Origin of the sequence: Pseudomonas sp. NFIX28, from assembly GCF_900107395.1 — a bacterium.
In the GTDB taxonomy this organism is placed as follows: Bacteria; Pseudomonadota; Gammaproteobacteria; order Pseudomonadales; family Pseudomonadaceae; genus Aquipseudomonas.
On the sequence record NZ_FNPW01000014.1, the window covers coordinates 1 to 41,709 of the forward strand.

The following is a 41,709-nucleotide window of genomic DNA, read 5'->3' on the forward strand; positions in this document are numbered from 1 at the left end:
ATCGACATGCTGACCCTCGGCCAGTACCTGCAGCCGTCCCGCAGCCACTTGCCGGTGCAGCGTTTCGTGCACCCGGATACCTTCGCCTGGTTCGCCGAGGAAGGTTACAAGATGGGCTTCAAGAACGTCGCTTCCGGCCCGCTGGTACGTTCCTCCTACCACGCCGACGAGCAGGCGAAGCTGGCCAAAGAAGGCCTGCTCTCCTGATGTAATGCGCCCGCAAGGTCCCTCCTTGCGGGCGTCATTTTCCGTTACACCCGCGTCTCCCTCCCTGTTCCGACTTTTCCTGCAAGCGCCGTGGCGTTTCAGCACTTCTGTTTGCCCGCTTTCATGTCTACTGTGCACTAGAGAATCCACACAGGGAGAACCATTGGATGACCCTCCAACCGACTGACGTCCTTTGTGCGCAACGTCCCGTCCCGGCGCTGCCTTCGCAAGGGTTGATCGGCTTGATTGCACCTGCCGGGCCTGCTGCCCTGGATACCGAGCGCGCTGCCCGCTGGATGCGTACTCGAGGTTATTCGCTGCGGATTTACCCAGGGGTGCAACAAAAGGACGGCTATCTGGCCGGTAGCGACGAGGTGCGCCTGGACGACCTGCACGCTGCCTTCGCCGATGCCGATGTCGATGCGATCCTGTGCCTGCGGGGCGGCTACGGCAGCCCACGCTTGCTCGACCGCGTCGATTTTGACCTGCTGCGCCGGCATGCCAAGCCGTTTGTCGGTTACAGCGATATCACCGCGCTGCACCTGGCCATCAATCGCCACGCGGGGTTTGTCACCTTTCACGGGCCGATGCTCAACGCCGACCTGCTGGGCGACAAGCAAGCGCCGACCGAGTCCTCGCTGTTCAGCCTGCTCAGGGGGCAGCTGAAAGCCGGTAGCCTGCTGGCGCATCCTGCGGCTTATCCGTTGGCCACCATTGAGCCAGGCATTGCCTGTGGCCAATTGCTGGGGGGCAATCTGTCGTTGATTGCGGCAACCATGGGCACGCCGTATGAGATCAATGGCGACGGCGTCATTCTGTTTATCGAAGATATCAACGAACCGCTGTACCGGATCGACCGTCTGCTGACGCACCTGCGCCTGGCTGGCAAGCTCGACAGACTTCGCGGTGTCTTGGTGGGAGATGTCGCAGGAGTTGAGCCAAAGGCGTTTGCCGGGCTGCTCAAGCAGACCTTCGAGCCCTTGCGCATTCCGGTGCTGGCCGGATGGCGTAGCGGGCATTGCGATCCGAACCTGACCTTGCCATTGGGGGCGATGGTCAGGCTGGATGCGGGGGAGAAGCAGCTGGTCCTGGAGCAGGATGTGGTCTTCGGCTGATCAGTCTGTATCCAAAGCCCTGGGAACGAACTTGCTCGCGATGGCGCCGGTGCTGTCTACCCTGATTTGAGGGCGCCGGCGCCCGCCCTCAACGCGAGCGCAGGCTCTCGAGCAGCTTGTGGGTCGGGTAACCGTCGGCGGGCCAGCCCAGCGATTGCTGCGCACTGCGAATCGCCTTGCGGGTATTGGCGCCGATAATGCCGTCCGGGTTGCCGGCATCGTAATTGTTGGCGCTGAGCAGGTTCTGCAACTCGATACGCTCGGAGCGGCTGAGAGGCATGTCGTCTTTCGGCCAGACGCCGTTGATCAAGCCTGAACCGTTGAAGCGTTGCGACAACAGGTTCACCGCCAAGGCATAGGACGACGAATTGTTGTATTTCAAGACAGCGCGGAAGTTGTCGAGAATCAGGAACGCCGGACCGCGATAACCTGCCGGCAGCAGCAAAGCTGCCGAAAGCTGCTCGGAGCCAGCAGGCACGGCGGCACCGTTGGGCAGCTTCATGCCCAGGCGCATCCATTCGGCCACCGGTTTACGGATCGCGCCGTCCGCCAGCGCATAGTCGAAGCCGTTCGCCAACTGCACTTCAAAGCCCCATGGCTGGCCTTTCTGCCAGCCGGAGCTTTGCAGGTAGTGGGCGGTCGAGGCCAGGGCGTCGGCCGGGCTGTTCCAGATGTCGCGGCGGCCATCACCGTCGAAGTCCACGGCGTGGGTGTTGTAAGTGGTCGGAATGAACTGGGTCTGCCCCATCGCGCCGGCCCAGGAGCCAAGCATCTTCTCGGGTTGGATATCGCCGTGCTGGAGGATCTGCAGGGCGGCCAGCAGCTGGCTATTGGCAAAGGCCGGGCGACGGCCTTCGTAGGCCAGGGTCGCGAGCGAACGGATCACCGATTTGTTGCCCTGGAACTCACCGAAGTTGCTTTCCATGCCCCAGACCGCCACCAGTGCCTGGCGGTCGACGCCATAACGCTGTTCGATCTGCTGCAGGATGTCGGCGTACTGATTGACCAGCGCCTGGCCCTTGCGCACGCGCAGTGGTGACAGGGCGCCGTCGAGGTATTCCCACACCGGCCGGGTGAACTCCGGCTGGCTGCGGTCGGCCTTGATCACGCCCATGTCCGGGGTAATGCCGGCGAATACACGGTCGAAAAGATCGGCGCGAATCCCCGCGTTCAGAGCCTCGACACGGAACCCGGCCTGCCATTGGGCAAAGGTCTGGGTTGGCTGGATATCCAGGTTATCGACGGCCAGCGGGGCAACGGTTGCAGGCGCGGCGAGAGGGGCGGTTGGAATGCTTTGGAGTGGCTGGGCATCGGCGGCGGTGGGTTTTTCCGCGCAGGCGACGAGCAGGGCAAGGCTGGAGGCAGCGATCAGTTGGCGCAGGTGCCAACGACGGGAAATACAAAAGGGCATGCACAGGTCCAGAGGATACGAATCAGATACAGACCTTATCACGCCGGCGGGGTTCTCTGCTTTATGCAGCCAGAAAGTAAGAAGCCTCCCAGCTTTTAGACTGGAAGGCTTCGCGGCGGTAGCTGCCTTTGCCCTTGGCGGGTCGTTCCTGACGGCTGCGGAACAGTGGCTGGGCGATGATGGATTTGGCCTTGTTGGGGCCATGCTTGGATGGCTTGCTCATATTGGGTTCTCGCTTTAGGTGGTTTTTTGCGTGGCAGATGATCGGCCAGCTTCAACCCGTTGTCCAGCCCCACAATCTGTAGGGCTTTTCGCCAACCGGCAGCAACGAGCCTGCTGGCGATCGGCAATCCTCGGGGCGTCGAAGTGGTCTGGGCCAGCGTTATCGCGAGCAAGCTCGCGCCTGCAACGGGGGGTTATTCGGCGGGGAGAGGCAGGCGTTGGCCAGCCATCAGCAGCGACAGGCGGCTCAGGCTGCTCCAGGGCGAGCCGGCGGCCTGTCCCTTGATTTGCGCGTCGATGCGCTGGGCGTCCAGCAGCAATTGTGCCCAGCGCGGCGCTGAATAGCGCTGCAGGGCCTTGCTCATCAGCGGCTTGCGTTTGTCCCAGATGGGCGGGCGAGCCTGGCTGAACACCTTGTCCAGCGGAGTGCCCTGGCTGTATTGCAGCGACATATTGGCCAGCGAGCGCAGCTCCCGGGACAGCGCCCAGAGAATCACCGGAGGCTCGACGCCTTCACCGCGCAAGCCTTCGAGCATGCGCAGCGCATGCGCCGCTTCGCCATTGAGGATGGCATCCACCAGCCCGAAAACGTCGAAGCGCGCGCTGTCGGCCACGGCCGCCTGCACGGTTTCCACCGTGATCTGGCCGCCTTCGGCCATCAGCTTGAGCTTTTCGATTTCCTGGGCGGCAGCCAGCAGGTTGCCTTCGACCCTGGCCGCGATCAGTTCCACGGCATCCTGGCTGGCGGACAGTCCGGCCTGGGACAGGCGTTGGCGAATCCATTGTGGCAGCTGGTTGGCGTCGACCGGCCAGATCTGGATGAACTGGGTGTGTTCGCCTTCGATCAGCGCCTTGCCCCATTTGGTCTTTTGCGCACTGCCGTCGAGCTTGGGCAGGCTGATCAGCAGCAGGGTGTCTTCGGCCGGCCGTGAACAGTATTCGATAAAGGCCGCGGCGCCCTTGTCACCGGGCTTGCCCGAAGGCAGGCGCAGTTCCAGCAGGCGTTTTTCGGCAAACAACGACATGCTCGCGCCGGCTTGCAGCAGCGTTCCCCAATCGAAATTGGCATCGGCGCTGAAAACCTGGCGTTCATCGAAGCCTTGCTGGCGAGCGGCGGTACGAATCGCATCGGCGGCTTCCTGGCACAGCAACGGATCATCGCCACTGATGACATAGATCGGGGCGAGTGCGCCTTGCAGGTGTTTGCCGAGTTGAGCGGGGGCGAGTTTCATAAGGAGGGGCAAGCGGGGCGCCTGGGCGCCCCACAAGATTTACTGGTTCGGCAGCTGCATGGGCGACTGCTGCGGGGTTTCCGCCTCAGCCTTCTGCGCGGCTTCCAGTGCGTCGGCTTCGGCCTTGGCACGGGCATCCGCGGTCTGCTGCAATTGCTCAAGCTGGGTCGGGGTCAGCAGTTGCAGGCGCAGCATCATGTTCTGCACCAGGTCGCGACGCATTTCCTTGCGTGCTTCCAGCGACTCCTGGTCGGAACCCACCAGGTTGTTGCCGTCGTGGATGTAGACCTTCTGCACTTGCAGCTTGTCGCTGAGCAGCGTCTGGTTGTTCTGGCCCTGGATGTCGTAGTTCAGCACGGTGGTCAGTTCATATTCGGCCGAACGACCGGCACCGGCGTAGCTGAGGCTGCGCTGGGATTCCTGTTCGCGGGTCAGCACCAGCTTGTAGGGCGCGCCGGCATAGACCTTGACGCCACTGCTTTGCAGAACCTGGCGCAGCTGGGTCACGGTTTCGCCATAAGCGTTGCGGGCGCTCAGGTCGAGTTCCTTGATCGCCAGTTCGGTGGTGCCGGTACCGCGCAGCTGAAAGCCGCAGGCGCTCAGCAGTACGGCCAGGCCCATCACCAGGAGGTTGCGTTTGATCATCTTGTTGCTCCCCTTGAAACCATGTGGGCCGACAGGGCGGCCCTGGAGGTTTTATTCGGCGCCAACCTTGAGCTGGCGCCTGATCCAATTAGCTAGCGACGATATTGACCAGCTTGCCAGGCACAACGATCACTTTGCGAATCGTCAGGCCTTCGGTGAAGCGCAGCACGTTCTCGTTGGTCCGGGCGGCGGCTTCGATCTCTTCACGGCTGGCGCTGGCCGGCATTTCGATCTGGCCACGCAGTTTGCCATTCACTTGAATGACCAGTTGCAGGCTGTCCTGAACCAGTGCGTTCTCATCCAGCACGGGCCAGCCGGCGTCGATGATGGCGCCGCTGCGACCCAGCCGGCTCCACAACTCGTGGCTGATGTGCGGAGTGATCGGAGCCAGCAACAGGGCCACGGTTTCCAGGCCTTCGTGCAACAGGGCACGGTCTTGAGGAGTGGCTTGCGGTGCTTTTTCCAGCACGTTCATCAACGTCATGACCTGAGCGATGGCGGTGTTGAATTTGTGATGCTGGCCGACGTCCTGGCTGGCTTGCTTGATCGCCAGGTGGATGGCGCGACGAATGACTTTCTGTTCGTCGTTCAGCGTGGCCAGTTCCAGCGCGCTCGGCAGGCCCTGGGCGACGTGGGCCTGGGCCAGGCGCCAGACACGCTTGAGGAAGCGATGGGCACCCTCGACGCCGGAGTCGGACCATTCCAGGCTCATGTCGGGTGGCGAAGCGAACATCATGAACAGGCGGCAGGTGTCCGCGCCGTATTGTTCGATCATCGACTGAGGATCGACGCCGTTGTTCTTCGACTTGGCCATCTTTTCGGTGCCGCCGATTTCCACCGGCAGGCCATCGCTGATCAGCTTGGCGCCGACGATCTTGGCCTTGCTGTCACGTTCCAGCTCGACATCGGCCGGGTTGTACCAGGTGTAGGCGCCATTGGCTTCGCGGCGATAGTAGGTCTCGGCGACCACCATGCCTTGCGTCAACAGGTTCTTGAACGGTTCGTTGGAGCTGACCAGGCCTTCGTCGCGCATCAGCTTGTGGAAGAAGCGGGCGTAGAGCAGGTGCAGGATCGCGTGTTCGATACCGCCGATGTACTGGTCCACCGGCAGCCAGTGGTTGGCCGCGGCCGGGTCGACCAGGCCACCCTCGTATTTTGGCGAAGCGTAGCGGGCGTAGTACCACGAGGACTCGACGAAGGTGTCCATGGTGTCGGTTTCACGCTTGGCGGGCTTGCCGCATTTCGGGCAGCTGCATTCGTAGAATTCGGGCATGCGCGCCAGTGGCGAGCCAGCGCCGTCCGGCACCACGTCTTCCGGCAGGACTACCGGCAGTTGGTCTTGCGGTACCGGTACATCGCCACAGCTGTCGCAGTGGATGATCGGGATCGGGCAGCCCCAGTAGCGCTGGCGGCTGATGCCCCAGTCGCGCAGGCGGAACTGGGTACGGGACTGGCCGAGGTTTTTCTTCAGCAGGGCAACTTCGATGGCGTCGAAGGCGCCGGCAAAGTCCAGGCCGTTGAACTCGCCGGAGTTGATCAGTTCGCCGTGCTCGCCGTAGGCGTCCTGCCAAGGCGCGGGCGTTTCGTCGCCGGCGCTGGTGCGCACCACGTTCTTGATCGGCAGGTTGTACTTGGTGGCGAATTCATAGTCGCGTTCGTCGTGCGCCGGCACGGCCATGACCGCGCCATCGCCGTAGTGCATCAGCACGTAGTTGGCGACCCATACCGGAAGCTTTTCACCGGTCAGCGGGTGCTCGACGAACAGCGAAGTCGGCAGGCCTTTCTTCTCTTGAGTGGCGATGTCGGCTTCGGCGACGCTGCCGCCCTTGCATTCGGCGATAAAGGCTTGCAGCGCCGGATCGTTCTGTGCCGCCAGGGTGGCCAGCGGGTGCTCGGCGGCCACGGCAACGTAGGTCGCGCCCATCAGCGTGTCGGGGCGAGTGGTGAAGACTTTCAGTGCGCCCGCTTCGCCGATGGAGGCTTGGTCGTAGGGGAATTGCACTTCCATGCCACGGGATTTGCCGATCCAGTTGCGTTGCATGGTCTTGACCTGCTCGGGCCAGCCCGGAAGCTCGTCGAGACTCTCCAGCAGCTCATCCGCGTAGGCGGTGATCTTGAAGTAGTACATCGGGATTTCGCGCTTTTCGATCAGCGCGCCGGAGCGCCAGCCGCGACCGTCGATCACCTGTTCGTTGGCCAGGACGGTCTGGTCGATCGGGTCCCAGTTCACGGTGCCGTTCTTGCGGTAGATCACGCCTTTCTCGAACAGGCGAGTGAACAGCCATTGTTCCCAGCGGTAGTAGTCCGGCTTGCAGGTAGTGACTTCGCGGGACCAGTCCACCGCCAGGCCCAGGCTGCGCAGCTGGGACTTCATGTAGGCGATGTTTTCGTAGGTCCACTTGGCTGGTGCGACGTTGTTCTTCATCGCGGCGTTTTCCGCCGGCATGCCGAAGGCGTCCCAACCCATGGGTTGCAGTACGTTCTTGCCTTGCATGCGCTGGTAGCGGGAGATCACGTCGCCGATGGTGTAGTTACGCACGTGCCCCATGTGTAGCTTGCCGCTGGGGTAAGGGAACATCGACAGGCAGTAGTAAGTCTCCTTGCCTGGCTGTTCACTGACTTCAAAGGACTTTTGCTCGTCCCAGAACGACTGGGCGGCGGCTTCGATTTCACGGGGCTGATAGTGTTCGTGCATGGCTACTTTTGAACTGAATAGGGGTGGCCTAATCCTCTTCAATGCAACGTTGGGCGGTGATGGCGCCAGATGTGGCGTTTTCGCTACCCAGTCGAGCTGGAAGTGGAGTTACAGGAAGCGCCGTAGCATACATGACCGCGCTCTGCCGAGGGAAACCCTGATTACGCGCCGTGGGCCGTTGGTCGCGGCATCCGGCCGGTTTCGGCAGTGCGGCTAAGCTCAAAAAGGGGAGTGAGTCTTACTTTCATGAGGTGAGTGGATGGTTGAGTCGCAGCGAAAAGTCACAAAACCCGAGTTGTACGAACGATTGATCGATCGTCTGGCTTTGGCTTTGGACGCGGCGAAAACAGCAGGGAGCTTGCGGGATGAGCGTCCCCTGGAGTTGGAGTTGCGTGGCCTGAGTCATGCCGAGTTCGAGATGATCAAGGCCTATCTGGATCGCAGTGAGCGTGAGACGCAATTGAGCGTGCTCGAATGCCTGAGGCACGAGGTGACTCCACATTCGGCCAAGGTCATCTGGTTGAAAGACAAGGTGCCCACACGGGATGCGGTAAAGGTCCGATCCCTACAGTTCAAATAAATGCGCAGCCCATTCGGGCATCTGCGCAATGTCGACGCCGCGTACCTTGTGCGTGAAATCTGTTTCGTATCTGTTGTTGCTTTGCTTTTACCCACTTAGGCTTCGAGCATCTTTGGAGATGCTCGATGCCTTTTCGTTATTTCGTCAAACAATTACTCCTGCCGCCAGGCCTTCTGTTGCTGCTGCTTCTGCTCGCCTGGTGGCTTCGCCGCTCGAGGCCGCGACTGGCCGGTGTGTGCTTTGCCCTGGGGTTGGGCGGGTTCTGGCTGATGAGCCTGCCAGTCATGGTGGAGTGGGGTGCCAGTGCCCTGGAGAATAAGCCGGCGTTGACGCAAAGCCAGTGGTCGACCCTGGCCGAGCAGGCCGATGCAATCGTGGTGCTGGGGTCGGGGCGTGAACGTGGCGATCCGGCCTGGGGTTCCGACCAGCCGACCGGCGTTGGCCTGGAGCGCCAGCGTTATGCGGCGCGGCTGGCCAAGGCCTCCGGCCTGCCGATCCTGACCAGCGGCGGGCTGCACTACGGCACGCCGCCGACGGAAGCGGCGCTGATGGCCGAGTCGTTGCTGAACGATTTCGACGTGACGGTGCGCTGGCAGGAAGGGCGCAGCCGCACCACCTGGGAAAACGCCCAATTCACCGCGCAAGTGCTCAAACCGCAAGGCGTCAAGCGTGTGGTGCTGGTCACCCAGGCCTGGCATATGCAGCGGGCTGCCTGGAGTTTCGAGCAGGCGGGATTCACAGTGGTGCCGGCGCCTGTGGGGTTTCTGGGCGTGGATAACGCCAGGCCGCTGGGCGGCTGGATGCCGGAGTTCAAGTCGATCTGGCAGAGCGGCCAGCTGTTGAACGAGGCGGTGGGGCTGGTGGGTTACAAGCTGTTTTATCGCGCAGAACACTAAGTTCTTGAAGCGGTCGCTCCTGCGGAATCATGGATTCTCGCAGGAGCGACCGGTCGATGTTCGATGGATGGCGATGGGGTCAGACGGTCTTGGCGATCCGGCTGGCCAGCAGGGCCCAGCCGAACAGCAGGATGCTCACGATGATCAGGGGCCACGAACGCCATTGCAGATAAGGCGTGAGGTTGTGCATCGGCACCACTTCGCCATAAAGAATGCCGCGTTCGAACTGTGGAATCTGCACGGTGATCTTGCCGAACGGATCGATCAACCCGGTCACCCCGTTGTTGGTCGCGCGGATCATCCAGCGGCCAGCTTCCAGGGCGCGCATCTGGGCCATCTGCAGGTGTTGCAGCGGGCCGATCGAAGTACCGAACCAGGTGTCGTTGCTGATGGTCAGCAACAGGTCGCTGCGCGCTGACAGGCTGGCGGCGAATTCCGGGTAAACCACCTCGTAGCAGATGAACGGCGCAATCTGGTAGCCCTTGGCTTGCAGCAAAGGCTGGTCGGCAGGGCCGCGAGCGAAGTCCGACATGGGCAGGTCGAAGAACGCGATCAGGCCGCGCAGCAGATCTTGCAGGGGCACGTATTCGCCGAACGGAACGAGTTTCTGCTTGAGGTACTCGCCATCACCTTCACCGGTCACGGTAATGCCGTTGAAGTAGCGTTTCTGGTGATGCACTTCCTGGCGGATCGGTACGCCGGTGATCAGCGCCGAATGCCGGTCGGCGGCGAAGTTACCCATCATGTTCAGGTAGCCTTCGGCCGACTCCTTGAGCACGGGCACCGCGGTTTCCGGCCATACCAGCAGGTCCACGCGCTTGGAGCTGAAGCTCATGTCGCGATACAGCGCCAGCTGGGCATTGAGTTGCGCGGGGTCCCATTTCAGGTTCTGTTCGATATTGCCCTGGATCGCCGCCACGGTCAGCGGCTCGCCCGAAGGGCTGGTCCAGGCATGCCCCTTGAGCGCGATGCCGATCACCCAAGGGGCGACCAGCAGCACCAGGCCGGCGGCGAGAAACCCTTTGCGGCCGGCGCGGATCAGTCCGGGCAGGTTGTAGAGCAGGGCGGCGGTCAGCGCCAGGGTAAAGGAAATCAGCCACATGCCGCCCAGCGGGGCCAAGCCGGCCAGCGGGCCGTCGAGCTGGCTGTAGCCGGAATAGAGCCAGGGGAAGCCAGTCAGGAACCAACCGCGGAAGGCTTCCTGGCCCACCCAAAGAGCGGCGAACGCCAGGGCGTCAGCCAGGGGCGCTTCATTGCGGCGCAACCAGCGCACCCAGATCCAGGCCGGCAGGGCAAAGAACCAGGCAATGGCGGCGATGAAGGCCAGCATCAGCAAGCTGGCCAACAGCACCGAGGCGCCACCGTAGGTATGGATGCTGACGTAGATCCAGCTGGTGCCAGCGGCGAACAGGCCGAAGCCGAAGCACCAGCCGCGCCACAGCGCCTGACGCGGGCTCAGCTGGCGCAGGCCGGCATAGAAGAAGCCGACCGCCAGCAATGCCAGCGGCCAGATATCGTACGGCGCCAGGGCCAGCGTGGTGATTGCGCCAGCCGCCATGGCCAGCAGGTTACCGGGCCAGCCGGGGCGGGTTAAACGCAGCATGTCGATCCTTAGCGGGGGATAGGCGTTAGTCGCAGCAGATGAATCCGACGGCTGTCGGCATTCAGGATACGGAAGCGATAGGCACCGATCTCGGTGATTTCGTTACGTTTAGGCAGGTGCCCGAACGCGCTCATCACCAGGCCGCCGACGGTGTCGAACTCGTCGTCGGAGAACTCGCTGTCGAAGAACTCGTTGAAGTTCTCGATCGGCGTCAGCGCCTTGATCAGGAAATCGCCGCTCGGCAGGGGCTTGATGTAGCTGTCTTCCTCGACGTCATGCTCGTCTTCGATATCGCCGACGATCTGTTCCAGCACGTCCTCGATGGTCACCAGGCCCGCCACGCCGCCGTATTCGTCGATAACGATGGCCATGTGATTGTGGTTGGCACGGAACTCGCGCAGCAGCACATTCAGGCGCTTGGACTCGGGAACGAAGGTCGCCGGGCGCAGCAGATCCTTGATGTTGAAGCTGTCGCCGTTCTCCTTGAGGATCAGCGGCAGCAGGTCCTTGGCCAGCAGAACGCCCATGACATCGTCATGGCTTTCGCCGATCACCGGATAACGCGAATGCGCGGAATCAAGGACCGAGGGGAGGAATTCGCGGGGAGTCTGGGTCGCCTTGATGCTGATCATCTGCGAGCGCGGAACCATGATGTCCCGGACTTGCAGGTCAGCGACCTGGATGGCGCCTTCGACGATGGCCAGCGCTTCGCTGTCCAGCAACTTGTTCTGATGGGCTTCGCGCAACAGCTCCAGTAGCTCCTGGCGGTTTTTCGGCTCATGGGCAAAAGCCTGGGTCAGTTTACCCAGCCACGACTTTTGCCCGCTGCTCGATCGGTCTTCGCTCATAGCGATTACTCTAAATCCTTGGTTGTTACAGATGAATGTTCTTCGGTTTCGTCGTCTGCATAAGGGTCGGGATGGCCCAGCTCTGCAAGCAACGTTCGTTCCAGTGCCTCCATTTCTTCGGCTTCGTCGTCATCTATATGGTCGTAACCCAACAGATGCAAGCAGCCGTGAATCACCAGATGGGCCCAGTGGGCCTGGAGGTCCTTGCCTTGTTCGGCAGCTTCGCGCTCGACCACTTCGACGCAGATCACCAGGTCGCCAAGCAATGGAATATCCAGCAGATCGTCGGGTACGTCGGCGGGAAACGACAGCACGTTGGTGGCATAGTCCTTCTGCCGCCAGGTGCGGTTCAGCTCGCGGCCTTCGGGCTCGTCGACCAGGCGGATGGTCAGTTCCGAGTCGGCCGTGCGCTGGCGCAGGGCCAGCTCGCACCATTGGCGGAACAGGGCTTCACTGGGAGCAGGCTTGTCGCTTGCCAGTTGCAGATCAAGCTCAAGCATCGTGGCTATTGCCCTTTTCCGCGCGCGGGGTGGACTCGTCGGCCGTACGCTGCTCGAAGCGCTCGTAGGCCTCGACGATGCGTTGCACCAGCGGATGGCGCACCACGTCCTTGGGCATGAAATGGGTGAAGCTGATGCCCGGTACATCCTTGAGCACGTTGATCACGTGGGCCAGGCCGGACTTGGTGCCCTTCGGCAGGTCGACCTGGGTGATGTCGCCCGTGATCACGGCAGTGGAGCCGAAGCCGATCCGGGTCAGGAACATCTTCATCTGCTCGACGGTGGTGTTCTGGCTTTCGTCGAGAATGATGAAGCTGTTGTTCAGCGTCCGGCCGCGCATGTATGCCAGCGGAGCAATCTCGATGACTTGGCGCTCGATCAGCTTGGCGACATGTTCGAAGCCGAGCATTTCATACAGGGCGTCATACAGCGGGCGCAGGTATGGGTCGATCTTCTGGGCCAGGTCACCCGGCAGGAAGCCGAGCTTTTCGCCCGCTTCGACCGCCGGACGCACCAACAGGATGCGCCGGACCTGCTCGCGCTCCAGCGCATCTACCGCACAGGCCACGGCCAGGTAGGTCTTGCCGGTACCGGCCGGGCCGATGCCGAAGTTGATGTCGTTGCCGAGGATTTCCTTGACGTAGCGCTGCTGATTCAAGCCGCGCGGGCGAATCATGCCTTTCTTGGTGCGCAGGGCCACAGACGCTTCGGCGACAGGGTGATTGTTCAGCTCTTCGACGGCGGATTCCTGGAGGAACAGGTGCACCATGTCCGGCGACAGCTCGGTACCCTTGGTTTCCCGGTACAAGCGGCGCAGGAGATTTTCCGCGGAGGTGGTGTGTTTGGGTTCGCCGATCAGTTCGAACTGATTGCCGCGGTTGCGGATCTCGATGGTCAGGCGCTGCTCGATCAAGCGCAAATGCTCGTCGAACTGCCCGCACAGATTGGCGAAGCGGCGAGCCTCAAAGGGCTCGAGGATGAAACGATGTGGTTCTATGGGTGCGTTCAAGGTCGTTTTTTAGCCGCCCAACGGCAATAAGGGATGAATTCAAGGATAACGCCAGTGGCCTGGGTGCGAAAGCTCTTATACGAAGCAATGTTTTTCGCCGCATTTTCCTTGGCGGGCGGCTTGCCAGCGATGGCGCGCCCGAGGCCGCTATCGCGGGTCTGCCGCCGTTTGCAGGAGGTTATTGCAGCAGCGATCCGCGCAGCGAGTGCGGCTGGGCGGAGTCGATATGTACGTCGGCAAACTGGCCGATCAGGGTAGGGTTGTCGCAACGGAAGTTGACGATGCGGTTGTTCTCGGTCCGCCCCTGCAGTTCGCCCGGGTCTTTCTTCGAATAGTCGGTAACCAGGATGCGCTGGATCGAACCGACCATTTGTCGGCTGATTTCGAATCCTTGCTGGTTCAGCCGGTGTTGTAGGGCGTTCAGGCGTTCCTTTTTCAACTCTTCCGGGGTGTCGTCCGCCAGATCGGCCGCCGGGGTGCCCGGGCGCTGGCTGTAGACGAACGAGTAGGAGAAGTCGAAGCCGACATCTTCGATCAGCTTCATGGTCTGTTCGAAGTCTTTTTCGGTTTCGCCTGGAAAACCGACGATGAAGTCCGAACTGATGCAAATGCCCGGCACGGCGGCACGCAGTTTACGTAGCTTGGATTTGTATTCCAGCGCCGTGTGGTTGCGCTTCATGGCCGCGAGGATCCGGTCGGAGCCCGACTGCACCGGCAAGTGCAGGTGCTTCACCAGTTCCGGCACTTCGGCGTGGGCCTGGATCAGGCTGTCGGAGAACTCCAGCGGATGGGACGTGGTGTAGCGGATGCGCTCGATGCCATCGACCGCCGCAACCACGCGGATCAATTCAGCCAGGTCAGCCAGGCGGCCGTCGTGGGTCTGGCCCCGGTAGCCGTTGACGTTCTGCCCCAGCAGGGTGACTTCGCGCACACCGTTTTCCGCCAGGTGGATGATCTCGGCGATCACGTCGTCGAATGGCCGGCTGACTTCTTCGCCACGGGTATAAGGCACCACGCAGAAAGTGCAGTACTTGCTGCAACCTTCCATCACCGAGACATAGGCGCTCGGGCCATCGATGCGCGGTTCCGGCAGGTGGTCGAATTTCTCGATTTCCGGGAACGAGACGTCGACCTGCGGCAGCTTGCTGCTGCGGGCGGCATCGATCATTTCCGGCAGGCGGTGCAGGGTTTGTGGGCCGAAGACCACGTCGACGTAGGGCGCGCGATCGCGAATAGCCGCGCCCTCCTGGCTGGCCACGCAACCGCCGACGGCGATTACCATGTCCGGGTTGGCCAGTTTCAGCTCGCGCCAGCGCCCCAGTTGGGAATACACCCGGTCCTGGGCGCGTTCGCGGATCGAGCAGGTGTTGAGCAGGATGACGTCCGCGTCTTCGGCGCGAGCGGTGACTTCCAGGGCCTGGTGTTCACCCAGCAGGTCGACCATGCGCGAGCTGTCGTACTCGTTCATCTGGCAACCGTGGGTTTCTATGTAGAGCTTCTTGGCCATGGAATAAGGTCGTCACGTGGTTCAAAGAACCGCGCATTATAGGGAACATGTCCGCAGGTTCCTACCGCTGTGCGTCCGGCGGCTATGCTATAGTTCGCGCCCTCTTTTATATCCCCCGATGTGTTACCCGCCCACCATGACCAAACGTGAAGCTCCAATCTACAAGGTGATTTTCCTCAACCAGGGACAGGTGTTCGAAATGTACGCCAAGCAGATCTATCAAAGTGATCTGTGGGGATTCCTGGAAGTGGAAGAGTTCGTCTTTGGCGAGCGCACGCAAGTGGTCGTCGATCCGAGCGAAGAGAAGCTCAAGGCCCAGTTCGAAGGCGTGGTGCGCAGCTTTGTGCCGATGCATTCGATCGTGCGCATCGATGAGGTCGAGCGCCTGGGTACGCCGAAGATCAGCGAGGCACGCGGCGCGAGCAATGTCATGCCGTTTCCGATGCCGATGCCTGAGAAATAAGGGCTGATTCGAGAAGAACCTTGCGTTCTATCGCGAGCTGCGGCTCGCGATGCGCTTAAGGCAGGGGTGAGAAAGGCGAACGCCCGTCGGCGCTCTGCAACTCCATGAGGTATTTGCGGAAAATCTGCCCCAGCACCTGGGTGGCGACTTCCAGCTCATCGCGCTGCATGTGCTCGGCCACTTCGTCGGCCGTGTCCAGCGCCTCTTCGGCGCCGTTGACCGCCGCCATTTTCAGCACGATATAAGCCTGGACGTTATTGGCCGGTACGCCTTCGCCGTGGAAGAACATGGTGCCGAGTTTGAATTGCGCCTGGGCATGACCTTGCAGCGAGGCCTTTTCGAAGTAGCTCAGGGCCTGATTGAGGTCGCGCGGAGTGTTTTTACCGTCGTAGTAGAACTCGCCCAACTCGTATTGCGCTTGCGCATCCCCTTCGTCAGACGCCTTCTGGCAGGCCGCCAGGGCTTCGGACAGATCTTGTGGCTGAGTATTGAGGGTGCAGCGACCCATCGCTGGGATCAACAACGAGTTGCCGCCTGCTTGTGCGTGCGCGAGCAGGGGCTGAAGGAGCAACAGGCAGCCCAATGCAAGGGCGCGGCCGGTGCGGTTCATGGGAATCGACTTACCTCTGAAGGGCGCGCGGACCCATCGAGGGATCCAATAAGCGCGCATTATGAAATAAGCAGGGCCAACCTTACAAAGTCTTTACTCGTTTTTCTGCTGCGCGGGCGCGATATCCGTCGCTTTGGGGTTGTTTCGAGAGTCGGGGCGCTAATGCAGCGTAAAAACCGGCGCCAGAAGCGCGGCGCCGGTTTGGGGCAGGGTTACTTCAGGGCGGCGAAAGCGCGTTCGGCCGCGTCGAGGGTCAGTTTCAGCTCGGCATCGCCATGGGCGATCGAGGTGAAGCCGGCTTCGAAGGCGCTCGGGGCGAGGTAGACACCGCCTTCGAGCATCAGGTGGAAGAAGCGTTTGAACAGGTTGGCATCGCTGGCCATCACGTCGTCGAACGTCACGATGTCATCGGCGCCGCTGAAATACAGGCCGAACATGCCGCCCGCCTGGGTGGTCACGAACGGGATGCCGGCGGCGTCGGCGCGTTGTTGCAGGCCGTCGAGCAGGCGGCTGGTGTAGTCGCTCAGCTCGGCGTGGAAGCCCGGACGGCTGATCAGGCGCAGGGTAGTCAGGCCGGCGGCCATGGCCAGCGGGTTGCCCGACAGCGTGCCGGCCTGGTAGACCGGGCCCAGCGGTGCGATGTGCTGCATGATCTCGCGTTTGCCGCCGAAGCAGCCGACTGGCATGCCGCCACCGATGATCTTGCCGAAAGTGGACAGGTCCGGGGTCACGCCGTAGTGCGCCTGGGCACCACCGAGGGCGACGCGGAAACCGGTCATCACTTCGTCGAAAATCAGCACCACGCCGTGCTTGTCGCACAGGCTGCGCAGGCCTTCGAGGAAGCCCGGGGCCGGAGGCACGCAGTTCATGTTGCCGGCCACCGGCTCGACGATGATGCAGGCCACTTCCTGACCGACTTCGGCGAGCATCTGCTCAACCGCGTCGATGTCGTTGAACGGCAGGGTCAGGGTGTGTTTGGCGAAGGCCGCCGGTACGCCGGCCGAACTTGGCACGCCCTGGGTCAGTGCGCCGGAACCGGCCTTGACCAACAGGCTGTCGGAGTGGCCGTGGTAGCAGCCTTCGAACTTGATGATGCTGTCGCGGCCGGTGAAACCACGGGCCAGGCGAATTGCGCTCATGGTCGCTTCGGTGCCGGAGCTGACCATGCGCACCATTTCCATGGACGGCACGATGGAGCAGACCAGGTCGGCCATTTCGGTTTCCATGGCGGTCGGGGCGCCGTAGGACAGGCCGTGCTCCAGTTGTTTGCGCACTGCGTCCAGCACGTCCGGATGGCTGTGGCCAAGGATCATCGGCCCCCAGGAGCCGACGTAGTCCACATAACGCTTGTCGTCTTCATCGGTGACGTAGGCGCCTTCGGCGTGCTTGAAGAACAGCGGTGTACCACCCACGCTCTTGAACGCACGCACGGGCGAGTTCACGCCACCGGGGATGTGTTTCTGGGCATTGGCGAACAGGGTTTCGGAACGCGACATGATCGGACTCTCGGAATCAGCAGTTAGAAGAGGGCATTGAAGGCACGGGCGCGGCGGGTCACTTCTTGGGCGCTGTCGGCGCCGAACAGGCCATGGACCACCGCCAGCAAGTCGGCCCCATGGGCCACCAGCGGCGCAGCATTCTCCAGGGTGATGCCGCCGATCGCGCAGATCGGCAGATGCAGCCTGGCGCGGGCCTGGTCCAGCAGCTCCAGGTCGGCAGCCGGCGCGCCGGGCTTGGTGTTGGAATTGAAAAAGCGACCGAAGGCGACATAGCTGGCGCCTTCTTTTGCGGCTTGTTCGGCCAGCTCCAGTTGGGCGTGGCAGGTCGAGCCGATGATCGCCTGGCGGCCGAGCAGGGCACGGGCCGGGGTCAGCGGGCCGTCGGTCTGGCCCAGGTGCACGCCGACGCCGATGCGCGCGGCCAGTTCGGCGTCGTCGTTGATAATCAGTTGGGTCTTGTAGCGTTCGCACAAGCTGTGCAGGGCTTCGGCTTCGCGCAGGCGGCGGGCCTCGTCGCTGCTCTTGTCGCGGTATTGCAGGAGGGTCACGCCACCGTCGAGCGCCGCCTCCACGTACTGCAAGAACTTGCCGGCCAACAGCTGGCTGTCGGTGATGGCATACAGACCACGTAGTTTCATCGTGCGAGCCTCATGGCTTACGAGCAGAAATCCAGCGGCAGGCGGCGCGGTACGAACTGGCCTTGGCCCAGTTGTTCGGCATCGCGCAGGGTGCGCCAGGTGTAATCGAGGGCCGACTTCACGGCGCTGGCCAGGTTTTCGCCCTGGGCCAGGCGCCCGGCCAGGGCACTGGCCAGGGTGCAGCCGGAGCCGTGATAACTGCCCGGCAGACGCTGGCAGGTATAGGTGTGGCGGCTGCCGTCGCGGCTGTACAGGCGATTATGCACTTCGTGCTCGTCGCCATGGCCGCCGGTGATCAGCAGGTGCTTGACGAACGGCAGGAGCTTTTCCGCGCACTGGTCGGCGCTGCCCTCAGGCAGCTCGGCGAGAATCCGTGCTTCCGGAAGATTCGGCGTGGCGATGGTGGCCAGCGGCAGCAGGCGCTCACGCATCGCGTAGCCGACTTCGTCCTTGCCCAGGCGTCCACCGCCGCCGGCACGCAACACCGGGTCGCAGACCATTGGCAGGTGCGGATGCGCCTGTAACAGCTCGACCACGGTGTCGACCATTTCCAGCGAGCCGAGCATGCCCAACTTGACCGCGGCGACCGTGGAGTCGTTGAGCACAGCGTTGGCCTGGGCCAGCACCCACTCGCGATCCAGCACACGGAAATCGCTGACGTTGACCGTGTCCTGCACGGTCAGCGCGGTCACAGCGGGAGCTGCATGGCACCCCTGGGCGAGCAGGGCTTCGATATCTGCCTGCAGGCCGGCGCCACCACTGGGGTCGTGGCCGGAGAGACAGAGGACAACGGGGCGAGAGCTGTAGATATTCATGGTGCGCGAGCTTACCACCAAACGTTTTTTTTGCACGGCCCCTCGCGTGTTGGCCGGGGCTGGTTTTTTCGCCTGTTCGACAACTTGACCGAAGCAACAGCTCTAGCTCAATGGATAGCGCTGAAACGCCCGTTCTAGAGCCTTTAAACTAAAATTTTTCGTGGTGTTCATTGGCCATCAACGGCTATGCTAGAGTGGATCCAAACCAATAACAGGTAATGCCGGTTTTACGTCTACTCAAAGGGAAATGGGGGGCTTCCTGACATAACCGGACAGGCCACGCTGGGGCTTTATGCGCTATTTGCTGATGTTGCTGTTGAGCTTGCCGATGCTGGCTGGCGCGGTCGAGTTCGACGAGTTCACCCAAAGCCTGCCCCTGGGCCGGGTGATGCAAGTGTTTGAAGACGCGGGTGGTCAGGCAACGATCACGGACGTCAGCGCACCGGCCATGGCCGGCAGTTTCAAGACCCATGACAAGGCCACCCTCAACGCCGGTTATTCGCGTTCGGCATTCTGGCTGAAAATCGACCTCAGCTATCGCCCCGCCAACCCCTCCATACGACACACCTGGCTGCTGGAGCTGGCCTATCCGCCGCTCGACCATCTGGAGCTGTATGTGCCCAACGAGGCCGGCGGCTACCGCCTGGCCCAGCGCACCGGCGATGCCTTGCCGTTCGACAGCCGGCAGATCCGCCAGAACAATTATCTGTTCGACCTGAGCTTTGCGCCTTACGAGCAAAAGACCCTGTTCCTGCGCTTGCAGAGCCAGGGCTCGGTCCAGGCGCCGATGACGCTCTGGTCCAGCACGGCGTACCTGGAGGCGCAGCCGGTGCGCCTGTATGTGCTCGGCCTGATCTATGGCGTGCTGCTGGGAATGCTGGTCTACAACCTGTTTATCTACCTGAGCGTGCGCGACACCAGCTACCTCTATTACATCTTCTACATCGCTTCGTTCGGGCTGTATCAACTGTCGGTGAATGGCGCCGCGGTGGAATACTTCTGGCCGAACAATCCATGGTGGGCCAACGCGGCGACACCGTTTTTCATTGGCGCGGCGTCCTTGTTCGGCAGCCAGTTCGCCCGCAGCTTCCTGCAGACCGCCAGCCACAGCCGTTGGGTCGATCGCCTGCTGCTGCTCTTGATCCTGTGCAGCGCCGTGGTGGTGGCCCTGTCGCTGATGACCAGCTACGCCCTGGCCTTGCGCCTGGCCACGGCCCTGGCGCTGATCTTTACCGTGGTGATCTTCGTGTCCGGCATCGTCGCCTGGTGCCACGGCATGCGGGTGGCGCGTTACTTCATCATCGCCTGGTCGGCGTTCCTGGTGGGCGGGATCATCAATACCCTGATGGTGCTGGGTTATCTGCCGAACATGTTCCTGACCATGTATTCCAGCCAGATCGGTTCGGCCATCGAAGTGGCGCTGTTGTCGCTGGCCCTGGCCGACCGCATCAACTCGATGCGCGAGCAGCAGGCCCAGACCCTGTTCGATGCCGGACAGAAGCTTGAAGTGCTCAACCAGCAGCTGGCCCACAGCAACCGGCTCAAGGATGAATTCCTCGCCACCCTGACCCATGAACTGCGCACACCGATGAATGGCGTGATTGGTTCGCTGGAGTTGATGCAGACCGTCGATCTCGACCCGGAGCTGGAGCAGTACCAACAGACCGCTGCCGGTTCGGCCCGGGACATGATGCGCATGGTCAACGGTATCCTCACTTTGACCGAGCTGCAGGCCGGCAAGCTCAGCGCCCAGCGCGAGCCCTTCAGCCTGCGTTCGACGCTCGACGCCTTGCACGGCCAGTTTTGCGCCAATGCCGCCGCCAAGGGGCTGGGTTTTGATGTCGACCTGGTTGCCGGGCTGCCCGATCGGCTGCTGGGCGATCGCGGCAAGTTGAGCCAGTGCCTGGAATGCCTGCTGGACAATGCCATCAAGTTCACCCGGGTGGGCGGCCTGGTCCTGCGAGTGACCGGCAAGCCGCAGGCAAACGGCCGGATGGCGATGACCTTTGCGGTGATCGACACCGGCATCGGTTTCGTCAATCTCGACGAGGCTTCGCTGTACCAGCGCTTCTTCCAGCTCGATGGTTCGATGACCCGTGAATATGGCGGGCTGGGCGTGGGGCTGGCGATTTGTCGGCAACTGGTGGACCTGCTCGGTGGCCGTCTGACCCATGAATCCGAGCCGGGCCGTGGCAGCTGCTTCCGCCTGGAAGTGACCTTCGAACTGGACGGCGAACAGCCCATGGCGGCCCCGCCGGTGTTGCGGGCGCGCCCCGTGCGGCGCATGCCGCAGGATTGCAGCGTGCTGCTGGTGGACGACAACAGCATCAATCAACTGGTGATCCGCGGCATGCTGCTCAAGCTGGGTTATCAGGTGCACACGGCCGAGAGTGCACGCGCGGCGCTGGCGTTGTTGCGCCGAGAGTCGGTGGATGCGGTATTGCTCGATTGCCAGATCGAACCGGTCGAAGCGCTCAAGCTGTGCGACCAGATGCATGAGATGCCGGGTTGCGACAGGCTCCCGGTGCTGCTGGTATCGGCTTCGGCTCATGGCCTGGAGGCTGAGCGCTGCTTGCTCGACTACCTCTCCAGGCCGGTGAAATTCGAGGAATTGCAGGGCGTCCTGGCGCGTCGTGTGCTCGCTCCGGAACAGGGTGAAAGCGCCGGCATTTAGGCGGGTATGCCACTTTGTTCGTCGGGGTGGGGGTGCTTAACTGAGGTTCTGGCACACCCCACAAGGAGCCCCGACATGAACCTGCACCAGTTCGCCGAGACCCACGAAGTCACCAACCAGCCACCTTCCCTGGACGGTACCAACCTCTATCGAATCGACTTGCCTTTGCAGGAATGGGCACGGCGTTTCGGTGCCGGCTGGGCCGAATCGCGGATCGACGCCTATGGTGCCCTGGCCGGTGGGCCGCTGATGGAGGCGGGGTTCCTGGCCAACCAGAACAAGCCGGTGTTCACCAGTCATGACCGTTACGGGCATCGCCTCGACCTGGTGGAGTTCCATCCGGCGTATCACGAGCTGATGCGCACCGCCATCGAGCATGGGCTGACGTCGTTGCCCTGGGCGCATCCGCAGTCCGGGGCGCATGTGGCGCGTGCCGCCATGACCTATCTGCACAGCCAGGCCGAAGCCGGCAGCGGTTGCCCGCTGACCATGACCTTTGCCTGCGTGCCGGCATTGAAGCTGCAACCGGACCTTGCCGAGCAATGGCTGCCGAAAGTCCTTGCCACCGAATATGACCCGCGCAATGTCGGCATGGCCCACAAGGCTGGCGTCACCATCGGCATGGCAATGACCGAGAAGCAGGGCGGCACCGATGTCCGCGCCAACACCACCAGGGCCTACCCGGTGGGCGCTACGGGGCCGGGGCAGGCCTATGAGCTGGTGGGCCACAAATGGTTCTGTTCGGCGCCGATGTGCGATGCCTTCCTGACCCTGGCCCAGACCGAAAAAGGCCTGACCTGTTTCCTCCTGCCTCGCCATCGCCCGGACGACAGCCGAAATCAGTTCTATATCCAGCGTCTGAAAAACAAGCTCGGCAACTGCTCCAACGCGTCCAGCGAAGTGGAGTTCCGTGGAGCCCTGGCCTGGATGCTCGGTGAAGAAGGTCGCGGCGTCCCGACCATCATCGAAATGGTGGCCATGACCCGCTTCGATTGCATGGTCGGCTCCAGCTCGTTGATGCGCCAGGCCCTGACCCAGGCCAGCCATCACTGCGCCCATCGCCTGGTGGGCGGCCGGGTGCTCAGCGAGCAGCCATTGATGCAGAACGTATTGGCCGACCTGGCGCTGGAGAGCGAGGCGGCGCTGGCGTTGAGCCTGCGCATGGGGCGTGCGCTGGACAACCTGGGCGACCCGCAAGAAGCGATGTTCTCGCGACTGGTCACGGCCGTGGGCAAATACTGGATCTGCAAGCGGGCCCCGGCCATGATCAACGAGGCCGCCGAGTGCATGGGCGGCGCGGGGTATGTCGAGGAGAGCATCCTGCCGCGGCTTTATCGCGAAGCGCCGGTCAACTCGACCTGGGAAGGTTCCGGCAACGTGCAATGCCTGGATGTGCTGCGCGCCTTGTCCAAGGAGCCGGGCGTGCTCGATGCGTTGTTCGCCGAGTTGGGCGACGGTCATGGCGACAAGCGCCTGGCCGCGCATATCGCCAACCTGAAAAGCGCGTTCCGCGACACCGACGATATTCAATACCGCGCCCGCCAATTGACTGAAGACATCGCCCTGGGCCTGCAGGCCAAGCTGTTGCTGGAGGCGGGCAACGCGGTGGTCAGCGATGCCTTCATCGCCAGCCGCCTGGAGGGCGCCGGGCGGGTCTACGGCACCTTGCCGCGGGGCCTGGACGTGGCGGCGATCGTCGCACGCTCGACCCCGACTGGCTTCTGATCCAGCGCGGGGCAGGCTTGCTCGCGATAAATATTCCGGGCCATGGAACACTGAAGGCCCGCAATACTTTTGCGAGCTGGCCCACTCCCGCGGATATTCCACTGTTCCCGTGAGACGGCGTTGCAGGCAAGATGAAGGCCTGCAAGATCAGAACACAGGATGCTTATCGTGACCGAAGCTTTTATTGTCGTTCAAACCGCCGAGCAAGCCGTGGACCGGCTTGCTGTTTTGCATGAGCGGGCCACCACCGCGCTGAGCCAGGCGCTCAAGCGTTACCTCAAGGATCGCGTCGAACCGGACGCTGCGCAGCGCGCCCAGTTTCGTTACCCCGAACTGCGCCTGACCTATCTTTGCCAGGGCGAAGTCCCGCAGACCACCCGCGCCTATGCCAAGGTCCAGTTGCCGGGCACCTACAGCGTCACCGTCACCCAGCCCGCCGCTTTCCGTAAGTACCTGCTGGAACAACTGGTGCCCCTGATGCACGACTTCACGGTGACCGTGGAAGTGGGCGTCAGCGAACAGAACATCCCGTATCCGTATGTGGTCGAGCAGGGCGATGAGCTGGCCGGCTCCGGCGTTACCGCCGCCGTGCTGGCGCGAGTCTTCCCCAGCACCGACCTGTCCGCAGCCACCGATGGCATTGCCGACGGGCTGTACGATTGGGAGAACACCCATCCGCTACCCCTGGCGCTGTTCGATGCCGCGCGGGTGGATTTCTCCCTGCGCCGCCTGGTGCATTACACCGGCAGCGACTGGCGGCATGTGCAGCCGTGGATCCTGCTGACCAACTACCACCGTTATGTCGACCAGTTCATCACCCATGGCCTTGAGCAACTGCGCAGCGATCCGCGCTTTGTGCGCATGGTCCTGCCGGGCAATGTGATCATCGAGAAGGGCATGGACCACGGCGAAGCCTCGGCGATTGCCGCGGGTGTGGTCTGGCACCGCTATCAGATGCCGGCCTATCACCTGCAGGCCAGCGATGGCCATGGCGTGACCCTGGTGAATATCGGGGTCGGCCCGTCCAACGCGAAGAACATCACCGACCACCTGGCGGTCTTGCGTCCGCATTGCTGGCTGATGATCGGCCACTGCGGCGGCCTGCGGCAGTCGCAGACCATTGGCGATTATGTGCTGGCCCACGCCTATATGCGGCGTGACGGCATTCTCGATCGCGTGGTGCCGCCGAACATTCCGATTCCGGCCCTGGCCGAAGTGCAACTGGCCTTGCAGCAGGCCGCCGCCACCGTCACTGGCGAGAAGGGCGACGACCTGAAAAAACGCCTGCGCACCGGCACCGTGCTGACCTACGACGACCGTAACTGGGAGCTGCGCTGGGCCCAGGAACGTCCGCTGATCAACCTGTCCCGCGCCGTGGCGGTGGACATGGAAAGCGGCACCATCGCCGCCCAGGGTTATCGTCTGCGGGTTCCGTACGGCACCTTGCTGTGCGTCTCGGACAAGCCGCTGCACAGCGAAATCAAGCTGCCGGGTTCGGCCAACGCCTTCTACGAGCGTGCGGTCAGCCAGCACCTGAAGATCGGCATTGCCGCGGTGGACCTGCTGCGTACCGAGCTCAATTCGCTGCATTCGCGCAAGCTGCGCAGTTTCGACGAACCACCGTTCCGCTGATCGCGGGATGGTCATTTGACGGTCGGGCCACTAGCATGGTCGGTCCTGACCGTTAGATGTTCCTTTCGCCATGTCTCGTCCTCCACGTCCCGCTTCCCGCCGTCCCGGCGTGAAGAATTCCTCGTCTTCTTCCGCGCCGCGCCGTGTTGCCAAGGCGCCACCGGCCGAGCCGAAACTGATCCTGTTCAACAAACCCTTCGACGTGCTGACCCAGTTCAGCGACGGCGAAGGGCGGGCGACTCTCAAGGACTTTATCGCGATACCTGGCATCTATCCGGCCGGCCGCCTGGACCGCGACAGCGAAGGCTTGCTGCTGCTGACCAACGACGGCCAGTTGCAGGCGCGGATCGCCGACCCCAAGCACAAGCTGGCCAAGACGTATTGGGTGCAGGTGGAAGGCGAGCCGTCGGCCGAGCAATTGCAGCGCTTGCGCGATGGCGTGGAATTGAATGACGGCATGACCCTGCCCGCCGAAGCCCGGCAGCTCGAAGAGCCGCAGCTGTGGCCGCGCAACCCGCCGGTGCGTTTTCGCAAGAGCGTGCCCACCAGCTGGCTGGAATTGATCATCCGTGAAGGGCGAAACCGCCAGGTGCGGCGCATGACCGCCGCCGTGGGCTTGCCGACCTTGCGCCTGGTGCGGGTCAGGATCGGCGACTGGACGATCGATGGGCTCGATCAGGGCCAGTGGAGGGAAGTCCCGGCGCGCTTATAAGGTGCCGGACTCGATCAGGCCGATCACCACGCTCTTGATGATGAACGCGGCCACGCCCAGGCCCAGGACGAAGAACAGGATGAACGAGCCGAAGCGCCCGGCCTTGGACTTCTTCGCCAGATCCCAGACGATGAACGCCATGAAAATGATCAGGATGGTCACCAGGCCGGTCATCATCCACTCTTCGAATACTGCAGGATCCATTGAACATCTCCAGCGCGAGCAAGGCTAAAAAGGCGGGGGCGAGTATACGCCAAGGGGCTGCGGCGGGGCATTGACCCAGGTGCGCTTCGTCGTCACAGGCCACATTCCCTGTAGGAGCGCAGCTTGCGCGCGATAGCGATCTCTAGGTTCAGGTGATGTGTGACCCGGAATATTTATCGCGAGCAAGCTTCGCTCCTACAGAAGAGATAGCGCTCAGTTGCGCAGGTGAGTCAGCGGCAACTCGGTGCTGTTGAGCACCTGGTTGAGCACGAAACTGGAGCGCACGCTGGTCACGCCTTCAATGCGGGTCAGGTGGCCGAGCAGCAGTTTCTGGTAATGATCCATGTCCGGCACCACCACCTTGAGCTGGTAGTCGGCGTCCATCCCGGTCACCAGGCTACATTCCAGGACTTGCGGCAGGCTGCGGATCGCCGCCTCGAAGTTCTCGAAGCGCTCGGGCGTGTGGCGGTCCATGCCGATCAGCACATAAGCGGTCAGGCTCAGGCCGAGCATCTTGCGGTCCAGCAGGGCGACCTGGCGGGAAATGTAGCCGTCGTCTTCCAGTTGCTTGACCCGACGCGAACACGGCGAAGGCGACAGGCCGATGCGCTCGGCCAGTTCCTGATTGGAGATGCGGGCGTCGCGCTGCAATTCCGCCAAAATGCTGAGGTCGTACCGGTCAAGTTTGCTCATGGATCAGGCCTTTGTAATAACTATTGCGCAATATTATCTATTATGAGTTAAAAATTGCGCAAGTGATGTTTATTAGAGCAATCTTCGCAATCCTCTATCGGCACGCCAGGCCTATTCTTATCACCAGAATCACTGCCCGGACATAGAGTCCACTGCGGCCCGCCGAATCAGGCCTGCCGCGGCCGCCAATCCCACAGGGTTGAGCCGGCCCCCGGGCTGCACACTGTCCAGAAGACGGCGTGAGGTGAGCCGGCGTCATAAGCGTCGAGCACGGACGAAATTCTCAAAGGGGGGCCGACGGGTCCCCCTTTTTTATTGCCCGCGCGCCAGGAAATATCCCCTGGCACCCTCAATAAATAAGTTTTGCGACTGATAACCTGTGGCAGAACCGGCCTGGGCTTTTCCCAGTCTTATCTACAGGCCCCCATCCGCAGTGAGGAATAGCATGAAATCGCGCATCTGGCGTTTGGCAGGTGTTGGTTTGCTGTGTGTAAGCGTCAGTGCGCCCGTGCTCGCCGATGACCGCGATAATCGCCATGACGACCGTGCTGACCCCAACAGCGGCCAGCGCGGTGACGAGGGACACCCGGGCAACAGCCAGGGGCGAGGCGAAAAGAACCAGCCGCGCCCGCAGAATGAAATCATCCGCGGCGACAACAGCCAGCAGTTCGAGCCTATCGAATACCGCAGCCCGGGCCAGGGCGGGCCAAGCCCGGAGGAGGGGCGGGACGACGACAATCGCGCCCGCCCGGCATCGCCGCCCAGCCTGCCGATCCAGGGCCGCCCGGATACCGTGCGCCAGACCCAGGAACCGCGCCAGGGCTATTACCAGGACATCCCGCGCCGTAACGATTACAACCCGTATTGGCAGGCCGGCGGCCCCGGCTCGCGGCCCGACGACCAGCGTTGGCCGGGCCGTCCTGACGGCCATGGCAGCGGCTGGGGCCCAGGCCCGCAATACCGCCCGGGCCAGGTCATCGAGCGGTTCCCGGACCGCCATTACCGCGTGCCATATCGCGGCCAGGATTTTTTCTTCTCCGGCGGCTATTGGTATCGCCCGCAAGGCCCGCGCTATGTAGTGGTGCGCCCGCCCTACGGGATTCGCGTGGCCTACCTGCCGGACTACGCGCGGGAAGTGTGGATCGGCAGCGCGCTATTTTTCCTGGCCGCGGGCGTCTACTACATCTATGAAGCCAGTACCCGGCAATACGTGGTGGTCGAGCCGCCAGTCGCCGGCCCACAACCGTTGCCGCCATCGGCGGGCAGCGGTTATGACGTGCTGGCCTACCCGGTCAGCGGGCAAACCCCGCAGCAGATCGACCAGGACCGCTATGACTGTTATCGCTGGGCGGTGCAGCAGAGCGGCTTCGACCCGGCGACCATGACCTATCAACCCGCGCCGCAAGTCGTGCAGGCCTACCGCCAGGCCCAGGGTGGTTGCCTGGGCTCGCGTGGCTATCAGGTGACTTACTGAGCCCGGGCGGCCAGCACCACTTCCTGCGGGTCGGCGTGCACCAGCACCTCGGCCCGCGGATAGGCCGCATGAATCGCCGCGGCGGCCTGGTCGCTGATGCCGTGGGCCACCGACAGGGTCAGCTCCCCAGGTAGTTCCAGGTGCAATTGCACGAACCAGTGGCTGCCGGAAATCCGCGTGCGCAGGTCATGGGCGCCGAGCACCCCGGGCACGCCACAGGCCAGTTCCAGCATGTGCTGGCTGACCTCCGGCGGCAGTTCCTCGTCCATCAGCACCGCCACGCTTTCGCGGGCGATCTGCACCGCGCTCCACAGGATGTAGACGGCAATCGCCAGGCCGAACCAGGCGTCCAGTTGCGGCCAGCCAAAACTGGCCAGCACCAATGCCAGCAGGATGCTGCCGTTGAGCAACAGGTCGGAGCGATAGTGCAGCGAATCGGCGCGTACCGCGGTGGAGCCGGTTTCGCGGATCACCCGGTGCTGCACCATCAGCAAGGCCAGGGTCAGCGCCAGCGACAACAGCATCACGCCGATACCGACCCAGGGCGCGCCCAGCGGTTCGGGGTTCTGCAGGCGCTCGACGGCTTGAACCCCGATCAGCACCGCACTCACGGCGATGAACAGCGCCTGAGCCATGCCCGACAAGGATTCGGCCTTGCCATGGCCGTAGCGGTGGTCGGCGTCGGCCGGGCGCAGGGCGTAGTGCACCGCCAACAGGTTGAGGAACGACGCGGCGCCATCGAGCAGCGAGTCGGTGAGGCCGGCCAGCAGGCTGACCGAGCCGCTCAGCCACCAGGCGATGGCCTTGGTCACGATCAAAATGCTGGCCACCGCCAGCGAGGCGCGGGTCGCCAGGCGCAACAGGCGCGCGTGTTCCGGGCTACTGCTCATACAAGGCTTGTTCCTTCAAGAAATGCGCGAGTCAGGCGGCCGGTTGCAGGCCGTACAGGGCCAGTTGCTGCACGTTGCCCTTGTGCTGGATCAGGCGCGGGTCGTCCAGGGGGAAGCTGCGGCCCAGCTCGCTTTCGAGGATGGCCTGCAGCTTGCGCTTATCGACCTGGCCGTCGGCGCCTATGGCTTGCTGCAACTTGTGCGGGTCGACCTGCGCGGTCTTGTCCGGTTCCAGGTAGATGGCGCCGGTGGCGAAATCGACGCCAAAGGCGATCAGCCCCGGAATGATGTAAAACAGCAGGCCCACGGCGTCGAGCGCGACCACCAGCGGGTCGATCTTGCCGTCGATCTGGCCGCGCCGGTCGGGGAAGAAAATCGAGCCGCAGGCGGTGAGCTGAGTCAGTAGGGTGGCAACCAGGACGCCACCAATGATGCGGAAAGGAATACGCATGTAAATCTCCTGAACAGACACGAAAGAGCAAGGCTGAAGCGTTGCCGGTATGAATTCAGACCGTGATTAACGCCAGGCAGTTCGCCGTTATACTCGCGCCTCTGTTTGGGAGCCAGTATGAATTCTTTGCCAATTGATGAAGTTTTACCCGCCCTGCGCGAAGCCCTGGCGACGCGCCACGAGGCTGTGCTCGAAGCACCGCCCGGCGCCGGTAAGACCACCCGCGTGCCTTTGGCCCTGTTGAACGAACCCTGGCTGGCCGGACAGCGCATTCTCATGCTCGAACCGCGGCGCCTGGCGGCACGGGCGGCGGCCGAGCGGCTGGCCAGCGAACTGGGGGAAAAGGTTGGCGAAACCGTGGGCTACCGCATCCGTCTGGATAGCAAGGTCGGCCCGAACACCCGCATCGAGGTGGTTACCGAGGGGATCCTGACCCGCCGTCTGCAGGACGATCCGGCGCTGGAAGGCGTCGGCCTGCTGATCTTCGACGAATTCCACGAACGCAGCCTCGACGCTGACCTGGCCCTGGCCTTGAGCCTCAATGGCCGCGATCTGTTCCGTGACGAGCAGCCGCTGAAAATCCTCTTGATGTCGGCGACCCTGGAAGGCGAGCGCCTGGCCGGGCTGCTGGACGATGCGCCGATCCTGCGCAGCGAAGGCCGCATGTTCCCGGTCGATGTGCGCTGGGGACGGCCCTTCCAGCCGGGCGAGTTCATCGAGCCGCGGCTGGTGCAGACCGTCCTTGAGGCGCTGGACGATGAAAGCGGCAGCGTCCTGGTGTTTCTGCCGGGGCAGGCCGAAATCCGTCGCGTGCATCAGCAACTGGCCGATGCCTTGGGCGAGCGCCCGCAGGTTCTGCTCTGTCCGCTGCACGGTGAGCTGGACCTGGCGGCCCAGCGCGCGGCCATCGAGCCGGCGCCGCCGGGCAAGCGCAAAGTGGTGCTGGCGACCAATATCGCCGAGACCAGCCTGACCATCGACGGCGTGCGCGTGGTGATCGACGCCGGGCTGGCGCGGGTGCCGCGTTTCGACCCGGGCAGCGGCATGACCCGGCTCGACACCCAGCGCATTTCCCGGGCCAGCGCCACCCAGCGCGCCGGTCGGGCCGGGCGCCTGGAGCCCGGAGTGTGCTATCGCCTGTGGTCCCAGGACCAGCATGAACAGTTGGCGGCCTATGGCAGCGCGGAAATTCTCCAGGCGGACCTGGCGGGCCTGGCCCTGCAACTGGCCCGCTGGGGCGTGACGCCGGCGCAACTGGTGTGGCTGGATGTGCCGCCCGGCGCGGCCTATGCCCAGGCCCAGGACCTGCTCGAACGCCTCGGCGCGCTGACGGCCACGGTGGGCGAGGAGTGGAAGCTGACACCGCATGGCCAGGCAATGGCCGAGCTGCCGGCCCATCCGCGCATTGCCCATCTGCTGTTGCGGGGCCAGGCCCTGGGGCTGGCGAACATGGCCTGCGACGTCGCCGCCTTGCTCGGCGAGCGCGACATCCTGCGCGGCGGCGGTGCCGACCTGCATAGCCGCCTGGTGCTGCTGTCCGGCGAGGAGCGGGCGGCCCGTGGCGCGCAGGGCGGGGTCCAGCGGGCTCGGCAACTGGCCCGGCAGTACCGCAGTTATCTGCGCGGGCAGCCAAGCCAGGCAGTGGCGGACCCGGACCACCCGCGCTGGCTGGGCGCCCTGCTGGCGCTGGCCTATCCGGATCGGGTCGCCCAGCAACGCCGCCCTGGCGGCGCCGAATACCGGCTGGCCAACGGCCGCGCGGCGTTGTTCAGCGAGACCGACAGCCTGATGAAGCAAGCCTGGCTGGTGATCGCCGACCTGGGCAGTCGCCAGGGCCAGCGCGAAGAACGCATCTACCTGGCGGCGGCTTTCGATCCGGCACTGTTCGACTCGGTGCTGGCCGAGCAGGTGCGCAGCGTCGACCAGCTGGATTGGGACGAGCGCGAAGGCGTGTTGCGCGCCGAGCGCCAGCGCAAGGTCGGCGAGCTGGTGCTCAGCCGCGAGCCGCTGACTGGCCTGGACGAGGCGGCGCGCTGCCAGGCCCTGGTCAACCTGGTGCGGCGCAAGGGCCTGGAACTGTTGCCCTGGACCCCGGAGCTGCGCCAGTGGCAGGCCCGGGTGGCCTTGTTGCGCCAGCTTGATCTGGCGGCCAAGGGCGAAAGCGAATGGCCTGACGTCAGTGACGCGGCCTTGCTCAAGAGCCTGGAAAGCTGGCTGCTGCCGTACCTGGGCAAGGTTTCGCGCCTCAGCCACTTCGCCAACCTGGAGCTGGCCAGCATTGTCCATAACCTGCTGCCCTGGCCGTTGCCGCAACGCCTGGACGAGCTGGCGCCGCACCACCTGACGGTGCCGTCCGGCTCGTCGATTCGCCTTGATTACAGCGAGCAGCCACCGATTCTCGCGGTGCGCCTGCAGGAGCTGTTCGGCTTGGCAGAGACACCACGGATCGCTAGCGGACGGCAGGTGGTCAAGCTGCACCTGCTGTCCCCGGCGCGGCGGCCGGTGCAGGTGACCCAGGACCTGGCGAACTTCTGGCGCAGCACCTACGCCGAGGTAAAGAAGGACCTCAAGGGCCGTTACCCGAAACACTACTGGCCGGATGACCCTCTGGTGGCCGAAGCCACGGCGCGCGCCAAACCGCGCAAATAACCCCCCCTGTGGCCGCTGCCGCAGGCTGCGACAGGTCCGAAGTCCAGCGCCAGTGTCGACGTCAGCGGCCGTTCCGGCCGAGCGCAGCCTGCGGCAGCGGCTACAGGTATTGGTCGAAAAGTGAGCAGTGGGCTGGAGGGCTTGTATTGCCTGGTGTGCAGCGTCTTACGCGCAGGTTATCCACAAGCGGCTCCACAAAGGTTGGGGGTAAGCGCCCAGCTTTTGATGACCACCTGATAACGCGACAGGCCCCCCGTTTCCGTAGCCGCTGCCGCAGGCTGCGACAGGTCCGAAGCACCTCCAGCGCCAGTGTCGACGCCAACGGCCGTTCCGGCCGATCGCAGCCTGCGGCAGCGGCTACAGGTGTTGGTCGAAAAGTGAGCAGTGGGCTGGAGGGCTTGTATTGCCTGGCGTGCAGCGGCTTACGCGCAGGTTATCCACAAGCGGCTCCACAAAGGTTGGGGGTAAGCGCCCACCTTTTGCTGACAACCTGATGGCGTGACAGCCCCCGTAGCCGCTGCCGCAGGCTGCGATCGAGCGCGTAGCGCTCGCCATCCGGTTTCATGTGAGGACTCAGGTTTTGCGTCCGCTGCGTCGGAATGCCGCCCAAGCCGATCGCAGCCTGCGGCAGCGGCTACAGGTGTTGGTTGAAAAGTGAGCAGTGGCTACAGGGACATTGGTTACTGCGCGGCGGGCAGCAGGAAGCGGGCTGTCAGCGGCAGGTGGTCGGAAATGCGCAGGGTGTCGTCCTGCCGGACCTGGGCCTCGACCCGTTTGAGCCGTGGGCTGTAGAACAGGTAGTCGACCGTCCGGTCCGGGCCGCTCAAGGCCGGGTCGTTGGGGAAGTGGGTCAGCCACAGGGCGCGGTCGATGCCGCTGGCCTCGTTGTTGGTGGGAATCATCGGGTATTTGTCCCAGAGCGTGTGCAGCGCGCTGTCGGCGGAGTAGGGCGCACGTTGCTCGGGGGCCAGGCGTTGGTACTGGCCCAGGGGCAGCAGGTTGAAGTCGCCGCCGATCAGCCAGGGCGTGCCGCGAGCCTCGAAGCGGTCGAGGACCTTGGCGAGTGCGCCGACCTGGGTTTGCAAGGTGGTGTCGGCGGCGTTCGTCGCGCGGTCCAGATGGGTGTTGAGCACCACCATCTGCCCGCCGTCGCTTAACGGCAGGTAGCTCGCCAGCACGGCGTTTTTCGGCTGGAACTGGCGGCTGACGAAATTGGCCGCGGGCACAGGCAATTGCAGGCGTTCGGCGTGTTCGATGCGGTAGCGGCTCAAGGTCGCCAGTTGCCGGCCGACGCTGCCGAAGATGGGCGGGGAGGGAACGAAATCGGCTTTCCAGTCGAAAGCCTGTGTGTGGCATGGATACAGGTCGGTCAGGCGTTCCTGCAGCAGCTTGAGCTGGTCCTGGTAAGCGCTGGCCTTGGCGTCGTTATCCAGCTCCTGCAGCAGCACAATGTCCGGCTGCTCGTCGCGAATCACCCGCGCCACCTCATCCAGGCTGAAGGCCATGTCTTCCGGGGTCGGGCGCTCGTCCGGCCCCTGGGCCTGGTCGTTCCAGAACACGTAGCGCTTGCCCGCCAGGTACTGCACGTTCCAGGTCATCACTTTCAGCGCCTGGCCCGGCACCAGGGTGGGCGCCTTGCCGGTGCAGGCGACCGGTAGCGACTCCTTGGCATCGGGACGCCAGGTCAGGCTGTAGACCAGGGCTGACAACAGGCCTGCGCTGATCAGCAGGCCCAGGAGAATCAAGCGAAATAGACGGGGCATCGGCTCGGCTTATGGCGTTGCTGGATTGGGCCCGAGCATAACCGAGAGCGGGGCCGCGGCCCAAGGGGCAGAGCGCTCGCAGTCCCGGGTCATTGCTTGTCCGGCAAGTCGCCGATCAGCATGAACAGGCGGAAGACCACCACGCTGGTGAACAGTTGCAGGAAGCTGTGGGCGCTTTCGATCAGCAGCGACAGCATCGGGCCGGGCTCGGGATAGGCCGCCGCGCTGGCGCCCTTGAGCAGCCACAGCGGGGCCATCACGGCCAGGATGCAGACCAGGATCCGCAGGAAATGCCCGCGGGTCAGGCGCAGGCTTTCCTTGATCGCGGGCAGAGGTTGCAGGCCCTTGAGCACCAGCAGGTATTCGGCGAAGGCCAGGGTCACCATCAGCCACAGCCCGGGCAGGAAATACAGCGACAGGCCGAGCAAAATCAGCAGGGTGTTGATGGCAGTCAGCAGGGCAAAGCGCGGCCACAGGCTGACGGCTGCGGCGAGCAGGTCGCGGGCCTGCGGCGATTCGCCACGGCTGCGGGCATCGAGGAACAGGATCAGCACGCCGGTGTACAGCGGGTAGATCAGCAGGCCGACGATCACGCCGTAGCCGGGAAAGGCCTCGGGGCCCAGCGAGCGGTCGACCGCCTGTTGCAGCAGCGCCTCGAGGACCACCAGCGGCAGGCACAGCTGGACGATGCGCCCCAGGTTGCGCTGGCAGAAATACAGGGAGTCGCGCAGAACGGTTAACGGATTCATCAATGGTTATCGCAGATCGAAAAAGCGGTTGGACACTTTAACCGATGCAGCCCCGGGGCAAGCAAACGTAAACGTTCGGTAAAGGCCATTGAAAGCCCCCGCAGCAGCCCCATTACTGCTTGCACCTTGTGCATGACGGGCAAGGCCCAGTTTTCTACCGGCAATCTAAAGAGGTCGCCATGAACAGCGAAGAGCAAACCCTGATCGATGGACTGTTTTCACGGTTGCAGCAAGCCGCGAAGGATTCAGCCCCGCGCGACGCCCAGGCCGAGACGCGGATCAAGGAGCATCTGGCCCGGCAGCCTGGCGCCGGGTATTTCATGACCCAGGCGATTCTGGTGCAAGAGGCCGCGTTCAAGAGCCTCGACGAGCAGAACCAGCAGCTCAGCCAGCAAGTCCAGCAATTGCAGGCCGAGTTGCAGCAGGCCAGATCCCAGGCCCCGGCGCCTGGCAGTAGCGGCGGGTTTTTGTCGAGCATCTTCGGCGGCGGTTCCCGCGATCCGCAGCCGGCACCGACGCAAAGCGCCCCGGCCTCGTCCGGCGGCTGGCGCGAACCGGCGCGGCCGGCTTTCAACCCGCAGCCGCAGCAGAACTACCCGCAGCAGGGCTCTGCGCAGGGTTTTCCACAGCAGGGCTTTTCACAACAAGGCCTTTCGCAACAAGGTTATGGCGCGCCATCCCAGCAGGCGCCGGCCGCGGCGGGCAGCAGCTTCCTGGGCGGCGCGCTGAAGACCGCCGCTGGCGTGGCGGGTGGCGTGATGCTGGCGCAAGGCCTCAGCAGCCTGTTCCACGGCAACCAGCAGCCGCAGGAAGTCGTCGAGGTGATCAAGGAAGAACCGGCCCCCGCCAGCGACAATTCGGGCGGCTGGGGCAATGACGAACAGCGCATGGTCAACAACGATGCCTGGGGCAACAACGACCAGGGCGGCTTCAGCGATGCCGACTATGGCAACGACGACAGCTCGTTGTTTTCCGACGACGATTCCTTCGTCTGACCGCCATCGGTCCGGAACGCGGCAGCGGCCCGGACCGATTATTCGCGGAACCTTCCTTCCGGCTGGCATACTGGGCGACTTTTCGGGGGTTGCATCCCGGCCCAGTTCGCGCGCGTGAGCGCCATGAGGATAAGCGGTGAAAAAAATCGCTGTGTTCGCCGATGTCCAGAACCTCTATTACACCGTGCGCCAGGCCTATGGTTGTCATTTCAACTATGCCGCCCTGTGGGCCGACATCAGCCAGCGCGGGCAGATAGTCGAGGCTTACGCCTATGCGATCGACCGGGGCGACAGCAAGCAGCAGCAGTTCCAGCAGATCCTGCGCAACCTGGGCTTCACGGTAAAACTCAAACCCTATATCCAGCGCAGCGACGGTTCGGCCAAGGGCGACTGGGACGTGGGCATCACCATCGACATCATGGACGCCGCCGATCACGTCGACGAAGTGGTGCTGGCCTCCGGTGACGGCGATTTCGACCTGTTGCTCGAGCGCATCATCGGCAAGCACGGTGTCGAGGCGGTGGCCTATGGCGTGCCGGGGCTGACCGCCAATTCGCTGATTCGCGCGGCCACGCGCTACGTGCCGATCGAAGGCGCGCTATTGCTCAAGAATTGAGCTGATTATTTTTTCTACGGAGCAGGACAGGTTTGGAACGCATCGCAGTCATCGACTTTGAAACCACCGGGATCTCCCCGAGCAGCAGTTGCCGGGCCACGGAAATCGCCGTGGTGATCCTCGAGCAGGGGCGCATCGTCGAGCGTTACCAGAGCCTGATGAATGCCGGCGTGCGGGTGCCGGCCTTTATCGAACAGCTGACCGGCATCAGCAACGCCATGCTGCGTAGCGCGCCGCCGGCCGAGCAGGTGATGAACGAGGTCAACGAGTTCGTCGGCACCACGCCGCTGCTGGCGCACAATGCCGCGTTCGACCAGAAGTTCTGGGACTACGAGCTTGGCCGGATCAAGCGCACCCGTTTGCAGAACTTCGCCTGTTCCTTGCTGCTGGCCCGGCGCCTGATGCCGGCGGCGCCCAACCACAAGCTCGGCACCCTCACCACCTTCGCCAGCCTGCCCCATACCGGCCAGGCTCACCGGGCCATGGCCGATGCGGAAATGGCCGCCAACCTCACCGCCCACCTGGCGCTGGAACTGCGGCAGACACACGGGCTGCGCGAGCTGTCCCACGACTTGCTGTGCAAATTGCAGAAAGTGCCGGCCGCCAAGATCGGCGAACACCTCAAGCGTCATCGCGGCGTCTGACTCCTCAATCTCTGTAGCCGCTGCCGAGCCCTGGCGAGGCTGCGATAGGGCTCGAAGAGCCTTCCAGGGCCCTCAAGAGCGCGTCTTCTTCGGAGCCGATCGCAGCCTCGCCAGGGCTCGGCAGCGGCTACAGAACGGTGGTGGGGTTTATTTGCCGTTGCTCTCCAGATGCCCCAGCGGCACGCGCTGTTCGATGGCGCTGGAGAGCACGATCGAGGTCTTGCTGAAACCGAATTGGGCGACGCGGTTAATCAGCTCTTCCAGCTCCGGCATCGAGCCGACGGCGGCGCGCATGATTACGCACGGATCGCCCGTGACCCGATGGCATTCGGTGAGTTGCGGGATCCGGCTCAATTCGTCGTAGGCTTTCTGATTGCCGTGCTGGGCCATGCGCAGTTCGATCACGCATTGGATCGGCAGGCCGAGCTTGGCCAGGTCGACCTTGGCCTGGTAGCCGGTGATCACCCCGCTGGCTTCGAGCTTGGCCACCCGTTCGGCCACGGCCGGGGCAGAGAGGTTCACCTTGCGCGCCAGTTCGGCGTAGCTCGCCCGGCCATTTTCCAGCAGGGCCGCGAGCAGCATGCGGTCATATTTATCCATGATAAGGCTTCCAAACGCGGCGACTTTCGAAAGCATGGTTTATAGCCAGAATCTCCATGTTTTGAAAAGTGTACTGGCCCTTTAAACAGGTTTTGTAACTTAAGTTCCGTCGGTCGGCTTTCTAGAATAACGCTCTCCCTTGCCCTGTCTTCGAGCTGCCCATGCCTGGCCTACGCCGTTTTCCCTTGCCTTTGATTGCCGCCTTTTTTGCGTTGTACGTGATCTGGGGGTCGACTTACCTGGTGATTCGCATCGGTGTCGAATACTGGCCGCCGCTGATGCTCGGCGGCATCCGTTTCGTTATCGCGGGCAGCCTGATGTACGGCTTCCTGCGCTGGCGCGGGGTGCCGGCACCGACCTGGGCGCAATGGCGGGCGGCGGGGATGATCGGCATCCTGCTGTTGAGCTTCGGCAACGGCGCGGTCAGCGTCGCCGAACACATGGGCGTGGCCTCCGGCGTGGCGGCGCTGGCGGTGGCCACGGTGCCACTGTTCACCCTGCTGTGCGGCTACTTCTGGGGCGCGCGCAACACCCGCCTGGAATGGGCCGGGATCGTCCTCGGGCTGGTCGGTATCGCCATGCTCAACCTCGGCTCCAACTTGCAATCGAGCCCCACGGGCGCGGCCTTGCTGGTATTCGCGGCGGCGGCCTGGGCCTTCGGTTCGGTGTGGAGCAAGCACCTGCCGTTGCCGCAAGGGGCAATGGCCAGTGCCGCCGAGATGCTGGTCGGGGGCGTGGTGCTGCTGATCGGCAGCTGGTTGAGCGGCGAGCAACTGGCGGCGGTCCCGCCGATCGAAGGCTGGGCGGCCCTGGCGTACCTGATCGGCTTCGGTTCGATCATCGCCTTCAACTCCTACATGTACCTGCTCAAGCACGTGCGCCCGGCGGCGGCCACCAGCTATGCCTACGTCAACCCGGCGGTGGCGGTGCTGCTGGGGATCGTTTTCGTCGGCGAGACCATTGGCCTGGAGGAGGCGCTGGCGATGGTGGTGATCATCAGTGCCGTGGTCTTGATCGGCCTGCCGCAGTGGCGCAAGCCCAAGGTCGCGGCGATTCAGGAAGAAGCCACTGCCTGACGCGGCCGGTTGGCGCGCGAGCAAAAACGCCGGGCATTGCCCGGCGTTTTTTATTCCAGCCGGTGCTGCTCAGGCCGGGGCGAACAGCATCACCAGCGGTGTCAGCGCCAGGACGAAGGCCAGCATGAACAGCAGGCTGATCCCCGCGACGCGCCACAGCGAGAAGAACGGTCCCTTGCTGAGTTTGTGTTCGATGACGACCGGGCCGAAGAGCTGGCGCGCATAGGCGTTCATTCCGAAAATCGGTGGCAGTACGAAGGCCACGGCTGGAACGCTTTCGGGCAACACCACGCCCAGCACCATCATCACCACCAGCAGGCCAATACCGATGTACCAGGCCTTCTTCACTTCGCTTTCACGGCCGAGCGCCTTGAGGTTGGCGGCGATCATGTAGGAGCCCGCGACGGAAGTGCCGAGGAAGGTGGCCAGGCCGACAGCGTTAATGCTGTACAGGCGCAATGACGCCGTTGAGGCAGCCGGGGTCAGCAACTCGGCGGCAGGTGTCTGGAAAGGGTTGGGAGTATCCATACAGGTCAGGCTCCTGGGTTTTCAGTGGGGCGATAGGGACAAGGGACTGAATTCTCCTCCCGTCTCTCAAGGTGCGTCCACCTGCATTCTTCGCGTTCGCCAGCGGGCGAGCCGTAGCGGGGCAGCTCGTCAGCCCGAAAGAAACCCGCCTGAATTAGGGTAAACTGCCGCCCATTGCACACCTGCGCTGACATTTTCCCTACGGTATCCCCCATGACATTCGCCACTCTTGGCCTGATCGACCCCTTGCTGCGCGCCCTCGAAACGCTTGGCTACCAGACCCCGACACCGGTGCAGGCGCAAGCCATTCCGGCGGTGCTGGGCGGTCGCGACCTGATGGCCGCGGCCCAGACCGGCACCGGCAAGACTGCCGGCTTCGCCTTGCCGCTGTTGCAGTTGCTGGCCATGGAAGGGCCGAAAGTCACCGCCAACTCGGTGCGCGCGCTGATTCTGGTGCCGACCCGCGAACTGGCCGAACAGGTGCACGAAGCGGTGCGCCAATACGCCGAGAACCTGCCGCTGCGCACCTACGCGGTGTACGGCGGCGTCAGCATCAATCCGCAAATGATGAAGCTGCGCGGCGGCGTTGATCTGCTGGTGGCCACGCCGGGCCGCCTGCTGGATCTGTTCCGCCAGAACGCGCTGAAGTTCAACCAATTGCAGACCCTGGTGCTGGACGAAGCCGACCGCATGCTCGACCTGGGCTTTTCCGAAGAGCTGGCGAACATTTATCGCGCCCTGCCGAAAAAGCGCCAGACCCTGCTGTTCTCCGCGACCTTCTCCGATGACATCCGCCTGCTGGCCGGGCAGATGCTCAACGATCCGCTGAGCATCGAAGTCAGCCCGCGCAACGTCGCCGCCAACACCGTCAAGCAATGGGTGGTGACGGTGGACAAGAAGCGCAAGCCGGAGCTGTTCAGCCATCTGCTGCGCAAGAACCGCTGGAAGCAGGTGCTGGTGTTCGCCAAGACCCGCAACGGCGTGGACGCGCTGGTGGAGCGGCTGCAAGGCCAGGGCGTGAATGCCGACGGCATCCATGGCGACAAGCCCCAGGCGACCCGCCAGCGCGCGCTGGACCGCTTCAAGGCCAGCGAGATCCAGATCCTGGTGGCCACCGATGTCGCGGCCCGTGGCCTGGATATCGAGGACTTGCCGCTGGTGGTCAACTTCGACCTGCCGATCGTCGCCGAGGATTACATCCACCGCATCGGCCGCACGGGCCGCGCCGGTTCTACCGGTGAGGCGATCTCGCTGGTGTGCGCCGATGAAGTGAACCTGCTGTCGGCCATCGAGATGCTGACCCGCCAGACCCTCAAGCGCCATGACGAGCCGGACTTCATCCCCGAGCACCGGGTGCCGGAAACCGACGCCAGCGGCCAGGTGATCAAAAAGCCGAAAAAGCCGAAGAAGCCAAAAACCTCCGGCGGTGGCGGCAAGCGCAACCTGGGCAAGTGGGTGGACAGCGGCGAAGTGGCCGAAGCCCCGGCGGTCAAGCCGGTGCGCAAGGTCCCGGTCTTCAACACCGGGCCGCGCAAGCGCAAGCCGTAAGCCAGAGGCCAACACCGCCCCTGTAGCCGCTGGCGCAGCCTGCGATCGAGGACGCAGTCCTCGTAAAACCAAACGACCCGGTTCTCCTGGAGAAGCCGGGTCGTTTGCTTTGGCGGCCGCTGCGCGGCCGTTCGCAGCCTCGCTTCGCTCGGCAGCGGCTACAGGGCGTAGGCCGGGTTCAGGCCTTTTCCCGCAACCACTCGAGCATCCCCAACCCCGCCGCCCGTCCGCTGGCGAAACACGCGGTGAGCAGGTAGCCGCCAGTGGGCGCCTCCCAGTCGAGCATCTCTCCGGCGCAGAACACACCGGGCAATTGCTTGAGCATCAAGCGCTGGTCCATGGCCTCGAACATCACGCCGCCGGCGCTGCTGATGGCTTCGTCCAGGGGGCGGGTCTTCACCAGGGTCAACGGCAGGGCCTTGATTGCCTTGGCCAGCTGCGCCGGGTCGGCGAAACAATCGGCAGGGGCCAGTTCGCGCAAGAGCGCGGCCTTCACTCCGTCGATGCCCAAGTGGCTCTGCAGGTGCTTGGCCATGGAGCGCGAGCCCCGTGGCTTGCTCAGCGCGACCTGGATCCGGTCATGGGGCTTGCCCGGCAACAGGTCGATATGCACCGTGGCCGCGCCGTGCTTGTTGATCGCCTCGCGAATCGGCGCCGACAGCGCGTAGATCAGGCTGCCCTCGATCCCGGTGGTGGTGATCACGCACTCGCCGAGGCGGGGGATGTCATCGTTCAGGCCGATGGCGACGTTTTTCAGCGGTGCGCCGGCGAACTTGCCGCGCAGCAGGTTACTCCAGTCCTGCACTTCGAACCCGCAGTTGCTCGGTTGCAGGGGCGCCAGTTGCACGCCGCGCTGCTCCAGCGGCAGCATCCAGGCGCCATCCGAACCCAGGCGCGACCAGCTGCCGCCGCCCAGGGCGAACAACAGGGCATCGGCCTGGACCGCCTTTTCGCCGTCCGGACTGGCGATGCGCAGGCTGCCATCGGCGTTCCAGCCGAGCCAGCGATGACGGGTGTGGATAACCACGCCGGCATCGCGCAGGCGCTTGAGCCAGGCGCGCAGCAGTGGCGCGGCTTTCATATCGGTTGGGAATACCCGGCCCGAACTGCCGACGAATGTGTCGATGCCCAGGCCATGAATCCATTGGCACAGGGCCTCGCTGCCGAACTCGCGCAACAGCGGGGCGATCTGCGGCGCCCGTTCGGCATAACGCGAAAGAAAGACCGGGTAGGCCTCGGAATGCGTGATGTTCATGCCGCCGACCCCGGCCAGCAGGAATTTGCGGCCCACCGACGGCATGCCGTCGTAGAGATCGACCTGGATGCCCGCCAGGCTCAGCACCTCGGCCGCCATCAAGCCAGCGGGGCCGCCACCGATAATGGCGACGTGATGGGGCAGGGCGGTGCGGGATAAGGTCATGGCGAGCGACGGCGTGGCGGAATTAGCCGGGCATTCTACCCCAGGCAGGCCCATCGCCAATGCTCCTGACGACACAGCTTTTGTAGCCGCTGCCGCAGGCTGCGATAGGTCCGCAGGACCTCCAGCGCCAGTGCCGACGCCGGCGACCGTTCCGGTCGATCGCAGCCTGCG

At 63.5% G+C, this 41,709-nt stretch carries 38 protein-coding genes and 1 pseudogene; 16 read left to right on the top strand and 23 right to left on the bottom strand.

Annotated features, from left to right (window positions below; translation table 11 throughout):
* Both BLV20_RS23315 and BLV20_RS23320 read left to right on the top strand, forming a co-directional pair.
* Positions 1–207, top strand: a pseudogene (locus BLV20_RS23315) (lipoyl synthase); the annotation flags it as partial.
* A 167-nt stretch (positions 208–374) separates the two neighbouring features.
* Positions 375–1,322: a S66 peptidase family protein gene (locus tag BLV20_RS23320; protein ID WP_092304807.1), complete on the top strand. Its 948-nt coding sequence runs from the start codon at positions 375–377 to the stop codon at positions 1,320–1,322.
* Between the two features lie 88 nt (positions 1,323–1,410).
* Here the strand turns inward: BLV20_RS23320 and BLV20_RS23325 are convergent, their stop codons facing one another.
* The 5 genes from BLV20_RS23325 to leuS all read right to left on the bottom strand — a co-directional run bounded on the left by BLV20_RS23325 (position 1,411) and on the right by leuS (position 7,527).
* On the bottom strand, positions 1,411–2,733 hold the full coding sequence (locus tag BLV20_RS23325) for a lytic murein transglycosylase (RefSeq protein ID WP_092304808.1): 1,323 nt from the start codon (positions 2,731–2,733) through the stop codon (positions 1,411–1,413).
* Between the two features lie 61 nt (positions 2,734–2,794).
* Positions 2,795–2,956, bottom strand: coding sequence for an alternative ribosome rescue factor ArfA (gene arfA / locus BLV20_RS23330; RefSeq protein WP_007927093.1), 162 nt, complete (start codon positions 2,954–2,956; stop codon positions 2,795–2,797).
* A gap of 193 nt (positions 2,957–3,149) precedes the next feature.
* Positions 3,150–4,187, bottom strand: coding sequence for a DNA polymerase III subunit delta (gene holA, locus BLV20_RS23335; protein ID WP_092304809.1), 1,038 nt, complete (start codon positions 4,185–4,187; stop codon positions 3,150–3,152).
* A gap of 39 nt (positions 4,188–4,226) precedes the next feature.
* On the bottom strand, positions 4,227–4,832 hold the full coding sequence (gene lptE, locus BLV20_RS23340) for an LPS-assembly lipoprotein LptE (RefSeq protein ID WP_092304810.1): 606 nt from the start codon (positions 4,830–4,832) through the stop codon (positions 4,227–4,229).
* Positions 4,833–4,920: 88 nt separating this feature from the next.
* Positions 4,921–7,527: a leucine--tRNA ligase gene (leuS, locus tag BLV20_RS23345; RefSeq protein ID WP_092304811.1), complete on the bottom strand. Its 2,607-nt coding sequence runs from the start codon at positions 7,525–7,527 to the stop codon at positions 4,921–4,923.
* A 259-nt stretch (positions 7,528–7,786) separates the two neighbouring features.
* Here leuS and BLV20_RS23350 point away from each other — a divergent pair, with 259 nt between their 5' ends.
* On the top strand, positions 7,787–8,107 hold the full coding sequence (locus tag BLV20_RS23350) for a hypothetical protein (protein WP_092304812.1): 321 nt from the start codon (positions 7,787–7,789) through the stop codon (positions 8,105–8,107).
* Positions 8,108–8,232: 125 nt separating this feature from the next.
* Complete coding sequence (locus tag BLV20_RS23355; RefSeq protein ID WP_092304813.1) at positions 8,233–9,003, top strand: YdcF family protein; 771 nt, start codon at positions 8,233–8,235, stop codon at positions 9,001–9,003.
* 79 nt (positions 9,004–9,082) lie between these two features.
* On the opposite strand, the gene lnt is transcribed toward BLV20_RS23355, so the two are convergent.
* From lnt to miaB, 5 genes are all read right to left on the bottom strand, one after another.
* Positions 9,083–10,606: an apolipoprotein N-acyltransferase gene (gene lnt / locus BLV20_RS23360; protein WP_092304814.1), complete on the bottom strand. Its 1,524-nt coding sequence runs from the start codon at positions 10,604–10,606 to the stop codon at positions 9,083–9,085.
* Positions 10,607–10,614: 8 nt separating this feature from the next.
* Positions 10,615–11,454 (bottom strand): HlyC/CorC family transporter, encoded by an 840-nt coding sequence (locus tag BLV20_RS23365; protein WP_007927086.1) that lies wholly within the window; start codon positions 11,452–11,454, stop codon positions 10,615–10,617.
* A 5-nt stretch (positions 11,455–11,459) separates the two neighbouring features.
* Complete coding sequence (gene ybeY / locus BLV20_RS23370; RefSeq protein ID WP_092304815.1) at positions 11,460–11,954, bottom strand: rRNA maturation RNase YbeY; 495 nt, start codon at positions 11,952–11,954, stop codon at positions 11,460–11,462.
* Positions 11,947–12,963 (bottom strand): PhoH family protein, encoded by a 1,017-nt coding sequence (locus BLV20_RS23375; protein ID WP_092304816.1) that lies wholly within the window; start codon positions 12,961–12,963, stop codon positions 11,947–11,949. The genes ybeY and BLV20_RS23375 overlap by 8 nt, the downstream gene beginning before the upstream one ends.
* Positions 12,964–13,141: 178 nt before the next feature.
* Positions 13,142–14,470 (bottom strand): tRNA (N6-isopentenyl adenosine(37)-C2)-methylthiotransferase MiaB, encoded by a 1,329-nt coding sequence (miaB, locus tag BLV20_RS23380; RefSeq protein ID WP_092304817.1) that lies wholly within the window; start codon positions 14,468–14,470, stop codon positions 13,142–13,144.
* 136 nt (positions 14,471–14,606) lie between these two features.
* On the opposite strand from miaB, the gene BLV20_RS23385 reads away from it, so the two are divergent.
* Positions 14,607–14,933 (top strand): DUF1820 family protein, encoded by a 327-nt coding sequence (locus BLV20_RS23385; RefSeq protein ID WP_092304970.1) that lies wholly within the window; start codon positions 14,607–14,609, stop codon positions 14,931–14,933.
* Positions 14,934–14,988: 55 nt separating this feature from the next.
* On the opposite strand, the gene BLV20_RS23390 is transcribed toward BLV20_RS23385, so the two are convergent.
* From BLV20_RS23390 to BLV20_RS23405, 4 genes are all read right to left on the bottom strand, one after another.
* A complete protein-coding gene (locus tag BLV20_RS23390) occupies positions 14,989–15,543 on the bottom strand; it encodes a tetratricopeptide repeat protein (protein ID WP_092304818.1) in 555 nt (184 codons plus the stop codon).
* 212 nt (positions 15,544–15,755) lie between these two features.
* Positions 15,756–17,039 carry a glutamate-1-semialdehyde 2,1-aminomutase gene (gene hemL, locus BLV20_RS23395; protein WP_092304819.1) on the bottom strand — a complete coding sequence of 428 codons (1,284 nt, stop codon included), beginning with the start codon at positions 17,037–17,039 and terminating at the stop codon, positions 15,756–15,758.
* Positions 17,040–17,062: 23 nt separating this feature from the next.
* Positions 17,063–17,680 (bottom strand): thiamine phosphate synthase, encoded by a 618-nt coding sequence (thiE, locus tag BLV20_RS23400; RefSeq protein WP_092304820.1) that lies wholly within the window; start codon positions 17,678–17,680, stop codon positions 17,063–17,065.
* Between the two features lie 17 nt (positions 17,681–17,697).
* Positions 17,698–18,495, bottom strand: a complete 798-nt coding sequence (locus tag BLV20_RS23405) for a hydroxymethylpyrimidine/phosphomethylpyrimidine kinase (RefSeq protein WP_045881137.1) — start codon at positions 18,493–18,495, stop codon at positions 17,698–17,700.
* Positions 18,496–18,787: 292 nt separating this feature from the next.
* Here BLV20_RS23405 and BLV20_RS23410 point away from each other — a divergent pair, with 292 nt between their 5' ends.
* From BLV20_RS23410 to BLV20_RS23425, 4 genes are all read left to right on the top strand, one after another.
* Complete coding sequence (locus tag BLV20_RS23410; RefSeq protein ID WP_092304821.1) at positions 18,788–21,169, top strand: hybrid sensor histidine kinase/response regulator; 2,382 nt, start codon at positions 18,788–18,790, stop codon at positions 21,167–21,169.
* Positions 21,170–21,244: 75 nt separating this feature from the next.
* Entirely contained in the window at positions 21,245–22,894 is a 1,650-nt protein-coding gene (locus tag BLV20_RS23415) for an acyl-CoA dehydrogenase family protein (RefSeq protein WP_092304822.1), read from the top strand.
* A 159-nt stretch (positions 22,895–23,053) separates the two neighbouring features.
* Complete coding sequence (gene amn, locus BLV20_RS23420; protein ID WP_175540251.1) at positions 23,054–24,526, top strand: AMP nucleosidase; 1,473 nt, start codon at positions 23,054–23,056, stop codon at positions 24,524–24,526.
* Between the two features lie 70 nt (positions 24,527–24,596).
* Entirely contained in the window at positions 24,597–25,238 is a 642-nt protein-coding gene (locus tag BLV20_RS23425; RefSeq protein ID WP_092304823.1) for a pseudouridine synthase, read from the top strand.
* Here BLV20_RS23425 and BLV20_RS23430 read toward each other — a convergent pair.
* Together BLV20_RS23430 and BLV20_RS23435 are read right to left on the bottom strand one after the other, a co-directional pair.
* Positions 25,233–25,442 (bottom strand): DUF2788 domain-containing protein, encoded by a 210-nt coding sequence (locus BLV20_RS23430; RefSeq protein ID WP_092304824.1) that lies wholly within the window; start codon positions 25,440–25,442, stop codon positions 25,233–25,235. The genes BLV20_RS23425 and BLV20_RS23430 overlap by 6 nt on opposite strands.
* A 213-nt stretch (positions 25,443–25,655) precedes the next feature.
* Positions 25,656–26,135, bottom strand: coding sequence for an Lrp/AsnC family transcriptional regulator (locus BLV20_RS23435; RefSeq protein WP_009045772.1), 480 nt, complete (start codon positions 26,133–26,135; stop codon positions 25,656–25,658).
* 445 nt (positions 26,136–26,580) lie between these two features.
* On the opposite strand from BLV20_RS23435, the gene BLV20_RS23440 reads away from it, so the two are divergent.
* Positions 26,581–27,609: a DUF6515 family protein gene (locus BLV20_RS23440; RefSeq protein ID WP_092304825.1), complete on the top strand. Its 1,029-nt coding sequence runs from the start codon at positions 26,581–26,583 to the stop codon at positions 27,607–27,609.
* Here BLV20_RS23440 and BLV20_RS23445 read toward each other — a convergent pair.
* Entirely contained in the window at positions 27,603–28,499 is an 897-nt protein-coding gene (locus tag BLV20_RS23445) for a cation diffusion facilitator family transporter (protein WP_092304826.1), read from the bottom strand. The genes BLV20_RS23440 and BLV20_RS23445 overlap by 7 nt on opposite strands.
* A gap of 31 nt (positions 28,500–28,530) precedes the next feature.
* Positions 28,531–28,950 carry a polyribonucleotide nucleotidyltransferase gene (locus BLV20_RS23450; RefSeq protein ID WP_092304827.1) on the bottom strand — a complete coding sequence of 140 codons (420 nt, stop codon included), beginning with the start codon at positions 28,948–28,950 and terminating at the stop codon, positions 28,531–28,533.
* A 117-nt stretch (positions 28,951–29,067) separates the two neighbouring features.
* Here BLV20_RS23450 and hrpB point away from each other — a divergent pair, with 117 nt between their 5' ends.
* A complete protein-coding gene (gene hrpB / locus BLV20_RS23455; RefSeq protein WP_092304828.1) occupies positions 29,068–31,599 on the top strand; it encodes an ATP-dependent helicase HrpB in 2,532 nt (843 codons plus the stop codon).
* A 680-nt stretch (positions 31,600–32,279) separates the two neighbouring features.
* Here hrpB and BLV20_RS23460 read toward each other — a convergent pair.
* Positions 32,280–33,362 (bottom strand): endonuclease/exonuclease/phosphatase family protein, encoded by a 1,083-nt coding sequence (locus BLV20_RS23460; RefSeq protein ID WP_092304829.1) that lies wholly within the window; start codon positions 33,360–33,362, stop codon positions 32,280–32,282.
* An 89-nt stretch (positions 33,363–33,451) separates the two neighbouring features.
* Positions 33,452–34,111, bottom strand: coding sequence for a YciC family protein (locus tag BLV20_RS23465; RefSeq protein WP_092304830.1), 660 nt, complete (start codon positions 34,109–34,111; stop codon positions 33,452–33,454).
* 179 nt (positions 34,112–34,290) lie between these two features.
* Between BLV20_RS23465 and BLV20_RS23470 the strand changes: the two genes are divergently transcribed.
* From BLV20_RS23470 to BLV20_RS23480, 3 genes are all read left to right on the top strand, one after another.
* Positions 34,291–35,106 carry a DUF2076 domain-containing protein gene (locus tag BLV20_RS23470; RefSeq protein WP_092304831.1) on the top strand — a complete coding sequence of 272 codons (816 nt, stop codon included), beginning with the start codon at positions 34,291–34,293 and terminating at the stop codon, positions 35,104–35,106.
* 136 nt (positions 35,107–35,242) lie between these two features.
* The gene (locus BLV20_RS23475; protein WP_092304832.1) at positions 35,243–35,722 is read left to right on the top strand and encodes a LabA-like NYN domain-containing protein; all 480 of its coding nucleotides are present in this window, start codon (positions 35,243–35,245) and stop codon (positions 35,720–35,722) included.
* Positions 35,723–35,754: 32 nt separating this feature from the next.
* Complete coding sequence (locus BLV20_RS23480; RefSeq protein WP_092304833.1) at positions 35,755–36,366, top strand: 3'-5' exonuclease; 612 nt, start codon at positions 35,755–35,757, stop codon at positions 36,364–36,366.
* A 147-nt stretch (positions 36,367–36,513) separates the two neighbouring features.
* On the opposite strand, the gene BLV20_RS23485 is transcribed toward BLV20_RS23480, so the two are convergent.
* A complete protein-coding gene (locus BLV20_RS23485) occupies positions 36,514–36,966 on the bottom strand; it encodes an Lrp/AsnC family transcriptional regulator (protein WP_092304834.1) in 453 nt (150 codons plus the stop codon).
* A gap of 161 nt (positions 36,967–37,127) precedes the next feature.
* Here BLV20_RS23485 and yedA point away from each other — a divergent pair, with 161 nt between their 5' ends.
* Positions 37,128–38,042 (top strand): drug/metabolite exporter YedA, encoded by a 915-nt coding sequence (gene yedA / locus BLV20_RS23490; protein WP_092304835.1) that lies wholly within the window; start codon positions 37,128–37,130, stop codon positions 38,040–38,042.
* 69 nt (positions 38,043–38,111) lie between these two features.
* Here the strand turns inward: yedA and BLV20_RS23495 are convergent, their stop codons facing one another.
* On the bottom strand, positions 38,112–38,570 hold the full coding sequence (locus BLV20_RS23495) for a hypothetical protein (protein WP_092304836.1): 459 nt from the start codon (positions 38,568–38,570) through the stop codon (positions 38,112–38,114).
* Positions 38,571–38,783: 213 nt separating this feature from the next.
* On the opposite strand from BLV20_RS23495, the gene BLV20_RS23500 reads away from it, so the two are divergent.
* Positions 38,784–40,118 carry an RNA helicase RhlE1 gene (locus BLV20_RS23500; protein WP_092304837.1) on the top strand — a complete coding sequence of 445 codons (1,335 nt, stop codon included), beginning with the start codon at positions 38,784–38,786 and terminating at the stop codon, positions 40,116–40,118.
* Between the two features lie 178 nt (positions 40,119–40,296).
* Here the strand turns inward: BLV20_RS23500 and BLV20_RS23505 are convergent, their stop codons facing one another.
* Positions 40,297–41,538, bottom strand: coding sequence for a TIGR03862 family flavoprotein (locus BLV20_RS23505; protein ID WP_092304972.1), 1,242 nt, complete (start codon positions 41,536–41,538; stop codon positions 40,297–40,299).
* Between the last annotated feature and the right edge of the window lie 171 nt (positions 41,539–41,709).

Excerpts from the sequence above, each read along its gene's own strand:
- BLV20_RS23320 (WP_092304807.1), top strand. The coding sequence starts at position 375 with ATGACCCTCCAACCGACTGACGTCCTTTGTGCGCAACGTCCCGTCCCG.
- BLV20_RS23325 (WP_092304808.1), bottom strand. The coding sequence starts at position 2,733 with ATGCCCTTTTGTATTTCCCGTCGTTGGCACCTGCGCCAACTGATCGCT.
- arfA (WP_007927093.1), bottom strand. The coding sequence starts at position 2,956 with ATGAGCAAGCCATCCAAGCATGGCCCCAACAAGGCCAAATCCATCATC.
- holA (WP_092304809.1), bottom strand. The coding sequence starts at position 4,187 with ATGAAACTCGCCCCCGCTCAACTCGGCAAACACCTGCAAGGCGCACTC.
- lptE (WP_092304810.1), bottom strand. The coding sequence starts at position 4,832 with ATGATCAAACGCAACCTCCTGGTGATGGGCCTGGCCGTACTGCTGAGC.
- leuS (WP_092304811.1), bottom strand. The coding sequence starts at position 7,527 with ATGCACGAACACTATCAGCCCCGTGAAATCGAAGCCGCCGCCCAGTCG.
- BLV20_RS23350 (WP_092304812.1), top strand. The coding sequence starts at position 7,787 with ATGGTTGAGTCGCAGCGAAAAGTCACAAAACCCGAGTTGTACGAACGA.
- BLV20_RS23355 (WP_092304813.1), top strand. The coding sequence starts at position 8,233 with ATGCCTTTTCGTTATTTCGTCAAACAATTACTCCTGCCGCCAGGCCTT.
- lnt (WP_092304814.1), bottom strand. The coding sequence starts at position 10,606 with ATGCTGCGTTTAACCCGCCCCGGCTGGCCCGGTAACCTGCTGGCCATG.
- BLV20_RS23365 (WP_007927086.1), bottom strand. The coding sequence starts at position 11,454 with ATGAGCGAAGACCGATCGAGCAGCGGGCAAAAGTCGTGGCTGGGTAAA.
- ybeY (WP_092304815.1), bottom strand. The coding sequence starts at position 11,954 with ATGCTTGAGCTTGATCTGCAACTGGCAAGCGACAAGCCTGCTCCCAGT.
- miaB (WP_092304817.1), bottom strand. The coding sequence starts at position 14,470 with ATGGCCAAGAAGCTCTACATAGAAACCCACGGTTGCCAGATGAACGAG.
- BLV20_RS23385 (WP_092304970.1), top strand. The coding sequence starts at position 14,607 with ATGACCAAACGTGAAGCTCCAATCTACAAGGTGATTTTCCTCAACCAG.
- BLV20_RS23390 (WP_092304818.1), bottom strand. The coding sequence starts at position 15,543 with ATGAACCGCACCGGCCGCGCCCTTGCATTGGGCTGCCTGTTGCTCCTT.
- hemL (WP_092304819.1), bottom strand. The coding sequence starts at position 17,039 with ATGTCGCGTTCCGAAACCCTGTTCGCCAATGCCCAGAAACACATCCCC.
- thiE (WP_092304820.1), bottom strand. The coding sequence starts at position 17,680 with ATGAAACTACGTGGTCTGTATGCCATCACCGACAGCCAGCTGTTGGCC.
- BLV20_RS23405 (WP_045881137.1), bottom strand. The coding sequence starts at position 18,495 with ATGAATATCTACAGCTCTCGCCCCGTTGTCCTCTGTCTCTCCGGCCAC.
- BLV20_RS23410 (WP_092304821.1), top strand. The coding sequence starts at position 18,788 with ATGCGCTATTTGCTGATGTTGCTGTTGAGCTTGCCGATGCTGGCTGGC.
- BLV20_RS23415 (WP_092304822.1), top strand. The coding sequence starts at position 21,245 with ATGAACCTGCACCAGTTCGCCGAGACCCACGAAGTCACCAACCAGCCA.
- amn (WP_175540251.1), top strand. The coding sequence starts at position 23,054 with ATGCTTATCGTGACCGAAGCTTTTATTGTCGTTCAAACCGCCGAGCAA.
- BLV20_RS23425 (WP_092304823.1), top strand. The coding sequence starts at position 24,597 with ATGTCTCGTCCTCCACGTCCCGCTTCCCGCCGTCCCGGCGTGAAGAAT.
- BLV20_RS23430 (WP_092304824.1), bottom strand. The coding sequence starts at position 25,442 with ATGGATCCTGCAGTATTCGAAGAGTGGATGATGACCGGCCTGGTGACC.
- BLV20_RS23435 (WP_009045772.1), bottom strand. The coding sequence starts at position 26,135 with ATGAGCAAACTTGACCGGTACGACCTCAGCATTTTGGCGGAATTGCAG.
- BLV20_RS23440 (WP_092304825.1), top strand. The coding sequence starts at position 26,581 with ATGAAATCGCGCATCTGGCGTTTGGCAGGTGTTGGTTTGCTGTGTGTA.
- BLV20_RS23445 (WP_092304826.1), bottom strand. The coding sequence starts at position 28,499 with ATGAGCAGTAGCCCGGAACACGCGCGCCTGTTGCGCCTGGCGACCCGC.
- BLV20_RS23450 (WP_092304827.1), bottom strand. The coding sequence starts at position 28,950 with ATGCGTATTCCTTTCCGCATCATTGGTGGCGTCCTGGTTGCCACCCTA.
- hrpB (WP_092304828.1), top strand. The coding sequence starts at position 29,068 with ATGAATTCTTTGCCAATTGATGAAGTTTTACCCGCCCTGCGCGAAGCC.
- BLV20_RS23460 (WP_092304829.1), bottom strand. The coding sequence starts at position 33,362 with ATGCCCCGTCTATTTCGCTTGATTCTCCTGGGCCTGCTGATCAGCGCA.
- BLV20_RS23465 (WP_092304830.1), bottom strand. The coding sequence starts at position 34,111 with ATGAATCCGTTAACCGTTCTGCGCGACTCCCTGTATTTCTGCCAGCGC.
- BLV20_RS23470 (WP_092304831.1), top strand. The coding sequence starts at position 34,291 with ATGAACAGCGAAGAGCAAACCCTGATCGATGGACTGTTTTCACGGTTG.
- BLV20_RS23485 (WP_092304834.1), bottom strand. The coding sequence starts at position 36,966 with ATGGATAAATATGACCGCATGCTGCTCGCGGCCCTGCTGGAAAATGGC.
- yedA (WP_092304835.1), top strand. The coding sequence starts at position 37,128 with ATGCCTGGCCTACGCCGTTTTCCCTTGCCTTTGATTGCCGCCTTTTTT.
- BLV20_RS23495 (WP_092304836.1), bottom strand. The coding sequence starts at position 38,570 with ATGGATACTCCCAACCCTTTCCAGACACCTGCCGCCGAGTTGCTGACC.
- BLV20_RS23500 (WP_092304837.1), top strand. The coding sequence starts at position 38,784 with ATGACATTCGCCACTCTTGGCCTGATCGACCCCTTGCTGCGCGCCCTC.
- BLV20_RS23505 (WP_092304972.1), bottom strand. The coding sequence starts at position 41,538 with ATGACCTTATCCCGCACCGCCCTGCCCCATCACGTCGCCATTATCGGT.